Here is a 48071-nt window from a genome sequence, read left to right as displayed (position 1 = left end):
CTGCGACCAACGGATTAAAAGTCCGCTGCTCTACCAGCTGAGCTAACGACCCGAAGAAGGAAGATTATAGGGGGTGCCCGGGATTCTGTCAAACCTAACGGGCAACTTTCTCCCCTGTCTTACTTTTTGCCGCCCCGTTCCTTGGCGGCTTGGGCCGCGCTGGAGTCCGGGTAGCGCGAGATCAGCGCGTTCAGGGTCTTGGTCGCGTTCGGCTTGTCTTTCAGCTCCGTGTAGCAGCTGGCGATGTTGAGCATGGCGTCGGCTGCCTTCGGGCTGTCCGGGTAGTTCTTCAGCACTGCCTGCTGGGCCGTGATGGCGCTCTTGCAGTCGCGCTGGGCGTAATAGGCGTTGCCCAGCCAGTATTGCGCGTTGGCCGCGTAGGCCGATTCCGGATAGCGCTTGACGAAGCCGTCCAGTGCCGTGACGGCGCCCTTGTAGTCGCCCGACTTGAACAGGCCGAACGCGGATTCGTACGCGCTTTGCTCGGATACGCCCACGGCCGCTTCCTGGCCGTCGATGGTGACCTGGCGCGGTTCGAGCTTGCGCAGGCGCGCGTCGATGTCGGCGTAGAAATCCTTCTGGCGCTTTTGCACATTCGCCAGGTCGTTGCCCAGCACTTCGATCTGGCCGCGCAGGCGGGCGATCTCTTGCATGGTCTGGTCGTGCTGGTTGATCAGGCTCAAGGTGCTGGTCTTGTCCGCCTTGGCGTCAACGCGGCTGTTCAGGTCGCGCGCCATGGCGTCGACCTTGGCGCGCAGCTCGAGGATGGCCTTGCGTGCTTCGTCGTCGTCGAACAGGGCGGCGTTGGCGTGCAGGGGCAGGTAGGCAAACGCGGCCATCAAGGCGGCGGCGACGCCGGCTTTCGAGAATGTCATCATGGGTCGGGCTTTCAAAGGTTACGCAAACATGCAAACGGGGCGCCGGGCGGTGAATCACCGCGCTGCGCCCCATTATTATGCCTATGACTGGCCAGTTAGGTAAGCGTCAATGCTGCCGCGCTCACCCGTGAACATCAATAAACGATGTCAGCGCGGCGGTTTTCAGCCCATGCTGCTTCGTTGCTGCCTTGTGCTTTAGGCTTTTCTTTGCCCAGCGACACGGCTTCCATTTGGCCTTCTGGCACGCCCAGGGCGGCCATCGACTTGCGCACGGCTTCAGCACGTTTCTGGCCCAGGGCCAGATTGTACTCAGCGCCACCGCGTTCATCGGTGTTACCTTGGATCAGGATCTTGCGTGCTGGGGTTTTTACCAGGTAAGCAGCGTGGTTTTGCACAACTGGGGTGTCCGCTTCGCGCACGACGTATTTGTCGAAGTCGAAGTAGATGCTGCGGTTAGCCAGCACGCCTTTTGGATCGTCCAGTGGATCGACCGATGCGGTCGTCACTGGCTGAACTTGACGGGTGTCAACTGGAGCGGCGACTTTTTCAGGAGCGCGCTCAACCACTGGGGTTTCTGCGACTTTGACTGGGGTGCTGCAGGCGGACAGCAGGGCTGCGGTAGCGGCGATGAAAGCCAAACTTTTAAAGTTACTCATTTTTATTCTCCGGGTCATGGTTAAAGGTGAAACTGTACAGCATTTACTTCATAAAAGGACCCCAGGTGGGCTCCTTGATATTGCCAGCTTGCGTAGTCAAACGCTGTTTGACGCGGCCATCCACCGATACCACTGCCAGCGACTTGCGTCGTCCGGATTCGGTCGCGTACATGATATATTTCCCGTTGGGCGAAAAGCTCGGTGATTCGTCGTTGGCGGTGTCCGACAGGCGCAGTTCCTGGCCACTAGCCAGGTCGAGCGCGTAGAGCTGGAAATTGCCGTCGCGACGGGAAATATAAGCGAGTGTCTTCCCGTCGGATGAAATCCGCGGGCTGATGTTGTAGGAGCCGCCAAACGTCACGCGCTTGGCTTCGCCGCCGCTGACCGACATGCGGTAGATTTGTGGTCCGCCGCTGCGATCGCTGGTGAAGTAAATACTTTGGCCATCGGCCGAGAATTGGGGTTCCGTATCGATGCCGCTGCTGCTGCTGACGCGGCGCAAGCCGCTGCCGTCGGCATTGACGGTGTAGACCTGGGTATGGCCATCGCGCGACAGGGCCACGGCCAGGCGCGAGCCGTCCGGGCTCCAGCTCGGCGCCGAATTGCTGCCTTTTTCATTCGACACGATGGTGCGCTGGCGCGTCACCAGGTTTTGTACGTAGACGATCGGCTTTTTCTTTTCAAACGAGACATACGCGACCTTGGTGCCATCCGGCGACCACGACGGCGAAATGATCGGCTCGTTCGAGCGCAGGGCGACCTGGATGCCTTCGCCATCGGCGTCGGCGATTTCCAGGCGGTATTCGCGGCCCGATTGCGTGACGTAGGCGATGCGCGTGGCGAACGCGCCCTTGACGCCCGTCAGCTTTTCATAGATGTCGTCGGCGATCTTGTGCGCCAGCAAGCGGTTGAACTGCGGCGCGGCCGCATTGTTCATGCTCGAGATCTGCGCGCCCTTGATGGTGTCGAACAGCTTGTAGCGCACGTCCAGGCGGCCATCGGCCATGCTTTGCACGGTGCCGGCCGCCAGCGCGTCGGCGCCGCGCGACTTCCACTGCTCGTAGCTGACGGGCGCCGTTTCCGATACGGGCGCATCGGCGTCGATCAGCTTGAACACGCCGCTGCGCGCCAGGTCGGCCTTGATGATGCCGGACAGCGATTGCGGCGCCGCCGATTCATTGACGAAGCTGGCGACAGCCACCGGGATCTGGTTGCTGCCGATCCCCGTAATCTCCACGCGCAGCTGCGCCTGGGCGCTTGACGCCCCCAGCATCAGGCCGGCACAGAGCACGACATAGCTCATTTTTTTCATGGTCATCATTTAGGCAAATCCTTCATCTCGAATATGAGTTCAATCTCGCGTTCCACCGTGCCGTCTTTTTTCTTCGGCAGTGGCGACGATTTATTAATGGCGTTTTCCACCGAGCTGTCATACGCCGGCAGGCCGCTGCTTTTAATCTTTCGGACCGAAATAATTTCCCCAGTTGGCAGTTGCTCGATCTTGAACACGGCGCGCGGGTTGCCCGGCACGTCCGTGCTACCGCTGTACGCGATATTGCTCTTGATCTTGCTCGTCAGGGCAGCGACATAACCGCTGTCCTTGCGTGGCGCGGTCGCTTTCGCGGCCGTGCCCGTCGTGCCGGCGCCGGCCGCACCCGTGATGCGGCTCATTTCCGCGGCGCGCGCCTTGTCGGCGGCTTTTTTCTCTTCCGCCGCTTTTTTCGCCTTGGCGGCTTTTTCCGCCGCCGCTTTTTTATCGGACAGTTCTTTCTCGGCTTTTTCTTCCGCCGCTTTCTCTTTGGCTTCTTTGGCTTTCTCCAGCTTGTCGGCCTTTTCTGCTTTTTCTTTTTCCAGTTTTTCAGCCTTGTCTTTTTCTTTCTGCTTCTGCTTTTCCAGTTCGCGCTTTTCTTCTTCGCGTTCCTTCAATTCCTGCTTGCGGCGCTCTTCCGCTGCCGCTTTTTCCTTCTCTTCCTTCAGCTTGGCCTTCTTGCGTTCCAGGGCGATCTCCGCCTCGCGCAGGTCGACCTTCGGCTCGGGTGCTGCCACCGGCGGCGGTGGCGGCGGGGCAGGCTGCTCCACTTGCGGTTCCGGCGGCGGCGTCGGCGTCGGTTCCGGTTCCGTCGCCACTTCGGGCGGCGGCGCGGCCGTCTGCACTTTCATATCCCACACTTCCGCTTCGACGGCGACAGGTTCCGTATTTTGCCAGTGTACGCCCACCCACAGGAAAAACAGCAGCCCAAGGTGCATCGCCAGCGCCAGGCCCAGCGAGGGCCAGCGGCTGCGTTCGCGCGGCACGCTGTAGGGCTTGCCGAGTACATGGTCGATTTGTTTGTTCTGCAAAGTCTAGTCTATCTAAAAACGGTCAAGTCTGGAAACAGGGTATTGCGCTTACTTGGTAGCCAGGCCGACGCGGGTAATGCCCATTTTTTTCGCTTCGGAAATGAGCTGGATCACATCGTCGTACTTGCTTTCCTTGTCGCCCGCAATCATCACGGGATAGTCGGGATTGCTCTCGTGCAAACCGCGCAGCTTGCGCAGCAGGGCGTCGCGGTTCGGTTCCGTTTCCGGCGACAGCTGTTCCTTGCCGATGACGCCGATTGACAGCGAACCATTTGGCTTGAGCACGATCTGAATATAGTCATCGGGCGGTTTCGCCGACTTTTCCGCGTTGGGCAAGTTCACCACGCTGGGATTGTTCGACGACGGCATCACCATGAAAATGATCAGCAGCACCAGCATCACGTCGATATACGGCACGACGTTGATTTCGGACTTGAACTTGCGGCCACGGCCACCGCGCATGCTGCCGCTATTGAATGAGGAACCCATGGACCTTGCTCCCTCTTAGCGCGACTGGCGCTGCAAGATGTTGGAGAATTCCTCGACGAAGCTCTCGAAGCGGATCGCCAGGCGGTCGATGTCATGCGAAAAGCGGTTGTAGGCGACGACGGCGGGAATGGCCGCGAACAGGCCGATGGCGGTGGCGATCAGCGCTTCGGCAATGCCGGGCGCGACGGCGGCCAGGGTGGCTTGCTGCACGTTGGCCAGGCCGCGGAAGGCGTTCATGATGCCCCACACGGTGCCGAGCAGGCCGATGTACGGCGAGACGGAACCGACGGAAGCGAGGAAGGCCAGGTGCGATTCGAGCACGTCCATTTCGCGCTGGAAAGCGGCGCGCATGGCGCGGCGTGCGCCGTCGAGCACGGCGCCGACGTCCAACGCTTCGCGCGAACCGTAGGAAGCCTTGCCCTTGATGAATTCACCCATGCCGGCATCGAAGATGCGGGCCAGCGCGCCGCTCTGGTCGCGGTTGCCGCTGGCGTTCTGGTGCAGCGCATGCAGGTTGCCGCCGGCCCAGAAGCTGCGTTCGAATTCGATGGTTTGCTTGCGCGCCTGGCGCACGGCAAACATCTTGCGGAAAATGTAGGTCCAGCTGGTCAGGGAAATCAGCAGCAGCAGGGCCATGATCAGTTGCACGATCAAATGGGCATTGGAGATGAGCGCGAGGAAAGAAAGATCTTGTGTAACGTTCATTGGCTGGCAGTCTGTTGGGTGAATTGTCCGGGGGTGGCAGGTAGGGCTCAGGCGGCGCGCATGCGGGCCGCGACTGCATCAGGCACGGCGCGCGGGCGCAGGGCCGAATCGACGCAGCCGATCTTGACGCGGGCCGTGTTGAGCAGGCGGTCGCCGCACCAGGCTTGTTGCAGGAAAACGATGGAGGCTCGCCCCATTTTTTCTATGCTTAGGGTTAATCTTACCGTGTCATCGAGCCTGGCTGGCGCATGATAGTCGGCGTTGACGCTTTTGACAACGAACATTGCGTCATGCTGTTCCAGCAATGCCTGCTGGCCCACGTCGATGGCGCGCAGCCATTCTGTGCGCGCGCGCTCGAAGAATTTCAGGTAGTTAGCGTAATAGACGATGCCGCCGGCGTCGGTGTCTTCATAGTAGACACGTACGTTCCAGGTAAAGACTGAAGGCATGTTTATTGCGCCAGTAGTGAGATTGAGCAACATTTTACGCGATTTTTCTTCTTGTGACTGTGGGCGCTTGCTGGAAAGCCATGCAAAAGCTGCATATAAGTTGCACCGCAGCATTGTAAATCCGGGGTAGGCAATGGCAAGCCCCGTAACATACGCTTACATGCCTTGACCAGGTTTAAGTCAAGCTTAAGCACCGCATTCACGCACCCGGGCGGCTCGTGGCATGCCCGGCTTGCGTTGGCGCGCGGCGATTATAGCCGCACGGTTGCATTCCTTGCTCAATTTGGGCACTTAACTTACAATTTGACTTCCATTACGTCTCACGTGACTGGCGAAAAGTCGGCGATCTGCCTGGATGGCGATCGGCAAACCGGCGAAAGGTGGGCACCCACCGGGAAACGTGAGATTTTTCATCAGCCGTTCGCCTGGGTAGCCACTATGGAAAAGCACGAAGAGGCTGCCCGTCAAGTGTTGTTATTCAATTAACGCCGGCTCCCCTCATTCGATCCAACCTGCCAGTACAAGCACCCTCATACTTGGAGTTTTTACATGTTTGCAAAAGATCACACCCTCGCCAACGTCGATCCTGAATTGTTCGCCGTCATTCAAAAAGAGAACACGCGCCAGCATGACCACATCGAACTGATCGCGTCGGAGAACTACACGTCGCCAGCCGTCATGGAAGCGCAAGGCTCGCAGCTGACGAATAAATATGCCGAAGGCTATCCAGGCAAGCGCTACTACGGTGGCTGCGAATACGTCGACGTGGCCGAGCAACTGGCCATCGACCGCGTGAAACAGCTGTTCGGCGCCGAATGCGCGAACGTGCAGCCGAATTCCGGTTCGCAGGCGAACCAGGGCGTGTTCTTTGCCATGTTGAAACCAGGCGACCTGATCATGGGTATGTCGCTGGCCGAAGGCGGCCACCTGACCCACGGCATGCCGCTGAACATGTCCGGCAAATGGTTTGACGTCGTGTCGTATGGCTTGACGGCGGAAGAAGACATCGACTACGAGGCAATGGAGCGCCTGGCCCGCGAACGCAAGCCGAAACTGATCATCGCCGGCGCCTCCGCGTTCTCGAAAAAGATCGACTTCGAACGCTTCGGCAAGATCGCCAAGGAAGTTGGCGCCTATTTCATGGTCGACATGGCCCACTACGCCGGCCTGATCGCCGCCGGCCTGTACCCGAACCCGGTGCCGTTCGCCGACTTCGTCACCTCGACCACGCACAAATCGCTGCGCGGCCCGCGCGGCGGCATCATCCTGATGAAGGCCGAGCACGAAAAAGCCATCAACTCGGCCATCTTCCCTGGCATCCAGGGCGGCCCGCTGATGCACGTGATCGCCGGCAAGGCTGTCGCCTTCAAGGAAGCGCTGAGCCCTGAATTCGTCGAATACCAGAAGCAAGTGATCAAGAACGCCGACGTGCTGGCGAAAACCCTGATCAAGCGCGGCCTGCGCATCGTGTCCGGCGGCACCGAGTCGCACGTCATGCTGGTCGACCTGCGCGCCAAGAACCTGACGGGCAAGGAAGCCGAAGCCATCCTCGGTTCCGCGCACATCACCTGCAACAAGAACGGCATCCCGAACGACCCGCAAAAACCCTTCGTCACCTCGGGCATCCGCCTGGGCAGCCCGGCGATGACGACGCGCGGTTTCAAGGAAGCGCAAGCGGAAGAAGTGGGCAACCTGATCGCCGACGTGCTGGACAATCCGCATGACGCCGCCACCATCGAGCGCGTGAAAGCGGCCGTGAAAGTGCTGGCCGACGCGCATCCGGTGTACGCATAATTATTTGTCCAGAATGTGTCATACGGAGTAAGATTCTGTCTGACACATTCCAGTCGTGCCCAAGGGCGCCCGGAGTGATTCGGGCGCCCTTTGTACAAGGGCGGCGATTTCCCGTAATTATTACTATAAAGTTGTAGCCAGCCCATGAAATGTCCATTTTGCCAGCACGGCGACACCCAGGTTCTCGATACGCGCGTATCGGAGGAAGGGGATGCCATTCGGCGCCGCCGCCGCTGCGGCAAATGCGACAAGCGTTTTACGACTTACGAACGCATTGAACTTATCATGCCGGCCGTCGTCAAAAAGAATGGCAGCCGGACGGAGTTCGCTGCGGATAAGTTGCGCGGCAGTTTGATGCTGGCCTTGCGCAAGCGTCCCGTCGCGGCCGCCTCCGTGGATACGGCCATCGCCTCCATCCAGGAAAAACTGCTCACCAGCGGCTTGCGCGAAGTCGATTCCGGCTATATCGGCGAGCTCGTCATGCAAGAACTCAAGCGCCTCGACAAGATCGCCTATATCCGCTTCGCCTCCGTCTACAAGAATTTCGAAGACCTGGCCGAGTTCCAGGATGCGATCGCCGAAGTGGGGCAGGCACGCAGCAAGCCCTGACGTACACTTTTCCGACAACGGGGCCGCTCATGCGCCCCGTCTTCATCATGCCAGCGTTCGCCTGGCAAGCAGCCTGATCAATCCCAACGCTGTCCTTCTCAATTATCGCCGTGTTGTTTGCGCCAGCGCAGACCCGGCTTCTTGCGCGCGCCTATCTTGTAGCTGGGCCGCCTGATCTTGCGACTCTTTCTGCGGAAGGGAGTAGCACATGCGCAATGGCGGTCGCACTATGTTTCCTGCGGGTGGCAGCAGCCTCGTCGAGGTGCTCGTGTCGCTGCTGCTGTTGGCGCTAGGCTTGCTTGGTGCCAGCATCCTGCAACTGCACTCCCTGCGCGCGCGCCACGAGTCGGCGCTGTTGTCGGTGGGCGTGCAGCTGGCCGCCAGCATGGCCGAGCGCATGCGCGCGAACAGCGTGCTCATGAATGGACCCGATACGGGCAACCCCTACCTGAACGTGGCCTACGCGGCGGCGGACGCTGCCGAAGCTGGCGGTGGCGCGCCGGACTGCTTCGGTGCTAGCGCCTGCAGCGCGGCCGAACTGGCGCAATTCGACATCGCCGAGTGGAAGCAAGGGCTGCATGCTGCCTTGCCAGGCGCGCGTCTGCATATCTGCCGCGATGCTCCCGCGTGGGACGCCGCCGCCCAAGGCTTGCACTGGGCGTGCAGCGGCGGCAAGGGCGCGCCCATCGTCATCAAGCTGGGCTGGCGCGCCCGCTTGCCCGATGGCTCGCCCGCCGTGAATGGGGCAAACGAGTCGCTGCCCAGGCTGGCATTCCAGCTGGGCGGAGGCGGCGCATGAACATCGTCCTGTATCCGCATCGTGGCATGAGCCTGGTGGAATTGCTGGTGGCCCTGTCGCTGGGTGCGCTGCTGATGCTGGCCGCCAGCACCATGCTGCTCGCGGCCAGCGGCAGCTATGGCGACCAGTCCGCCGGCGCGCGGCTGGACGACAACGGCCGCTATGCGCTCGACGCCATCGCCCGCGCCGTGCGCCAGACGGCGTACGTGAACTGGGACAGCAGCGCCGCGCCTGTCGCCCATGCCGATTACGACAGCGCAAATGTCGCCGGGCTCGACGCGCGCAGCCTCGGCAAGAACAGCGAAGGCATCAGCGGCGCGCTGCCCGGCGCCCTGCATGGCAGCGACGTGCTGGCCCTGCGCTATTACGGCGCCGGCAAGGAGGCGGGCGGCGACGGAACCGTGCTCAATTGCGCGGGCTTCGGCGTGGGCGCCGCGCAAACGGAGGCGCAGCGGGGCTGGAGCATTTTCTATGTGGCGCAGGGCGCCGATGGCGAGGGGGAATTGCGCTGCAAATACCGTGGCGCGAACGGTTGGGGGGCGGACGCCATCATCCGTGGCGTCGACGCTTTTCAGGTGCTGTACGGCCTCGACACGGATACGCCGCCCGACGGCGTGGCGAACCGCTATGTCAACGCCAGCGCGCTCGACGCCTACGATGCGGCGCTGGTGCTGGCGGGGGCGGATGCGGCCGCGCGCCAGCGCGATTTTTGCCGGCGCACGCACTGGAAGCGCGTGGCCAGCGTGCGCGTGGCGCTGTTGCTGCATGGCGAGGCGGGCCAGGCGGACAAGATGGCGGAACTGGGGCCGGCGCAGTTCGACCTGTTCGGCAAGGCGTATGCCGAGGCGCACGGCGCCGGCGATACGGGCGTGCGCATCGCGCGCGCGTCCTTGCCCGCCGCAACGCGCTCACGGCTGCGGCAACTGGTGCAGACGAGCATCATGCTGCGCAACGGGCCGGCCTAGACAGGCGGCGCGATGGCAGACAGGGGCGTCCGCTGTTGCGCACTATGGTGTCCACCTCATGCACGCCGCAGTGGCGCCACCCTCGTGTATGTGCTGTGCCTGCTTGTGATCATCTTGTTGCTGGGCATATCGGCGGCGCAGATGGCCTTGCAGGGCGAAAAGGCGGCACGCGGCGAACGCGACCGGCAGATCGCGTTTCAGGCGGCGGAGGAGGCATTGGTGGATGCGCAGAACGATATCGAAGGTTTGCCCGGCGCGCCGGGACGCAGCGGCCTCTTCGCGCCAGGCAGTGCGGCAGGGTTTGCGGATGGTTGCGGCGAGGGAGGCGCACTGGGCTTGTGCCTGCCCGCCGCCCCGGATGCGCCAGCGCTCTGGCTAAGTACGGACCTCGATGGCGCGCAAGCGAGTAGCCGCGCCGTGCCGTACGGGCAGTTCACGGGCGCCGCCATGCAGACGGGACAGGGTTTCCTGCCGTCGCGCCGGCCCCGCTACCTGATCGAACTGCTGCCGTTTCACCCGCCCGGCGCGCAGGCCACGGCCGTGGCTGGCGGCCTGGCCACGGAAAGCTATGTGTACCGCATCACGGCCATGGGTTTTGGCGCGCAGGAAAGCACGCAAGTCGTGCTGCAAAGCTATTATCGCAAACAGGTGGCGGGAGCGGGGCCATGAGGGCGCTGGCGTCCGTCTGCTTGCTGCTGGCTTGCCTGGCCAGCCTGGTTTGCGGTCCCGCCATCGCGGCCGCACCTCCCGTGACGCTGGCGCGGGCCGACGCGGGTTTGTACGGCGCCAGAGTGCCGCCGAATCTGCTGCTCAACCTGTCTTTCACGCATGCGGCGGCCGCTGCCGCGCATGGCGGCGACTATGCGCCGCAGCGCGAGTACGCAGGGTACTTCCATGCGCGCATGTGCTACAGCTATCCGTACCGCAGCAAGGACGGCGCCATGCTGCCGGACTCGCGCGTAGCGACCGCTTACTTCTCCGTGCTGAAACCGGCCGATGCGCAGCACGGTTGCGGCGGCGACAGTTTCAGCGGCAACTTTCTCAACTGGGCCAGCACCAGCATGCTCGACATCGTCCGTTACGCCCTGACGGGCGGCGACCGCGTCATCGACGAAGTGCGCAAGACGGTGCTGCAGCGCGCCTCTTTGCCCGATGCGGGCAGCGCCGTCGACTTCTTTGCCCACCCCGTCTTTTTTCCGCGCAAGGTCTTGCAGACAGGCGTGACGGCGGCGACACCGTTTGCGCTGGCGCAACTGTCCATCGTTTCCTGCCGTAATCGCCTGCTGTTCGGCGACGCCAGCTTGCCTCCGGGCGGCAGTTGCGACACGCCTGGCTTTGCTGCCACGCATGGCGTGTTCCTCGCGCGCGTGCGCGTGTGCGATGCCGATGAGGGGCCGTTGCGCGACGACTTGTGCCTGGCGTATGGCAAGAACTACAAGCCGGTGGGCGCCGTGCAGCGCCATGGCGGCAGGGTACGCGTGGGCGTGTTTGGCCATTTGAATGGCATGCCCGCCAGCGCCGGCCCCGTGTATGGCGGCGTGCTGCGCGCGCCGCTGGCCCACGTGGGAAGACAGCGCTGGACGGCGCCCGACTTTTTGCCGCAAGACAATGCTGGCGCCGAGTGGAATCCCGCCACCGGCGTGTATGCGGCTCAAGCTGCGGGCCCTGGCGGCGGGGTGACCGCTTACATCAATGGCCTGGGGCGCGGCAACGCCGCGCATCCCGGCGCGTACGCCAGCGCGGCGCCGCTGGCTGAATTGTTGTACGAATCGCTGCGCTACCTGCAGGGCCGGCAAGCGAGCGCCCCGGTGCCGCCTGTCACGACCCCGCCTGCCATCGACGATGGCTTGCCCGTCGTGATTGCGTGGAGCGACCCGCAAATGGCCAGCTGCCAGCGCCACATCGTCGTCAGCCTGGGCGATGCGGGCATGGCGGGCGACCGCTACGTGCCCGGCAATGTCCCGCTAACTCCCGCATCAAACGGCGACCGTGCCCGCGCGCCGGACAGTTTTTCGCCGCCGCCGTTCGATGCGATGGCCTGGACGCGTGCGGTGGGCAGCCTGGAAAGCGGCGGCGCGCAGGGCAATCCCATGCCACGGCCGGAACTGGCGGCACTGGAAATGCTGGCCGAAGGGGCGGGCGGCGCCAGCTACCATGCGGCAGGCCTGGCCTACTGGTCGCATGTGCAGCCACTGCGTCCTGGCGGCAAGAATGACGGCGTTGCCAAGGTCGGGCACTATGCGGGCGACTTGCGCCAGGGCGACCCGGCCAGCGAATCTGCCGCCACTCCCTTGTTGTTGGCGGCCAAGTATGGCGGCTTTCTCGATGCGAATGGCGACGCCAACCCCTACAAGAGCGCAACGGGCAGCGCGCTGGATGAATGGAGCCTGGACGGCCGCTGGCCCGCCCACTACTTGCCCGGCAGCGATCCGGCCGCCCTGGTCGCGGGACTGCGCGCGGCCTTTGCGGCCGCCGACAAGGCTACTTTGCCCGCGACGCTGGCAGGACCAGCCCTGATGGCTTTGGCCAGCGGTACGGAAGAGGCATACTGGTTCCAGACGCAGATGCGCCTGGCCGATGGCAGCATGACCTTGTCGCGCACCGCGTTTGCCGTGGGCGCCGATGGGGCGCTGCTTCCCGGCAAGCCATGGTGGCGCGTTGGTGGACTGGATATGCCCGTACCGGATGGAACGCCGGCACCCTTGCGTCCCGTCTACACGCCCGACGCCAAGGGTGCCCTGATGCCGCTGGCCTGGAAGCGGCTCGATGCGGAACAGCGCGGCGCCTTCGATGGCGGCGATGGCCAAGCGGTACAAGGAGAAGCGCGCCTGGCGTATCTGCTGGGCCAGCGCACGCACGAGGTGGGCCAGCCGGATGGTTTCCTGCGGCGCCGGTCAGGCAGTCTGGGGGCGTCACCGTACGGCAATCTGCTGTACGTGGGCGCGCCGGGGCTGGGCATGCCGGGCGCCGCCTATGGCTTGCACCGCCAGGCGCTGCTGCAGCGCCGCAAAATGCTGTACCTGGGGGCCAACGATGGCTTGCTGCATGCGTACGATGCGCGCACGGGCAGCGAAGTGTTTGCCTATCTGCCGCAGGCGCTGCTGCACCTTGCGCCAGCCGCTGCGAGCACTCACTACAGTCCCGGGCCGCTGCTCGACGGCGCGGCGGCCACGGCGGAAGTGCTGGCGTCGGGTCACTGGAAGACGGTGCTGGTGTCGGGCATGGGCGGCGGAGCGCAAGGCGTGTTTGCGCTCGACATCACCGACCCGATGCGTTTTGCGCAAGACGGGGCGCTGTGGGAATTTTCGGACCGCGACGACAAGCTGATCGGCAACGTGCGCGCGCCGCCCGCCTTTGCCCGCATCAATATAGGCGGCAAGGAGGGCGTACCGGCCTACCGCGATTTTGCCATCGTCGCCAGCGGCTACAACAACCATGTGAATGACGGCAAGGACACGACGGCGCCCGCATCGGCCGCCGCCATTTTCCTGCTGGCGCTGGACAAGGCGCCTGGCACACCCTGGGTGTTAGGGAGTAATTACTTCCGCCTCAAGGTGCCCGTGGCCGGCGGCAGCGATGGCGGCAATGACACTGAAGCGGGCGCGAACGCGGGCGCTGACGCCATGCCCCGCGCGCTGGGCCCGCCCGCCGTGGTGCCGGGCGGCGATGGTGCGCTGGCGTATCTGTATGCGGGTGATTTGCAGGGCAACATCTGGCGCCTCGACATGTCGGGCGGACCGCCGTGGAAGGAGGGCCAGGGGCGCAAGCTCGTGTTTGTCGCGCGCGATGCGCAGGGCCGGCGCCAGCCCGTGACGCAGCAATTGAGCGTAGCGTATGCGCCCGGTGGCGGCTATGTTCTGCTGTTCGGCACGGGCAAGCTGGTCGAAGCGGCCGATACCTGGCCTTCCGCCTTCCTGTCGCAGTCGTTTTACGCCGTGCACGATGATGTGCGCGAGTCATCGCCCACGCGCAGCCGGGACGACCTGGAACAGCGCAGCCTGGGCGAGGCGGCGGCGGGAGTGCGCGTCGACGGCAGCGAGCTGCGCTATACGGGCAGCAACGCCATGCGCGGCTGGTACCTCGATTTTCTCAATACCGCGCAGACGGGCGAACGCAGCATCAGCAGTCCCGTGCTGGCCGCCGGCAAGGTGCTGTTCAATACCGTCCTGCCCGGGCGCGATCCCTGCAGCAAGCCGGCCACGCGCCTGTACGTGCTCGATGTGCTGAGCGGCTTTGCCGCCGATGGCGCCGGTGTCGTGCAGGCGGGCGCGCAGACGGGGCGCTTGTTCGATGGCCTGGCGCGCGCGCCGCCGCTGGCGCTGGAATTGAACAGCACGGTGGGCGCCGCGACGGCGGCAGGGCGGGCCGACGGGCGCAAGGAACTGGCCGTGCTGCAACCGGGCTTGCCCGGCGCGGCCAGCGGTACGGGGCTCAAGGTGGTCAGCGCGCCGCTGCCGGCCCGGCGTCTCAGCTGGCGCGAAGTGGCGAACTGGCGCGAATTGCACGAGGCGGCCAAGAAAAAATAGGCGCAGGCGAGGCAGGCGCATCGGCTGGCGTTTTTTGGGGAAGAAGGGAGATCGCATGGGAACGTTGGCAAGGCGGAACTGGGCCGCTGCAAACGGTGGCGTTCCTGTTGTCAACCCGCCGGGCTTCAGCCTGATCGAACTGCTGTCCGCGCTGGCGATCATGAGCCTGCTGCTGGCGCTGGCCGTGCCCGCTTATCACGGCCATGTCGTGCGTGCCAAGCGGGTGCAGGGGCAGGCGGCTCTGTTGCGGTTGATGCAGCAGCAGGAACGCTATTACTCGCAAAACAATCACTACCTGGCATTTTCCTCGGCGTCGCCAGCGCCGCCATTTCCGTGGTGGTCCGGCGAAGGGCCGGCTGCCAGCGCGGCCGGCAGCGCGTATGAAATCGAGGCGCTGGCCTGTCCCGGGTTGACTATCGGGCAATGCGTGCTGTTGCGTGCCATGCCGGGCACGGCCAAGGTCGATGCGCAGTTCCAGGATGCCGATTGCGGCGTACTTTCCTTGAACAGCACGGGGCAGCGCGGCAGCAGCGGCCCGGCCAGCCATTGCTGGCCCTAAGCCATGAGCACGCGCATGCATCCGCGCCGGGCGGGGCACACCCTGCTCGAATTGCTGGCCGTGCTGGCGATGGCCGCGCTGCTGGCGGCCGCTGCCATGCCCAGCCTGCAGCAGGTGCTGGCGCGCCAGCAGGTACGCGCGGCGGCCACGGATCTATTTTCGGCCATCGAATTGACGCGGGCGCAGGCGATGGCGCGCGGCCAGCGCGTGCTGCTGATACCGGCCGGGCCCGGTGGCACGGACTGGCGCACGGGCTGGCTGGCATTCATCGACCGCAATGCCAACCTGGCGTTCGATGGCGATGACGAATTGCTGTTCCGCCAGGGACCGCTGCCGGCGGGCATCACGGCCCAGTTTGCGTTTTCGTCGGCCACGGCACCGTTTTATATCGCCTACAATGGCGCAGGACGCAGTTGCAGCGCGACCAATAGCCTGGCGGCGCGCTGGGGTACCTTGTCCCTGGCTTTGGGAAAGCAGGTGCGGCATATTAAAATCAATATGCTGGGCAGGGTGCGCGTGTGCGATCCGCAGCAGCAGGCAGCCAATTGCAGCGGCGTGGCCGACAGTTCGTAACCCGACTTATCTATTACTCACAATCAAAGAAGCCCGTGGAAATACTCAACGATATCGATGGCATGCGCCTGGCGCTGGAATGGGCGGCGCGCGGTTTGTACACGACCTCGCCCAATCCCCGCATCGGCTGCGTGATCGTCAGGGATGGCCAGGTGATTGGCGCCGGCGTGACGCAGGCGGCCGGGCAGGATCATGCAGAGGTGCAAGCGCTGGCCAACGCGGCGGCGCGCGGCAACGACGTGCGCGGCGCCACGGCGTACGTCACGCTGGAGCCGTGCAACCACCATGGCCGCACGCCGCCCTGTTCCGATGCGCTCGTGCGCGCGGGGCTGGGCCGTGTCGTGGCCGCCATGACGGACCCGAATCCGCTGGTGGCGGGGCAGGGACTGGCCAAGCTGCAAGCGGCCGGCATCGCCGTCACCACGGGCGTGCTGGCCGACGAGGCATATGAAATGAATATCGGCTTTTTCTCGCGCATGCAGCGCGGCAAGCCGTGGGTGCGCCTGAAAACGGCGGCCAGCCTGGACGGCATGACGGCCTTGCACAATGGCCAGAGCCAGTGGATCACGGGGCCGGCAGCGCGCGCCGATGGCCATGCCTGGCGCGCCCGCGCCTGCGCCATCCTGACGGGCATCGGCACGGTCAAGGCGGACGATCCGCAACTGAACGTGCGCGCCGTCGAGACGCCGCGCCAGCCACGCCGCATCGTCGTCGACAACCGGCTCGACATCAGCCTAGACGCGCGCATCCTTGCTGGCGGCGGCACGTGGATCGTGGCGGCCGTTGCCAACCCGGAAAAGGAGGCGCAGCTGCGCGCCCTGGGCGCGGAAGTCATCCTGTTGCCGGACGCGGCCGGCAAGGTCGACTTGCCTGCGCTGATGCTGGAACTGGGCCGCCGGCACATCAATGAAGTCCACGTCGAGGCCGGCTCCAGGCTGAACGGCTCGCTGATCCGCGAAGGCTGCGTCGACGAGCTGCTGGTCTACCTGGCGCCCACTTTGCTGGGCGATGCGCAAGGCATGTTTGCCTTGCCCGCCTTGACGGATATCAAACAGCAGCGCACTTTGCAATTTCACCAGGTTCAGCAAGTGGGCGAAGATGTGCGTATCCTTGCAAGATTCGCCCAGCGCAATTAATACTTTTACACTTTTATAGGGTTAGTTCATGTTTACAGGAATTGTTGCCGCCATCGGCAAGATTGAAACCGTGCAAGCACTCGACGGCGGCATTGATGCCGGCGTGCGCCTGAACATCCACGCTGGCGGCTTGCCGCTGGCCGACGTGGCCCTGGGCGATTCGATCGCCATCAATGGCGCCTGCATGACGGTGGTGGAAAAGTCGGACACGGGCTTTGCCGTCGATGTCTCGCGCGAAAGCCTCAATTGCACCGTGGGCCTCGATACCACCACGGAAGTGAACCTGGAAAAAGCCCTGACCCTGGCCGAGCGCCTGGGCGGCCACCTGGTGTCCGGCCACGTCGACGGCCTGGGCATCGTGCGCAAATTCGAAGCCGTGGGCGAATCGTGGGAACTGGTCATCGAAGCGCCGCACGAGTTGGCGAAATACCTGGCCTTCAAGGGTTCCGTCGTCGTCAATGGCGTGTCCCTGACCGTCAACAGAGTGGAAGACCTGGGCGCGGGCGCCGTCAACGGCTGCCGCTTCTCGATCAATTTGATCCCGCACACGATCGCCATGACGACTCTGAAACACTTGACGGTCGATGGCAAGGTCAACCTGGAGATCGACCTGATCGCCCGCTATGTCGAGCGCATGCTGTCGCTGGACAAGGCTGCCGCCTGAGATAAGAACACAGCACTGAGTGCAGCAACACAGCCTCCGCCTTGCCAGGCGTGTGTTGCTTTTCTTTCAGACGCGCATACTATGAAGCTTTCCGCAGTGGAGGCTAGCCATGGACCCGATTTCGCGCGCAACTGTGCCCAACACCATCCCGGCCACGTCCCGCGTGGGCGAGACTGCGCCGCTGGCGCCTGCGCTGCCCGTGCCGGCATCCAGCGCGGCGGCGGCCCTTGCCATCCTGTCCTCGACCCAGGTCGATATTTCTCCGCTGGGCCAGTTCCTGTCCGGCGTGGCCCTGTCGCGCCGGCAACTGCTGGCCTTGCAGGGCGCCACGGAAGAGGCCAGGGCGGCAAATACCCCCGTGAACGTCAATGACGACTTGCTGGCGCTGGCGCGGCAGCTGACGGAATCGTTCGCCCAGCTGCAAACGAGCGGCATTGATGCCAGCCAGCTGGCGACGGCCGGCGACACGCCGGGCAGCCTGGCGCAGCGCTACGATTTGCTGTCGGGCGATGGCACGACGGATGCGGCGGCCGCGCTGGCGCAGGACGGCAACTTGCTGACCCAGGCGGGCCTGGCGCGCATCGGCATCGACTTGCGCAATGAAGATGTCGATGCTGCAACTTTACAGGCCGCGTATGCGGCCGACAGCAATGCTACCCTCGATGCCTTGCAACAGGGAACGGACGTGCTGGCGCAGGTGGGCGCCGTGCTGGCCCAGCAGCAGGGCGCGCCGCTGGCCGCCGTGGTCGAAGCGGATTTGACGGGCGCAGCATTGCCGTCCGGCGCCGCGCAGCCGCAAGCCATTGACGCGGCGCCGCCGCAGACGGCCGCCATTGCGCAGCGGCAGCTGGAACTGCAGCAGCAACTGGAAGTGGAAGAACTGAACCTGGACTTGCAGGAGTTGCGGCCCCAGCCGTCGGCGCAAGCAGCCGCCGATGCAGCAGAACCGCCGCAGATGCAGCGGGCAGATAGCCAGCGCGTCGATGCCCAGCGCCTGGACGCCGAACGCATGGACAGCGAACGCATCAATACCGATCAGCAGGCGCAGCAGCGGGAAGCTGCGCGGGTGGACGAATTGCGGCAAGGGCAGGTGCAGCAGCAGGCGCAAGCAGCGGCGGACGATGCGGCGCGGGCGCAGCTGGCCGCCAGCGACGCGCAAATAGCGGCAGAAGCGGCCAGTGACCGGGCGCGGTCGCTGGCGCGCGTGGCGCAGGGGCAAGCGGACGCGGGCCTGGCGACGGCGCAAGCCCGGCTGGCCCAGCAAAATGCGCAGGCGCAGCAACTGGCCGCGCAAAACGCCGGCATGGCCGTGCCGCCGCCGTCATCGCAAGACCCGTCCGTGGCGGCAGCCATCGCCGCGTATAACCTGAACAATGCAGCCCTGAATCCCGGCTTGATGAACCGGCCATTGCCGGCCAGCGACTCGCGTCTGCCACTGGTGGCGCCCGTCGCTGCCGTGGAACCCGTCAAGCCCGTGACGAAAATCTAGGGCAGCAGGGTGGCGTCCAGCGTGATATTGGCTTTAAGCAGCTTCGACACGGGGCAGCCGGCCTTGGCCTTGCCTGTCAATTCCTCGAATCTGGCCTGGTCGGCGCCGGGAATTTTTGCTTTCAGGATCAGGTGGACGGCCGTGATGGCAAAGCCATCGTCGACCTTGTCGAGGGTCACTTCGGCCGTCGTCTCCATCTTTTCCGCCGTCAGCCCCGCTTCGCCGAGGATCAGCGACAGGGCCATGGTGAAGCAGCCCGCGTGGGCGGCGCCGATCAATTCCTCGGGATTCGTGCCCGGCTTGCCTTCGAAGCGGCTGGCAAAGCCGTAGGGATATTCCTGCAAGGCGCCGCTGCGCGTGCTGATGGCGCCCTTGCCGTCCTTGATGCCGCCTGACCAGATGGCCGATCCATTGGTTTTCATGTTGCCGCTCCTGTGTGGGTGTCGCTGCGAATGGGGCGTCAGCGCCGTGGCGGTGACTGGCTGATCTTATGCTCTTCGCAAGGCCGGCGGCGCGCGTTTTGCCGCCGCCGTTTGCGCTGGATCGAGGAATTGGCGCTTTGTGATGCCGGCTGCGGCATCCGTGCCGCAATCCTGTCTTATTTCAGGTCTGCTAGCGCTAAATCCTTTAAAATAGCAGGTTATAAGAAAATTCCCGGAAATTCGCGGAGTATTCGCGCTCGATGTTTCAGTTTCAGTTTTTAGTTTCATTAACAACGCCTGGCAAAACCGTCGCGAGCGGAAGGGAGAGGTGGCCGAGAAGCGCAACCGTACGAAGGTACGGTGAGCATCGCAAGCCGCCTATACCGACGCGCAGCAGGTTTTGCCAGGCGTCCTACGAGGATGAACAATGTCTATATCCAGCACCGAAGAGATCGTCGCTGAATTGCGCGCCGGCCGCATGGTGATACTGGTCGATGAAGAAGACCGGGAAAATGAAGGCGATCTGGTGCTTGCCGCCGATTTCGTGACGCCTGAAGCCATCAATTTCATGATCACGCATGCGCGTGGCCTGGTCTGCCTGACCCTGACGGAAGAGCGTTGCGACGAGCTGAACCTGTCGATGATGACGTCGCGCAACGGCACGGCCTACGGCACCAACTTTACTGTTTCCATCGAAGCGGCCGAAGGCGTGACGACGGGCATTTCCGCCGCCGACCGCGCCAAGACCATCCAGGTGGCCGTGGCCAAGGGCACGCAGCCCAGCGATATCGTCCAGCCTGGCCATATCTTCCCCCTGAAAGCGCAAAAAGGCGGCGTGCTGATGCGCGCAGGCCATACGGAAGCCGGTTGCGACCTGACGGCCATGGCCGGCCTGACGCCCGCTTCCGTGATTTGCGAAATCATGAAGGACGACGGCACCATGGCGCGCCTGCCGGACTTGCTGGTGTTTGCCGAGCAACATGGCCTGAAAATCGGCACGATCGCCGACCTGATTCATTACCGCAGCCAGACGGAGTCCCTGGTCGAGCGCGTTGCCGAGCGCACGCTGCACACGGCGCACGGCGAATTCCGTTTGATCGCGTTCCGCGACAAGCCCAGCGCCTCGGCCCACCTGGCCCTCGTGCATGGCGACCTGGCGCCCGGCCTGGAAGCGCTGGTGCGCGTGCACCAGCCCGTTTCCCTGCTGGACGTGCTGGAAAGCGAAGCGACCACCCACTCGTGGACGGTGGCTGCCTCGATGGCCGCCATCAAGCAGTCCGAGCGGGGCGTGATGGTCTTGCTGAACTGTGGCGAGACGTCGAGCGAGCTGTTTGCCCAGTTCGCCGCGCTCGATACGCCGCAAGCCAAGCCGAAAGGCCGCGCTGCCAGCATGGACTTGCGCAGCTATGGCATCGGTGCGCAAATCCTGCGCGACCTGGGTGTGAGCAAGATGCAATTGCTGGCCAGTCCACGCAAGATGCCGTCGATGGCCGGTTTCGACCTGGAAGTAACGGGTTTTCAGTGCCATCCAGGCCAGACGCCTGACTAAATCGACTGCGCGTCGCGATTTTGTCAGGCGTCGATGTGAGAGTAAACGATGGCGGCATGTGCATGCCGCCCTGAACCACCAGATTAAAGAGGCATATGATGAGCGTAGGAACTTATGAAACCAATTTTGCCGGCGAAGGTTTGCGCGTCGGTATCGTCCAGGCACGATTCAATGAAATCGTCGGTGGTGGCTTGCTGTCGGCATGCCTGGAAGAGTTGAGCAAGCTGGGCGTGGCCGATGAAGATATCCTGCACGTGACCGTGCCGGGCGCCCTGGAAATCCCACTGATTCTGCAAAAAATGGCAGAAACCGAGCAATTTGACGCCCTGATCGCCCTGGGCGCCGTGATTCGCGGTGAAACCTACCACTTCGAGCTGGTATCGAACGAATCGGGCGCGGGCATCACGCGCGTCGGTCTCGATTACGGCATCCCCATCGCCAACGCAGTGTTGACGACGGAAAACGACGAGCAGGCGGAAGTGCGCATGCTGGTCAAGGGAGCCGAAGCGGCACGCGTGGCAGTGGAAATGGCTAATTTAGCGCAAGCGCTAGAAGAGTTGCAGGAATCCGAGGAGGACTAGCCGTGTAGTGAACGTCCGATAAAGCGCCCATAGCTGCGTTGCAAGCCCTCGCCGTACATTCGTACTGTCTTCGGGCTTGCGTCTTGCTCTGAGCATTTTCTCGAACGTTCTGACACGCGGTTGGCTGCGGCGCGTTGAAAAGCGCGCCGCGCTGTCTCGCCGGAATTTGTAGTGAACACGTACTTAAGAACAGGTAACAATCATGACTGAGAAAAATTTGCTCGCCAATCCCAGCAAAAACCGCACGCCGCGTCACCGTGCGCGCGAGTTTGCGCTGCAGGGCTTGTACCAGTGGCTGCTGAATAATGAAGACGCGACCACCGTCGTGAACAATATTCGCGCCGCGCATGGTTTCGACAAGGCCGATGGCGATCATTTCACGGTGCTGCTGTACGGCGCCATCAAGGATTCGCTGGCGCTGCGCGACAGCATGGCACCCTTGATCGACCGCAATATCGCAGAACTGTCGCCTATCGAACACGGCATCCTGCTGATCGGCGCTTTCGAGCTGAAGAACAACATGGAAATCCCGTACCGCGTCGTCATCAACGAAGCGGTCGAGTTGGCCAAGTCGTTTGGCGGTATCGATGGCCACAAGTATGTGAACGGCGTGCTGGATAAATTGGCAGTGAAATTCCGCGAGGAAGAAGTGGGCGCCAACAAGCGCAAGTAATATAGAGCGTAGCTCCTGCGGCTAAGGCCGCAGGGCAAAGAAAAAGCCACCGCACGCAAGTGCTGGTGGCTTTTTCTTTGGACGCCCCTGTGAGGGCTTTTAAAGGGTCACAGGGGGATCAGAGACCCGCGATCTCGTTGTGTGGTGCGATCTTGATGGTAATGTTGCCGCTTTCCGCTGCAGGCGCCTTGACTGGCGCTGGCGTGTTCGATGCCATCACCGGCGTCGTGGTCGGCACGCGCTGGCCGTTTGATACTTGTTTCAGGCGGCGGTATTCGGCCAGCACGCGCGAGCCGTAGCCCGAGTCGGTGGCGAAGTTGGCGGCGCCCACGTAGGTTTTCAAGCCCGCTTCGACGGAACCGCCACGCGTGACATAGTCTTTCAGGATCAGCGAGCCGACGCGGATGTTGGCGACGGGATTCAGGGCCGCCTGCACGCCGCCCATTTCCTGGAAGCGCTCATGGTGTACTTTCGACATGACTTGCATCAAGCCTTGCGCGCCGACGGGGCTTTCCGCGAACGGGTTCAAGCCCGATTCGATGGCCATCACGGCCAGGATCAGCAGCGGATCCAGCTTGATTTCACGGGCCGTCAGGTAGGCCGTCGAGACGAGCATATTGGTCGCATCGTTGGCCACGCGGTAGCGCTTGGAGAGCCAGTTGGTGACCCATTGCTGCTGCTTTTGCGTGCCCAGCAAGGCTTTCTCTTCCTTGGTCAAAGGCGCCTCGTTGGCGGCGGCCGTTTGCACGGAAGCAGGCGCTTCCATCAGTGCCGACAAGGCCGGCGCTTCAACGGCTTGCGCCTCTGCCATTGGCAGCGGGAACAGGCTGTGCGTCAGTTGCTTGCCCAGGTCAGGGCGGAACATCAGCAGGGCGATCAGTGCCAGGGCGGAAATGCCGAAGACTGTCAGTGTATGTTGTGCCGTCGTCAATACGCCACGTGCCGAAATGGCTTGTGCGCGGGCGCGCAAACGCGCCAACGCTGGCTGGCCAGCCACGGTTGAAGCAGGCAATGCTGCTTCAGTGCTACGATGAGTCATAGAGTTCCCCGAAATGTCGCGTCAACAGGCAGTCCCTCCGCGGTTTCGCGGTGTTGTGGGTACTGCCAATGCCGTGCATCAGAAATATCATCGTTTCCGCCGCGTATGGATGCGTGCGAGAAACGCCGTCATTGCTTGCTTGAGCTGATCGGTCCCGTTTTGGTATTGGATCAGTCGCAATACAACTTTTACCGGGGGTAAGGCAGACGCCTTTTGAAAACACTCCTTAAAATGTCATGTGGAGCCCCGACTCCGTGAATGAAAGAGAAACGCTAAAATCAAGCCCTGGGCCGGCGTGCTCTTTCAAGTTGGGCGAATTGTAGAAGCCGTTTTATATCAAGTCAATACTAACGAATCGATTCTTTATTACTTTTATGTCTTACTTTTTGTCTTGCATTGTGCCAAAAGCCAATAAAATCAATTACTTGGCATAGATCCTTCAGCAACGGCGTCCGACGTCAAAAAAAATTAAAAACACATGAAATATTCAGATTTGCGAGATTTTATTTCTCAGCTGCAACAAATGGGTGAACTTAAGCCTATTTCGACCCCCATTTCGCCGATTTTGGAGATGACGGAGGTGTGCGACCGCACCTTGCGCGCTGGCGGACCGGCCTTGCTGTTCAACAATCCGACGGGATACGACATGCCGGTGGTGGGCAATCTGTTCGGCACCACGCGCCGCGTGGCGCTGGGCATGGGCGCGGAAGACGTCAGCGAGTTGCGCAAGATCGGCCATGTGCTGGCGCGTCTGAAAGAGCCGGAACCGCCGAAGGATTTCAAGGACTTGCTGGGCCTCGGTTCGCTGGTGAAATCCGTGTGGGACATGTCGCCGAAAGAGTTGCGCGGCGCGAAGTGCCAGGAAATCGTCTGGGAAGGCAATGACGTCGATCTGGCGCGCCTGCCGATCCAGCATTGCTGGCCCGGCGATATCGCGCCCCTGATCACCTGGGGCCTGGTGATCACCAAGGGGCCGAACAAGAAGCGGCAAAACCTGGGCATCTATCGTCAGCAAGTACTGGGACGCAACAAGGTCATCATGCGCTGGCTGGCGCACCGGGGCGGGGCGCTGGACTTCCGCGAGCATGCGATTCAAAGCAAGGGCAAGCCGTATCCGATCGCCGTCGCGCTCGGCGCCGATCCCGCTACTATATTAGGGGCCGTCACGCCGGTGCCGGACAGTCTGTCCGAATACCAGTTCGCCGGCCTCTTGCGCGGCAGCCGCACCGAATTGGTAAAAGCGATTGGCAGCGAGCTGCGCGTGCCCGCCTCGGCCGAAATCGTGCTCGAAGGCCATATCTACCCGGATGAAAACCATCCGAGCGGCTACGAGCACGCGCTGGAAGGGCCGTATGGCGACCACACGGGCTACTATAATGAGCAGGACAGTTTCCCCGTGTTTACCATCGACCGCATCACCATGCGCCGCGACCCGATTTACCACTCCACGTACACGGGCAAGCCGCCTGACGAACCGGCCGTGCTGGGCCTGGCCCTGAACGAAGTGTTCGTGCCTTTGCTGCAAAAGCAGTTCAGCGAAATCACGGACTTCTATCTGCCGCCCGAAGGCTGCAGCTACCGCATGGCCGTGGTGCAGATCAAGAAGCAGTACGCGGGCCACGCCAAGCGCGTGATGTTCGGCGTGTGGAGCTTCCTGCGCCAGTTCATGTATACCAAATTCATCGTCGTGGTCGACGAAGACGTCAATATCCGCGACTGGAAAGAGGTGATCTGGGCCATCACCACGCGCGTCGACCCCATCCGCGATACCACCCTGGTCGACAACACGCCGATCGACTACCTGGACTTCGCCTCGCCCGTCAGCGGCCTGGGCAGCAAGATGGGCATCGACGCGACGAATAAATGGCCGGGCGAAACGACGCGCGAGTGGGGCACGACGATTGCCATGACGCCGGAAGTGAAGGCCAGGGTGGATGGCATCTGGCAAGAGCTGGGCCTGTAAGGCCAACCCAAGAGCAGATGCCGGGGTCGTACCCTCAGGGTGCGACCCCGGATTTTGCCTTTGGGTTAGCCTGGTCACGCAGCAACTTCCCCAATCTTGCGCAGGTCGGTTATAATTGTCCCTGGCGGGCCCCTGCGCATCGTGGCATGGCTAACCTGGTCAGGTCGGGAACGAAGCAGCCACGGCTATTAACCATGAGTGCCGCAGATCAGGCTCGCCTCCTTCGGGAAACAAACAGTAAAGCTGCCGTTGGCGGCTTTTTTGTTTTGCGGCCCTGTGTTTTGCCGGTCCGCATGCTTGCCTGATTTTCCAGAATGCCACTCTCCATGTTATACAATTGCTGCTTTGCCGCGTTTGCCATATTTGAATGTGGCCCGGCCATGAGGCTTGCGCCCGCCGCGCAGGATCACCCGCAAAATCGCATGGTAAAATCTCAGCATGTCCTATCAAGTCCTCGCCCGTAAATACCGCCCCAAGAATTTCGAGACGCTCGTTGGCCAGGAGCACGTCGTGCGCGCGCTCACGCATGCCTTGCACAGCGGCCGCTTGCATCACGCCTACCTGTTCACGGGCACGCGCGGCGTCGGCAAGACGACCCTGTCGCGTATCCTGGCCAAGTCGCTCAATTGCATCGGCCCCGATGGCACGGGTGGCATCACGGCCCAGCCGTGTGGCGTGTGCGAAGCGTGCACGGCGATCGATGCGGGACGCTTTGTCGACTATATAGAGATGGATGCGGCATCGAACCGTGGCGTCGATGAAATGGCGCAGCTGCTCGAGCAAGCCGTGTATGCGCCAAGCAATGCGCGCTTCAAGGTCTATATGATCGATGAGGTGCACATGCTGACGAACCACGCGTTCAATTCCATGCTGAAAACCCTGGAAGAGCCGCCCGAGCACGTCAAGTTCATCCTGGCCACGACGGACCCGCAAAAGATTCCCGTGACCGTGCTGTCGCGCTGCCTGCAGTTCAACCTCAAGCAGATGCCGCCTGGCCACATCATCAGCCACCTGGACAATATCCTGGGACAGGAAGGCATCGCCTTCGAACAGCCGGCCTTGCGCCTGCTGGCACAGGGCGCGCACGGTTCCATGCGCGACGCGCTGTCCTTGACGGACCAGGCCATCGCGTATGCGGCCGGAGCAGTGACGCTTGACGCCGTGCAAGGCATGCTGGGCGCGCTCGACCAGTCCTACCTGGTGCGCCTGCTCGACGCGCTGGCGCAGCAGGATGGTGCCGATCTGCTGGCCGTGGCCGACGAGATGGCGTCGCGCAGCCTGTCCTATAACGGCGCCCTGCAGGACCTGGGCACTTTGCTGCACCGCATTGCGCTGGCGCAAACGGTACCGGCCGCCTTGCCGCAGGACTTGCCCGAATACGCGGACATCGTGCGTCTGTCTGCCGCGTTTGACGCGGAAGAAGTGCAGCTGTTTTACCAGATCACCGTGCATGGCCGCAACGAGCTGGGCCTGGCGCCCGACGAATACGCGGGCTTTACCATGACCTTGCTGCGCATGCTGGCCTTTCGGCCCGGCATAGGCGGCGCCGATGGCGTGCCGGCGGCCGCTCCCGCCGCCGCAACGGGCAACCGTCCCGCCGCCATGGCCGCCGCGCGCGCCGCCGCTGGCGCGTCCGCACCTGCGGCACGCGCCGCCACGAACAGCGTGGCCAGCCACGCGGCCGTGACGCCGCCTGCCGTGGTCGCGGCAACCGCCGCCAGCATCGCGCGCAGCGAAGCGGTGCCGCCACGCGCGGCGGTGCCTGCACCTGTTTCATCGCCGGCGCCGGCACCAGCGGCGCCGCCGCCAGCCACGCCGCCAGCGGCTGCTCCGGCCGCATCGGGTGCGCCCATCAGTTCCGCCCGCGCCGCCATCAATGCGGCGCTGGAAGCGGCCCGCGCCGCCTCGAAAGGCCGTCCGGGCAGCGCGCCATCGGCGCCATCGTCGGCACCCAAGCCGGCTGCCCCTGCACCGGCAGCGGAGCCTGTCGCCGCTGCCCCAGCCCCGGCTGCACCGGTCCAGGCAGCGCCGCCGCCACCGCCCGCCGCCGCCAAAGCGCCGGCGCCGTGGGACGATGCGCCACCCGTGGCCGTGATGGAAGCTCCCGCGCAGCAAGCGCGTCCTGCCGCTGCGCCGCCACAGCAGGCGCCCGCCGACGACGACTTGCCGCCCTGGGTCACCGAATTTTCCGAAGACAGCGCCTCGGCCGCCGTGTCGGCACCCGCCGCGCAAAGTTCCGAGCAGCCCGCCGTCGTCATGCCGCAGCGTGCCGCCAAGCAAGCCGCGCCCAGCGGGCCGTATGTGATCACACCCGTGCCGGGCCTGGACTGGGACGGCAACTGGCCGGCCGTGGCTGCCGTGCTGCCCTTGCGCGGCGTGGCCCAGCAACTGGCCGTGCAGGCCGAGCTGATCGAATGCCTGCACGACGGCCACAGCACCACGTTCCGCCTGCGCGTGCCGATCGACACGTGGCGCAGTCCGGCCAACGTGGAAAAGCTGGCGGCCGCGCTGAGCGAACGTTTCGGCCGCAAGGTCGCCGTCGATACGGAACTGGGCGCCGTCTGGTACACGGCCAGCGCGGAAGCGCAGGCGCACCGCGAGGCGTGCCAGCTGCAAGCGGAAGCGACCATCGCCAGCGACCCCTTCGTGCTCGACATGAAGCATGCATTTGACGCTTTTGTCGTGCCGGGAACGATTACCCCTGCACCGGCCGGCTCCGCCGCGCCGACCCTGCATTGATGATTAACACACTCACAAACTGAATTAACGGAGCATTCTCATGATGAAAAATCAACTGGCTGGCCTGATGAAGCAGGCGCAAGCAATGCAAGACAACATGAAAAAGGCCCAGGAACAACTGGCGCTGGTGGAAGTGGAAGGCCAGTCCGGTGCCGGCCTCGTGAAAATCGTCATGACGTGCAAGAACGACGTCAAGCGCGTCTCCATCGACCCGTCGCTGCTGGCCGACGACAAGGACATGCTGGAAGACCTGGTGGCTGCCGCCTTCAACGACGCCGTGCGCAAGGCGGAAGCGACGTCCGCTGAAAAAATGGCAGGCTTGACTGGCGGCATGAACTTGCCAGCCGGTTTCAAGATGCCATTCTGATGCCATACCGCATGCGCTCGATCTGTGGCACGGGGCAGGGTTGATCCATGTCCAAGTCGCTTGAATTTTTGACCGAGGCGCTGCGGCGCCTGCCCGGCGTCGGCCCCAAGTCGGCGCAGCGGATGGCATTTCATTTGTTGCAGCACGATAGGGAAGGCGCGGCCATGCTGTCGCGCGCCCTGTTCCAGGCCGTCGATGCCGTGCATCACTGCGGCCTGTGCAATACCTTTACCGAACATGAAGTGTGCGAGACCTGTCTCGACGAAGAGCGCGACAAGCGCTTGCTGTGCGTGGTGGAAACGCCCGCCGACCAGCTGATGATCGAGCAGACGCTCACCTACAAGGGCCTGTATTTCGTGCTCATGGGGCGGCTCTCTCCGCTGGACGGCATCGGCCCGAAAGATATCCACCTCGAAAAATTGCTGAACCGCGCCAACGATGGCGTGGTCGGCGAAGTGGTGCTGGCCACCAATTTCACGAATGAAGGCGAAGCGACGGCCCATTACATCAGCGAAATGCTGAAGGCGCGGGGCTTGCGCGTGAGCCGTTTGGCCCGCGGCGTGCCCGTGGGCGGCGAACTGGAATACGTCGACGCGGGCACGATTGCCCGCGCGATGCTCGACCGCAGGGCGACCTGAATCATGGAACAACAAACATCGGCAGGACCTTTGGCGGGCATCAAAGTGCTGGAACTGGGCACCCTGATCGCGGGGCCGTTCTGCGCCCGCATGCTGGCCGAATTCGGCGCCGACGTGATCAAGATCGAGTCGCCCGATGGCGGTGACCCCATCCGTACCTGGCGCGTGCTGAAAGATGGCACCTCGCTGTGGTGGTCGGTGCAGGCGCGCAACAAGAAAAGTATCACGCTGAACCTGAAGTCGCCCGAGGGCCGCGCCATCGCGCGCCAGCTGGCCCTGGAAGCGGACATCATCATCGAGAACTACCGCCCCGGCGTGCTGGAAAAGTGGGAGCTCGGCTACGAACAGCTCAGGCAGGTCAAACCGTCCCTCATCATGGTGCGCCTGTCCGGCTTTGGCCAGACGGGGCCGATGAAGGACTTGCCCGGCTTCGGCGCCATCGGCGAATCCATGGGCGGCTTGCGCTATGTGTCCGGTTTTCCCGACCGCCCGCCCGTCAGGGTCGGCGTGTCGATTGGCGACTCGGTGGCGGCCCTGCACGGCGTGATCGGCGCCATGATGGCCTTGCGGCACCGCGACGTGACCGGCGGGGTGGCCTCCGGGGAAGGACAGATGGTCGACGTGGCCCTGTATGAATCCGTGTTCAACCTGATGGAGTCGCTCGTGCCCGAATACGACCAGGCGGGCGTCGTGCGCGAGCGCACGGGCGGCTCGCTGCCCGGTATCGTGCCCTCGAATACCTACACGACGGGCGACGGCGAAAACATCGTCATCGCAGGCAATGGCGACGCCATCTTCAAGCGCTTCATGCTGGCCATGGGCCGCATCGACATGGCGGGCGACCCGCAGCTGGCGCGCAACGACGGCCGGGTGGCGCGCACGCAGGAAATCGACGACGCCATCGGCGCCTGGTGCGCCACGCATACGATCGACAGCGCGCTGGCCGTCTTGACGGCTGCCGACGTGCCGGCTGGCAAAATCTACTCGGTGCGCGACATGCTGAGCGACCCGCAATTTCTCGCCCGCGACATGTTCGAGCAGCACCATTTCGCCGACGGCACGCCCGTCAAATTGCCCGCCATCAGCCCGAAACTGTCCGCCACGCCGGGCAAGACGCAGTGGCTGGGGCCAACCCTGGGCCAGCACAACGACGAGGTGCTGGCGTCGCTCGGCTATGATGCGGCCACCATTGCGCGGCTCAAGGCCGATGGGGTGGTGTAATCCGACGCTACCGGCCGGGCCAACCATGTTGTCGGATTACGCGAGGCGGAGCCTCGCTAATCCGACCTACGCAACTCACTGATACCTGTCATGCATCGATCTTTCCACCGCGCGCGCGCCGCGCTTGCCCTGGCATCCGCCGCCATTCTGCTTTCCGCCTGCGCCAGCTTTCCCCACGACGCGACGGTCACGGGCCTGCGCCTGATCGGCGAACAGCGCATCGCGCTCAAGCAGGCGTTCGAGGGCACGACGGTGGGCGGCTTGTCCGGCATCGATTACGATGCGGCCAACAAGAGCTGGGTGATGGAAAGCGATGACCGCTCGGCAATCAATCCGGCCCGCTTCTACCGCGCCAGTCTGCATTACGACAGTGAGCAATTTTCCGGCGTGACCTTCAACAGCGTGCATTTCTTCACGCAGCCCGACGGCAGCCGCTATCCGAACCTGGCGCATGCCAAGCTGGAGCAGGGTGACCAGGTGGCCGACATTGAAACCATCCGCGTCGATCCGCAGGACGGCAGCCTGTGGTATGGCAGCGAAGGCAACCGCAAGGTGGGCCTGCACCCGTTCGTGCGCCACGCCGATAGCGGCGGCCACTACCTGGCCACCTTGCCCACGCCCGCCATGTTCAATGTCTCGAAGGACGAAATCGGCTCGCGCAACAACATGAGCTTCGAGGCGCTGTCGTTTTCCTCGGATGGCAAGAGCTTGTGGCTGGGCATGGAAGCGGCCCTGTACCAGGATGGCCCGCTGGCCACGCCCGATAACGGCTCGGTGGTGCGCATCACGCGCCTGGACCGTGCCGGCACCGTGCTGGGCCAGTACGCGTATGCGATCGAGCCCGTGGCGTCGCGGCCCGCGCCGGGGAAGGAAGCGGACAATGGCGTGTCGGAAATCCTTGCCGTCAACGACCATCAGGTGCTGGTGGTGGAACGGGCCGGCGTGGAACACGCCGATGGCGTGTATACGAACCACGTGCGCGTGTATGCCATGGAAACGGACGGCGCCACCGATGTGCAGGCGCTGCCGGCCCTCGCGGGCGCGGCCTATGTGCCGGCGCGCAAGCGCCTGTTGCTGGACCTGGAAAAGACCGGTCTTGAAAGAGTCGACAATATCGAAGGCATCAGCTGGGGCCCGCGCCTGGAAAACGGCCGCCGCAGCCTGGTGATGATATCCGACGATAATTTCAACGCCCAGCAAGTCACGCAAATCCTTGCCTTCGAAGTGCTCTAGTTTCCACGCTGGCCACCTGGCCCCTCTGCCTGGCCAGCATGGCCGTGATCGTGTCGTGCGGTGACGGGTGGCCCAGGAAATAGCCCTGCGCCATGTCGCAGCCGTATTCTTCCAGCATCAGCAGTTGTTCGTCCGTTTCCACGCCCTCGGCCACCACCACCATTTTCAAGCCATGCGCCATGGCGATGATGGCGCGCGTGATGGCCGCGTTTTCCGTATCCTGCGGCAAGCCGGCGATAAAACTCTTGTCGATTTTCAAGGCCCGCACGTCGAAGCGTTTCAGGTAATTCATCGACGAATAGCCGGTGCCGAAGTCGTCGATGGACAGATACACGCCGATGCCGCGCAATTGCTCCAGGGTCACCATGGTGGCGCGCGCATCGTCCATTAATGTCCCTTCCGTCAATTCCAGTTCCAGCAGGCGCGCATCGAGGCCCGTGTCGGCCAGGGCCGAGAGCACGATCTGCATCAGGTTTTCATCCTTGAATTGCATGGCCGACAGGTTGACGGCCATGCGGATGGCGCGCCCGCCATCGCTTTGCCAGGCCTTGGCCTGGTTGCACGCCGTGCGCAGCACCCATTCGCCGATGGGCACGATCAATCCCGTCTCTTCGGCCAGCGGGATGAATTCCGTGGGCGAGATGATGCCCCGCTCGGGATGGCGCCAGCGGATCAGCGCTTCCACGCCGACGATCTGCGTGCTGGGCACGTCGATCTGCGGCTGGTACAGCAAGTACAGCTCGTTGTTCTGCAGGGCTTTCCTCAAGCCCACTTCCATCTTGACGTGGCTCATGATTTCCATCGTCAGCGATGAACTGTAGAGTTTTGCGTTGTTCTTGCCGCAGTTCTTCGCGTGGTACATGGCCGTGTCCGCATATTTCAACAGCGAATTGCAGTCCTCGCCATCTTCCGGATACAGCGAAATGCCGATGCTGGCCGTGACAAAAATTTCATGCCCCTCGATCATGAACGGGCGGCGCATGGCTTCCTTGACCCGGTGCGCCACGTTCAGCGCGTCTTCCACCCGCTCCAGGTCGGGAATCAGGATCGTGAATTCGTCGCCGCCCAGGCGCGCCAGGTTGCTGCCGCCGAAGGTGGGCTCAAACTCATACTCGCCGCGCAGCACCAGGTCGCTGGGGCGGATGGTTTCGCGCAGGCGCTCGGACACCACCTTGAGCAGATGGTCGCCCACGTCGTGGCCCAGGGTGTCGTTGATGCGCTTGAAGGCGTCGAGGTCCATGAACAGCACGGCGAATTTCTTGTCGTGTTCTTTCGAGCGCAGCAGTTCGCGCTCCAGCGTTTCCAGGAACGCCTGGCGGTTGGGGATGCCCGTCAGGCTGTCGCAGTAGGCGAGGCGGCGGATCTGCTCTTCCGTGCGCTTGCGTTCGCTGATGTCGCGCACCAGGCCCAGCACTTCGTCGGCTCCCGTCGCCACCAGGCGCGCTTCGAAATGGCGCGTGCTGTCCTCGTGCGTGAGCGTGTAGTCGACCGAGCCGATATGCTGCGTGGCCAGCACGGCGCGCGCCTGGTCGAGCAGGCGCGCGGCGATTTCGGGCGGCAGCACGTCGCGGATATGGCTGCCCACGCAGTCGCTGAGGGAAAAGCCGGCGCTGGCGTCGTGGCCCTGTTCATAGTCGAGATAAAAGCCTTCGCGGTTCAGGCGAAAGAAGGTGTCGGGGATGGCGGCCAGCACGGCGCGGTTGTGCGCGTCAGCGATGCGCAAGCGGGCGATGGCGTCGCTGGCGCGCAGCACGTACAGCACGCGGTGGCCCAGGATGGGCCAGTTGATGGGCTTGGAAATGAAGTCGGTGGCGCCCACCTCGTAGGCGCGCGTGACGGCTTCCAGTTCGTCGCCGCCCGTGACCATGATGATGGGCACCGTGCCGCCCACTTCCTGGTGGCGGATTTCGCGGCACACGGCAAAGCCGTCCATGGCCGGCATGTCGACGTCGAGCATGACCAGGTCCGGCCCGCTGTGCTTGTAGCTGGCCAGCGCCTGCACGCCATCCTCGGCCTCGATCACGTCCAGGCCCACCTGCGTGAGCATCTGCCGCATCAGCAGGCGCATCACGGGATCGTCGTCAGCCACCAGCACCAGGCCGCGGGGAGGGGAGAGGGGCGCTGTCATGTCAGTGTTCCTTCACGAGGATGGCGTTCAGCGATTCGCGTACGGCCAGGAAGGCTTGCTGCATCTGCTGCAGCAGGACAGCCGCGCCCTCGGTGCTGCCGGCGCGGCCCAGTTTTTCCATTTCCTTGCACAGCTGCGCCAGGCCATCGGCGCCCACGTTGGCGCTGCCTGATTTCAGGCTGTGCGCTACCTTGCGCAGTGCTTCCGCATCCGCGCCGGCAATCGCTGCGCGCATGGCGCTCAACTGGCGCGGCGTCTCGCCGACAAAGGCCTGGATGACACGTTCCAGCAGCGCATCGCCATCGGCCTGGGATAGCGCGCGGATGTTTTCCAGCGCCTGCCAGTTCAGCGGCTGGGCCGCTGGCTGGGATGCAGGCGCCGGCGGCGCTTCGGGCGGCACCTGCTGCGGTGCTTGCGCCTGCGGCGCTTCGCTGTGGTGCACGGTGGCCGCGCGCGGCAAGGTGATCCAGCGGGCGATCGTGTGGCCCAGGTCTTGCTGCGTGAACGGCTTGCTCAGGTAATCGTCCATGCCGGCCGCCAGGCAGGCTTCGCGGTCGCCCTGCAGCGCATTGGCCGTGATGGCGACGATGGGCAGCACGCGCGCGTGACCGCACTGCTGTTCGTGGCGGCGGATTTCCGCCGTGGCGGCAAAGCCATCCATCACGGGCATCTGGCAATCCATCAGGATCAGATCGAAATCCTCGGCCTGCGCCGCCTGCAAGGCTTCTTCGCCGTTGTGCGCGCAGACCACGTCCAGGCCCAGGCTGTCGAGCATGGCCAGCGCCACCTCCACGTTGACGGGATTGTCCTCGGCCAGCAGCACGCGGCGGCGCTGGCGCCGGCCCACCTGACGGGGCGCGTGCGGCGGATGGATGCGCAGGCTGTCGCTGGCGCGCGGCGGCGTGACGATGCAGTCGAACAGGTCGCATTCGCGGGCCGGCTTGATCAGCTGGAAGGCCACGCCCGCTTCGCGCCGCTGCACGGGGTCGGCCGCCGCCTGTTCCGTGCTCAGCAGCAGTAATTTGAGGTCGGCCAGCAGCGGGTCGCTCTTGATGGTGGCGGCCAGGGCCAGGCCGCTGGTGCGCGGCAATTCCATGTCGAGCAGGGCCACGGCATACGGCGTGCCTGCCTGTGCCGCCGCGCGCAGCTTGCCCAGGCAGTCGCTGGCCGTGCCGGCGCTGTCGCTGACGATGTGCCAGCTGGCCAGTTGCCGCTCCAGCACGGCGCGCGTGGCGGGTGTGTGGTCGACGATCAAGGCGCGTAACCCTCGCGTGGTTTTCAGGTTGAAGGACGGGTCGTCGCTGTCGACCCGCCGCTTATCGAAATTTACTTCGAACCAGAAGATCGAGCCTTGCGTTAAAGCATTGTCAACGCCGATAGTGCCACCCATCAGCTCCACCAGCTGTTTCGAGATCGTCAGTCCCAGGCCCGTGCCGCCATGCTTGCGCGTGGTCGAGCCATCGGCCTGCGAGAACGATTCGAAGATGCGCGTTTGCGCCTCGTTCGACACGCCGATGCCCGTGTCGTGCACCTCGAAGCGCAAGCCCACGCTGGGCGCGTCTTCGCTGCACACGGTCACTTTCACGGTGACCTTGCCCGTTTCCGTGAACTTGATGGCATTGCCCAGCAGATTGACGATGATCTGGCGCAAGCGGTTCGGGTCGCCGCAGATGGCGATGGGGATGTCGTAGGCGATATCGAATTCCAGGCTGATGTTTTTCGCTTCCGCCTGCGGCGCGAACACGTGTTCTATGTCGTCGAGCAATTCGCGGAAATTGAAGCGGATGTATTCCACGCTCAGCTTGCCCGCCTCGATCTTGGAAAAGTCGAGGATGTCGTTGATAATCACCAGCAAATTCTGTCCCGAGCGCTGCACCATGCTCGTGTAGTGGCGCTGCTGCGGGCTCAAAGGGCTGGCCAGCAGCAGTTCCGTCATGCCCAGCACGCCATTCATCGGCGTGCGGATTTCATGGCTCATGGTGGCAAGAAACGCGCTCTTCGCCTGGCTGGCCGCCTCGGCCGCGTCCTTGGCCTTTTCCAGTTGCGCCGTGCGCACGCCCACCTGGCGTTCGAGCTGGTCGCGGTAATTGGCCAGGGTGCTGTCGCGGCTGTCGATCTGCGCCAGCATGTCGTTGAAACTGTCGATCAGTACGCCCAGCTCGTCGCTGCGCTGGTGCGCGATGCGGTGGCTGTAGGTCTGGCTGCTCGACACTTTTTGCGCTGTATCAATGAGCTTGGTGATCGGTTCGGCGATCACGCTTTTGAAGCGCCGCGCGAGGAACACGGCGATCAGGAAGGACAGCACGGTGGCGCCGCCGATGGCGCCCACGTGGCGGCCGATGTCGCGCCACATGTGGTTCAGGTCCGCCTCGATCAGCACGGCGCCGATGATCTGTTGCGGCTCGCCTGGCCGGTAGACGGAACGGTACAGGCGCATGGCGGGCGCCAGGGTCGTGCCCGCGCCTTGCGTGACGGGTTGCACGGCCATGTCGGCCAGCAGGGCCGGGTCCATGTCTTCCGGCGCTGCCAGGCCATCCGCGTGCTGCGGCGCGCGGTACAGGGCGAACAGGCGCCCGCCCTTGTCGAACAGGGCCGCCTGGGCCACCTCGTCGCGCGCGGCCAGCGCGGCCAGCACCTGTTCCGCCTGCACCTGCGCCGGCTTGCCTATCAGCATGGGCGCCGCGCTGGCAGCGCCGATCACCCCCGCCAAGGACAGTAGTTGCTTGCCCTCATCATTCTTGTGGCTGAGCACGGACGTCAGCGCAAACGCCACGAACACCAGCAGCAGCGCGCAGCCCGACGACAGCACCGAAATCATGGTCAGCTTCTGGCTGATGCTGGAGCGTTGGAAATTGAACATGAGTCGCTGCTTCTCCGGTCGACCGTTGACTGTTATTTAATTCCTATTGGAAAAATATAGACGCGAAGACACACCCCGATGTTGATGTGGGTCTAAGGGAGGAGAGGGGAGGGGAACTTATACGAGATGAAACAAATAGGGCGGCCCAACAAGACCGCCCTTCATACAGAGTCACAACACCGGACAAAACCGTCGCGAGCGGAAGGGAGAGGTGGCTAAGAAGCGCAACCGTACTCTAGTACGGTGAGCATCGCAGGCCGCCTATACCGACGCGCAGCAGGTTTGGTCCGGTGTCCGCTAGCAACAGCCGCCGCGTTTGCCGGCTCCGCCGTAGCGCGCTTCCTGCCGTTCGCGGAAGAACTCTTCATACGTCATCATCGGCTCGCCGGGATGGGTCACTTCCCGGTGGGCCACGTAGGTGTCGTACTCGGGCAAGCCGCACATGAGCCGCATGCTTTGCCCCAGGTACCGTCCAGCCTTGATGATTTCATCGATCATCATTACACCGTGGGCATGGCCTGGAATGGCGTTTCCTTGGTACTCGGACGGCTGTCGGCGCGCGCCTTCATGACGGTGCGGATGCCGAAGAACAGCACGCTGATCACGACGATGACGAAGAAGGCGGCCAGGCCGGCGTCCAGGTAATCGTTGAAGATGATCTGCTGCATCTGCGCCACCGACTTGGCCGGCGCCAGCAGGGTGCCTTCATCGAGTGCCGCCGAGTATTTCTTGGCGTGCGCCAGGAAGCCCACGCGCGGATTGGCGTCGAAAATCTTTTGCCAGCCCGCCGTCAGCGTGCATAGCAGCAGCCAGATCGTCGGCGTAATCGTCACCCACGCATATTGTCCCCGTTTCATCTTGAACAGCACGCAGGTGCCGAGGATCAGCGCAATGGCCGCCAGCATCTGGTTGGCGATGCCGAACAGCGGCCACAGGGTGTTGATGCCGCCCAATGGATCGACCACGCCCTGGTACAGGAAGTAGCCCCAGGCCGCCACGCACAGGCCCGTGGCCAGCAGGTTGGCGATGACGTTTTCCGTCTGTTTCAAGCTTGGCACGAAGCTGCCCAGCAAGTCTTGCAGCATGAAGCGGCCGGCACGCGTGCCCGCATCGACGGCCGTCAGGATGAACAGCGCTTCGAACAGGATGGCGAAGTGGTACCAGAAGGCCATCATGGCCTTGCCGCCGATGGCGCCGGAGAGGATCTGCGCCATGCCGACCGCCAGGGTCGGTGCGCCGCCGGCGCGCGAGATGATGCTGTGCTCGCCAACGTCCTTGGCCGTCTGCGTCAGCATTTCCGGCGTCACATAGAAGCCCCATTGCGAGATCGCCTGTGCGGCGGACTCGGCCGTGGTGCCGATCAGGGCGGCCGGGCTGTTCATGGCGAAATAGATGCCCGGCTCGATGGTCGAGGCGGCCACCAGGGCCATGATGGCAACGAACGATTCCATCAGCATGGCGCCATAGCCGATGAAGCGGGCGTGGCTTTCGTTTTCAATCATCTTCGGCGTGGTGCCCGAGGAAATCAGCGCGTGGAAGCCGGAAACGGCGCCGCAGGCAATCGTAATGAACAGGAAGGGGAACAGATTGCCCGACCAGACGGGGCCGGAGCCGTCGATGAACTTGGTCATGGCCGGCATTTTCAGGTACGGCGCGACGACGATGATGCCGATGGCCAGGCCGAGAATCGTGCCGATTTTCAGGAAAGTCGACAGGTAATCGCGCGGCGCCAGCAGCAGCCACACGGGCAGCACGGAAGCGATGAAGCCGTAGCCGATCAGCATCCACGTCAGTTCCGTCCCCGTGAACGTGAACATCGGACCGAGCACCGCGTGTTCCTGCACGTACTGGCCGCCGATGATGGCCAGCATCAGCAGGACGAAGCCGATGATGGAAATCTCGCCGATGCGGCCCACGCGGATGAAGCGCGAGTACACGCCCATGAACAGGGCGATGGGGATCGTCGCCATCACGGTGAAGCTGCCCCATGGGGAGCCGGTCAGCGCCTTGACGACGATCAGGGCCAGCACGGCCAGGATGATGACCATGATCATGAAGCAGCCCAAGAGCGCGATCATGCCGGGAATCTCGCCCAGTTCAGCCTTGATCAGGTCGCCCAGCGAGCGGCCATCGCGGCGCATGGAAATGAACAGCACGATGAAATCCTGCACGGCGCCGGCAAACACGACGCCAGCAAGTATCCACAGCATGCCGGGCAGATAGCCCATCTGCGCGGCCAGCACGGGGCCGACCAGGGGGCCGGCGCCGGCAATCGCCGCGAAATGGTGGCCGAACAGCACATATTTGTTGGTCGGCACGTGGTCCAGGCCATCGTTGTGCTTGAACGCCGGCGTCATGCGGCGCGCATCCAGGCCCAGCACCTTGTCGGCGATGAACAGGCTGTAGAAACGGTAGGCGATCAGGTAGACGCAGACGGCGGCGATGACGATCCAGATCGCGCTGATCGGTTCGCCACGTTGCAGGGCGACAACGCCCAGGGACCCGGCGCCTGCCAGCGCAAGCGCTGCCCAGCCGAGCTGTTTGAAAATGCGGTTCATGCTTCCTCCAGAGATTGACGGGCGCTGTGCCGTGCGATGATGTGTGTTGCGGTGCCTGGTCGTCGCCAGTTTGGGTGCTTTGCTGCATTTGCAGCTTATGGCGAGTATTCAGGAATCGTATAATTGCCGCAAGCGCACGACTACGCAGTAACGCTCAGTATTACTACGCAGGCCGATCGCCGCGCCGCGACGTAAAATCACGCATTTCCTTCCACCAGCATCGACGCCGCCGGAGCGCGCCAGGCCATGAAACTCAGACAGAAAGTCATCTTCCTGGCCCTCACGCCGCTCATCCTCGCCCTGTGCGCGATCGCGTTTGCCGTTCGGCACCAGGCCATCACCCTGGCCGAGCAGCAGCGCGCCACCATCCAGCAGGCGTATCTGGCCAGCAAGGAAGCCGAGCTCAAGCATTACGTGACCCTGGCCAGCCATTCCATCGCGCAACTGGTCCAGTCAGGGCGCAAGGATGCCGCCACGCAAGAGGAGGCCAAGCGCATCCTGTCCGCCCTCAGCTATGGCGACGACGGCTATTTCTTCATCTATGATTTGCAGGGCAAGTCGCTGATGCATCCGCGCCAGCCCGAGCTGGTGGGGCAGAATCTGTGGGAGTTGCGCGACGCGGACGGCAATCTGACCATCCAGCGCCTGATGCAGCGGGCGAAGAGCGGCGGCGGCTTCGAGCGCTACAACTGGATCAAGCCGTCGACCAACAAGTCCGCGCCCAAGCTCGGCTATGTGATTTTGATGCCGGAGTGGGGCTGGATGATGGGTACCGGCATTTACATGGACGATGTCGACCAGGCGCTGGCCAAGGTCGACGCCCAGCAGTCGCGCAATATCCGCTCGACCATGGAACTGATCGCCGCCATCGCCATCCTCGGCTCGCTGCTGGTGGCCGCCTGCGGCCTGGTGCTGAACCTGCGCGAATTGCGCGTGGCCGACGCCAAGCTGAAAGTGCTGGCGCAGCGCGTGGTGGAATCGCAGGAAGAAGAGCGGGCGCGGCTGTCGCGCGACTTGCATGACGGCATCAGCCAGTGGCTCGTATCGATCAAGCTGCAGATCGAGGCGGGCATCGCGCGCCTGGGCGGCAATGCCGAACAGAAAGACAAGGCACCCGCCACCTTCGAGCGGGCCGCCGAGCAGCTGAACAAGGTGCTGGGCGAGGTGCGGCGCATTTCGCATAACCTGCGCCCAGCCATCCTGGACGACCTGGGCCTGGCCGCCGCGCTCGATCACCTGGTGCATGAATTTAACGACAGCAGCAGTGCGCAAGCCAGTTTCACGGCCAGCCCGGCGGCGGCGGGCGAGGGCTTGCCCGACATGGTCAATACCGTGCTGTTCCGCATCGCCCAGGAAGCGCTGACCAATTGCGAGCGCCATGCCCACGCGCGCGGCGTGGAGGTGAGCCTGCACGAAGCGGGCAAGGCGGTGGAGTTGCGCATCCAGGATAATGGCGGCGGCTTCGATTTCGATGGCATCGCCCTGCATCCGCAGCGCGGCATCGGCCTGCGCAACATGACGGAACGCATGGAAGCCATCGGCGGCAGCCTGCACATCACCTCGTCTGCGGCCGGCACCCTGGTGCTGGCGCGGCTCGCCCTTCCACCGACACACTGATGAATAGATACCGAAAAGATACCGAGACATGAACGAGAAGATCAACATCCTGCTGGTGGACGACCACCCCCTCGTGCGCGACGGCTTGCGCGCGCGCCTGGAAGCGGTGCCGCATTTCGACGTGGTGGCCGAGGCAGGCGGTGCCGACGAGGCGCTGGCTCAGGCGCGCCTCCACCAGGTGGACCTCGTGCTGATGGATATCAATATGCGCGGCATCAACGGCATTGAAGCGACGGCGCTGTTCAAGCAGGCGTTTCCGCAGATTGCCGTGCTGATCCTGTCCATGCATGACAAGCTCGAATATGTGTCGCAAGCCATCGCCGCCGGCGCGCGCGGCTATGTGCTCAAGGATGCTCCTGGTAAAGATATCGTCTTTGCCATCGAGACGGTGATGTCCGGCGGTATTTATTACAGCGCGGCCCTGGCGCGGCAACTGTCGCGCCCGCAAGTGCATGATTCCTTTCTCACCACGCGCGAGCAGCAAGTGCTGCAGCACATCGCGGCGGGCCAGTCGAACAAGCAGATCGCCCGCGACCTGGACCTGAGCGTGCGCACGGTCGAGACGCACCGGTTGAACATCAAGCGCAAGCTCGGTATCGAAGGGCAGGCCGAATTGATCAAATATGCGGTCGAACATGCGCATGGCGGCAGCGCCTGAACGGCGCAGGCGTCAAGGCGGTTTTTGTCACACCCGCATGACAGGCGGGTCTCGCGGGGAAATGTTTTTTTTGAACATTTATTGCCAAAATTAAACTGTTTCATTGGTGAGATTCGGATAGAATGATTCTCGCTGTCGAAATGGCATCCCTGTCGGGCCAGGGTTGCCAATGCTGGTCAGTTTATTTACTATGGCGCCCTACCCACACTGAGATACCGATGTCAGCGTCTGAATCAAACCTGTTTCCGTTGGTGGGATTACAAGCAGTGGCCAATGCTCATAACGAGTGGGTCGCTGTCACCTTGCATGTACCGCAGGCCTCGACGGCGCCGCTGCTGGCAGTCCTGGCCGCCGCCGACGCGTATGCCTTCCTGGCGCCGCTCGACTGCATCATTCCCCTGGCCGACCCGCATGGCGTGGACGAGGCCGTGCTGGCGCAACTGGCGCCGCAACGCACCATTTTCCGTTTGCCGGCGCATCTTGCCGGCGACAAGCAGATCCAGAAAAAATGCCAGCAATGGCGCGATGCCGGCTACCGCATCCTTCTCGATGGCGCCGAGGCCGGTCCCGTGGCGGCGGCGCAAGTCGACGCGCGCGCCTTGAGCTTTGACGCGGCCGGCGCATGCCCGGCCCTGCACCAGCTGCTGCCCTTGCCGGGGCCGCACCTGGCCTACAACATAGTCGACGCGGAGCAGTTTGCTGCCGCGCAAGCGCTGGGCGTGAGCTGGTTTGCCGGCGACTACGCCCTGCACCATGCGCGCCAGCAAAGCGAACCGGAAGACGCCACGTCGCGGCGGCGCGTGCTAGCGCTGCTGGGCTTGCTGGCCCGCGATGCCGACGCGCACGAGCTGGAAGTGCCGCTCAAGCAAGATCCATCGCTCAGCTATCATTTATTGAAACTGGTCAATTCCGCCGCCTTCGGTTTCACGGCGCCAATTACCAGTTTCAGCCAGGCCATTACTCTGCTGGGCCGGCGCCAGCTGCAGCGCTGGCTGCAACTGCTGCTGTACGCGCGCCAGCAAGATGATGGCAAGATCCACGCGCTGCTGCCGCTGGCGGCCGTGCGCGCGGCGCAGATGGAAGCGCTGTGCCAGCTGCGCGGCGGCGACCGCGACGCGCAAGACCTGGCCTTCATGGCGGGCGTGTTCTCGCTGCTCGACGTTCTGCTGGGCATGCCGATGGAAGAGATCATCGCCACCTTGAACCTGGCGCCCGACGTCAACGCCGCCTTGCTGGAACGCAATGGCGAGCTGGGTACCTTGCTGGCGCTGGTCGAAAGCGCCACGCCGGCGCCTGACGGCTTGCGCCGCGCCGGCATCGATGGAGAAACCTATTGGCGCAGCCTGCTGCAGGCCTACCAATGGGCCATCCAGGTCAGCCGGAACCTCTAGCATGACCTTGCTGCCGGTGTCGGATTTCCTCGGTAACAGCGCCGCCCTGTGCGATGCCGTCGTGCGTTTGCGCGGTCCCGCGCTGGTCGCTGAGCTGGGCCGTATCGCCAGCGCCGTGATGGCCAGCCCGCATGGCCAGTTCCTTCCCGCAGCCAGCATGGACGCCGCTGCGCAGCCTGCGATTTTCCCCGGCGATACGCCCGCCTTGCTGCAGGAAATCAGTTTCGACGGCCACTGCTTCGGCCATTACAGCGTGGCCGGGCGCAGCCTGTACAGCGATGCCGACCGCCGCCACCTGGCCAGCCTGGCATCGTTGACGGCGGGCGTCTTGCAAGTGCATTCGCTGGCGCAACGTTCCACGCACGCCTATGCGCAAGTCGAAGCCTTGCTGGCGCAGCAGACGCAGATCCTCGACCAGTTGCACGAATCCGTGCTGACGATGGACTTGACGGGCTACATCACCAGCTGGAACAAGGGCGCCGAGCGCCTGTTCGGCTACAGCTCGGTGGAAGCCGTGGGGCGCAACATCCTGTTCCTGTACGACGAAGAAGACACGGGTTTCCACGACGCCTTCCTGGAGCAGGGAGGACGCCTGATGGAGGTGCGCCGCCGAAAGAAGTCGGGCGAGGTCTTCTGGGCCAGCCTGTCCCTGTCGCCGCTGCAGGACATGGACGACAAGCCCATCGGACTCATCGCCTACCTGACGGACATCACGGAGCGCAAGCTGGCCGAGGAGCGGCTGCACCACCTGGCGTATTACGACCCGCTGACCAGCCTGCCTAACCGCACCCTGCTGGCCAAGCTGGTCGACCAGGCCCTGAGCGTGGCGCAGCGCAGCAAAATGCTCGGCTGCGTGCTGTTCATCGACCTGAACCGTTTTAAACTGATCAACGACACTCTGGGCCGGCGCATCGGCGACGAATTGCTGCGGCAAGTCTCGCTGCGTTTCCGCAAGGTATTGCGCGACCAGGACCTGGTGGCGCGCCTGGGCGGCGACGAGTTCGCCGTCGGCCTGTTCGACATCGGCCAGCACTTCGAGGCCAGCATGGTGGCGCAAAAATTGCTGGCCTCGCTGGTACAACCGTTCCTGATCGAAGGCCACGACCTGCGCGTGGGCGCCAGCATCGGCATCAGCGTGTATCCGCAAGACGGGCAGGACGCGGAAACCCTGCTGCGCCTGGCCGACATCGCCATGTACCGCGCCAAGCAGGACAGTGGCGGCGAAGCGGAAAGCGTGGCCTTCTACAGTCACGACATGAACCTGGGCATGCAGGCGCGCATGCGCCTGGAAACAGGCTTGCGCCAGGCTCTGTCTGAGCAACAACTACTGCTGCACTACCAGCCAAAATACGCCTTGGGCAGCGGCCGCATCATCGGTGCAGAGGCCCTGGTACGCTGGCTCCACCCGCAGCATGGCATGATCCCGCCCGCCGAATTCATCCCCCTGGCCGAGTCGACGGGGCTGGTGGTGCAGGTGGGCGAATGGGTGTTGGAAGCGGCCTGCGCCCAGGCGCAAGCATGGAAACTGGCCGGCCTGCCGCCGATCCGCCTGGCCGTCAACGTGTCCGCGCGCGAGTTCACGGCAGCCTTGCCCGCCAGGGTAGCGGCAACCCTGGCCCGCTACGGCCTGGAAGCGGCCTGGCTGGAGCTGGAAATCACGGAAAGCACCCTGATGCACAACATCGAGAGGGTCATCGGCATCATGGACCGCATCACGGCGCTGGGCGTGGCCCTGTCGCTGGACGACTTCGGCACCGGCTACTCCAGCTTGTCCTACCTCAAGCGTTTCCCCATCGACACCCTGAAGATCGACCGGTCGTTTACCACCGGCATCCCCACCGACGCCAGCGACTGCGCCATCGCCAGCACCATCATCAGTATCGCCCAGCAGCTGCACCACAAGGTGATCGCGGAAGGCGTGGAAACGGCGGAGCAGCTGGCCTTCCTGAAGAGTTCGGGCTGCGACGAAGTGCAAGGCTATCTGTTCTCGCGGCCATTGCCGGCGGGAGAGTTCGAGAAGGCGCTGCGGGAAAACTGGGGCGTGTAGCCCAGGCGTGCAAGCTCTTCCGGTCAGGGGAAAGCGCCGCGACGGTTCTAGCCATTGGTAAGCCAGTCCGCTTTATGTATAATGCTGCCATCTGGAAGCGTGGCCGAGTGGTTGAAGGCACTAGTCTTGAAAACTAGCGACGGGTTACACTGTTCGTGAGTTCGAATCTCACCGCTTCCGCCAAGTACATAAAAAATTCGTGAGTATACTCAACCTATATTCCACCGAATTTCATTGGAAATCAACGACTTAGCTTGATTTTCATCCCTCCGAGTCACAGATTCGGAACCATCAAAAAACCATCCCACAGAATCACGCGTAGGCTGAAATGTAGGTATCATGCGGTTTTTCTCAAACCCGTACCTACAGGATTTCGCATGGCCATCAATACGCTTACCGATGCAGACTGCCGCCGCGCCACGCCGAACGATGGCAAGCTGCGCAAGCTCTTCGATGGCCACGGCCTGATGCTGGCAGTCCTGCCGAGCGGAAACAAGGTTTGGCGCATGGCCTATCGTAACGACGAGGGCAAGCAGCAAACTGCCGTCATCGGCCCGTATCCCCTGATCGGCCTCAAGGAAGCGCGCGAGCGCCGGGACGTTTTGCGGTTGAAACTGATCGACGGCGACGACCTCAAGCCCAAGCGCAAGGCAAGCAGCCCATCCATTACCCTTGATGCCGCCATCGATACCTACTGGGCGGGACGCACGGACATCAGCGCCGGCTACAAGGCAAATGCACTGCGCGCGCTGGCCATGTACATCTCGCCGACGTTGGGCGCGAAAACCGTGCGTGAAATTACCAAGGAAGACTTGATGGCCGCGCTGCGCCCGATGGATGCCGCCGGCCTGTCCGTCTACGTCCGGCGCGTGCGCATGTGGGTGGGCCAGGTGCTCGACTGGTCCATCCAGCACGGCCACTGCGAAGAGAACCCCGCATCGAACATCAATTCGAAGGTCGCTTTTTCCCGCAAGCCGCGCGAAGGTTTCGCCGCCCTGGCATTGGCCGAGGTGCATCCGTTCATGGAGCGCCTGGACCTGGAAGATGAAATTCAGTCCGTGCTGGCCTGCAAGCTGCTGGCGTTGACGTGGACGCGCACGGACGAGCTGCGTCGCATGACCTGGGCGGAAGTGGAGGGCGATGTCTGGCGGATACCTGGCAAGCGCATGAAGAAGGGCCGCGAACATCTGGTGCCGCTGTCATCCCAGGCGCTGGACCTGCTGGCTGAAATGAAGCTGCGTTCGCGGGGCAGCAACTACGTTTTCCCGAACGACCGGGGCGGTAGCCGCCCCATGAGTGAAAACGCGATTCTTTACCTCATTCACCGTATCGGCTTCAAGGGCAAGATGACTGGCCACGGCTGGCGCAAAGTCGGTTCCACCTGGGCCAACGAGCACGAATACAACTCGGATCACGTCGAGGTGCAGCTCGCGCACAAGGATGGCGGCGTGCGCGGGGTCTACAACTCCGCGGAGTACCTGAAGCAGCGCCGCGTGATGCTTCAGGCCTTCGCCGACTGGTTGTTAAAGCAGCCTGATCCCAGCGGCTTGGAGCGTTGAAAGGCGCCATCCCAGCGTGCGCTGGGTTATGGCAACGTCCGCCGGCGGCAGCTTGTTCTCCTTCACCCATCTGCGCAGCGTCTCCGAAGTGACGCCCAGCATTTTGTATAAGTCCTGACGGTAAATAATTCGGTCTGCGTTCATTACTTGATTCCTTTCGTGGTGGGGTTTTTCTTGCGCTGGGCTAGTTCTGTATGGCCGGCTTTGCTTTGCACCGCCAAGGCGAATGCTTCGGCCTCGGTGTGGTGCGGTACTTCGACGCCAGGCTTGCGGTAGTCGCGCAGCCGGCAGAATTCTTTGTATTGGTCCATTTTCGTAATCTCCTTCTAGTCCGTGCATCCACAATCGGTTAAAGCGTCGTCGAAGGGAAACAGCTCCCCGTGATTCATCGCCATGTCATACATCGCCTGGTAACTGGGCCTGTCCTTGCGGAACCAGCCGCCAGCACCCGATCCGGCCGTCTGGGCGTTCCTTTCCTGCTGTATCCACCACAGGGCACGGCTGGGCTTTTCCCGAATCAGGGATAGCACCTGGTTGCCGCCTTTCAGAAAGCATAGATCGCAGTTGCCGTGCATCGTCTTGCCGCTCATATTCGGCAAGCCCAGGTCAAAATCTTGTGTTACCCAAAATGCGCTGACATCGGCCACGGTCAGGCCGGCCGCCGCCAGGGGAGCTTCTTTCACCTCGTGCTTGCCGTAGTCCTGATTCGCCAGCCGCGCCACGCGCATGGGCTCGTCGGCGCGCATGCCGATAAACGTGGTCCACTCGACCAGGCCTATCGACTTCAAATAGCGCTGCATCGGGCGCACCTTGAGTTCTGCCGTGCAAAAGCGCGCCACAGGATTCGGGAGGAATTTCTTTTCGTCGTGCAGATCGGCGAACGGCTCGCCGCGGCGGCTGGCCGTTGCAAAGTTCACGATGGCAAATTCCTTGCCACGCGCTTCATTGCGAGGACGGTTTTCTATCCAGACGATGGGAACGCCCCAGCGCTCGCCGCAGTCGCGCACGAATTCAAGGGTCGCTTCCTCTTCCTTGCCGGTGTTTGCGAAGCACACCACCACGTCAGCCGGCAGCGTGCCGCCGTAGGCTTGAAGCGTCATCCATAGCATCATGCCGCTGGTACGGCCGCCGCTGAACGAAATGACACCCGGGCCATCGAACAGAAATGGGCTGTTCATGCGGCCACCTTGCAGCGTTGAACCAGGGCCAACGGGAGTTCGCCAGTAGCGATGTCGTTTTGGCCTTTCATGCAACCACCGCCAGCACCATGACCTCAAATTTCCTGCCCTTTTCGGCAAGCGCCTTCACCACCTTGGCCAATTCCGGCGAGCCGGGGAAGAACAGTTTTGCGCCAACGACGGTCCAGGCAGTTTTAACCTGGCCAAGTTTGCCAAACTCGAAAAAATAGCGGCCCTTGATTTTGATCACTACGGCGGAATCCTTCATCATTACTGCATCCTCATTTCTTTGAACTGTCATCGTGTGCCCCTTACCTAGGTCACGCATCGGCCGTACTGGCATTGCCACAGTCTCAGCGCTTGAGCACCAGCGAGTACACGGGCGTGGCCTGGCTGGCCAAGTGGTGGCGCTCGGTTTGGGCAGGGTTGGTACTCATGCCGCCACCAACAGGGCAGGGCGGCTGGAAACGATGGCCGCCAGCGGCACGGCCCGGAACATGCCCGGCCACTGGCGATCCAGTTCCACCCAGGCATGCATCTGGCCATTGCCCACGTCGCGGCGCAGATCGTTGACGGTGCCGGCCTGGTAGCCTTCATCGGTATCGAATGTCACGCGGTCGCCCAGGGCGATTTGCCGCGGTGAATCGGTCAGGGTGGTCAGCATTGCGGTACTCCTTTCAGTTTGGCGGTAACGCCGCATACGCCGAAGCGGTCGATGGCAGCGTCGATCACGTCGCCGCTGGACGCGGCAACCTCAAAAAATTCAAAGCGTTCGGTTTGCGTGCGAACGATCACGGCATAGGTGCTCATGTGCCATTTCCTTCATGGAGTGGGTTGTCTGGGACGATCAGCCGGGGCCACGGGCAGGCGTTGACGGCCGCCCAGGCGGCAATCAGCGCTGTTTTTGCCTCGTCAGACAAATTAGGGACGGGCGCCGCCGGCGGCGTGGCCGGGGCAGGGCCAACGGGGTGCGTACAGTTATTTACACGAGTCCGAGGAACGGCAACCCCAACAGCCAC

General features: G+C 63.2%; 43 protein-coding genes, 1 tRNA gene, 1 other RNA gene and 1 riboswitch. Of the genes, 27 read left to right on the top strand and 18 right to left on the bottom strand.

Annotated features, from left to right (window positions below; genetic code table 11):
* Positions 1 to 119 precede the first annotated feature (119 nt).
* The 7 genes from ybgF to ybgC all read right to left on the bottom strand — a co-directional run bounded on the left by ybgF (position 120) and on the right by ybgC (position 5517).
* Entirely contained in the window at positions 120 to 878 is a 759-nt protein-coding gene (ybgF, locus tag AC54AF_RS22955; RefSeq protein ID WP_496638390.1) for a tol-pal system protein YbgF, read from the bottom strand.
* A 134-nt stretch (positions 879 to 1012) separates the two neighbouring features.
* On the bottom strand, positions 1013 to 1534 hold the full coding sequence (gene pal, locus AC54AF_RS22950) for a peptidoglycan-associated lipoprotein Pal (RefSeq protein WP_099409962.1): 522 nt from the start codon (positions 1532 to 1534) through the stop codon (positions 1013 to 1015).
* Between the two features lie 43 nt (positions 1535 to 1577).
* The gene (tolB, locus tag AC54AF_RS22945) at positions 1578 to 2846 is read right to left on the bottom strand and encodes a Tol-Pal system beta propeller repeat protein TolB (RefSeq protein ID WP_496638392.1); all 1269 of its coding nucleotides are present in this window, start codon (positions 2844 to 2846) and stop codon (positions 1578 to 1580) included.
* 5 nt (positions 2847 to 2851) lie between these two features.
* Positions 2852 to 3874: a cell envelope integrity protein TolA gene (tolA, locus tag AC54AF_RS22940; RefSeq protein ID WP_496638389.1), complete on the bottom strand. Its 1023-nt coding sequence runs from the start codon at positions 3872 to 3874 to the stop codon at positions 2852 to 2854.
* A 48-nt stretch (positions 3875 to 3922) separates the two neighbouring features.
* Positions 3923 to 4363 carry an ExbD/TolR family protein gene (locus AC54AF_RS22935; RefSeq protein ID WP_496638388.1) on the bottom strand — a complete coding sequence of 147 codons (441 nt, stop codon included), beginning with the start codon at positions 4361 to 4363 and terminating at the stop codon, positions 3923 to 3925.
* Between the two features lie 15 nt (positions 4364 to 4378).
* Positions 4379 to 5068 carry a protein TolQ gene (tolQ, locus tag AC54AF_RS22930; protein WP_034759183.1) on the bottom strand — a complete coding sequence of 230 codons (690 nt, stop codon included), beginning with the start codon at positions 5066 to 5068 and terminating at the stop codon, positions 4379 to 4381.
* A gap of 47 nt (positions 5069 to 5115) precedes the next feature.
* Positions 5116 to 5517 (bottom strand): tol-pal system-associated acyl-CoA thioesterase, encoded by a 402-nt coding sequence (gene ybgC / locus AC54AF_RS22925; RefSeq protein WP_099387060.1) that lies wholly within the window; start codon positions 5515 to 5517, stop codon positions 5116 to 5118.
* A 314-nt stretch (positions 5518 to 5831) separates the two neighbouring features.
* A riboswitch (ZMP/ZTP riboswitch) is annotated at positions 5832 to 5955 on the top strand.
* Positions 5956 to 6066: 111 nt separating this feature from the next.
* On the opposite strand from ybgC, the gene glyA reads away from it, so the two are divergent.
* From glyA to AC54AF_RS22870, 11 genes are all read left to right on the top strand, one after another.
* Positions 6067 to 7311 (top strand): serine hydroxymethyltransferase, encoded by a 1245-nt coding sequence (gene glyA / locus AC54AF_RS22920; protein ID WP_131689548.1) that lies wholly within the window; start codon positions 6067 to 6069, stop codon positions 7309 to 7311.
* A gap of 144 nt (positions 7312 to 7455) precedes the next feature.
* A complete protein-coding gene (gene nrdR, locus AC54AF_RS22915; RefSeq protein ID WP_071078724.1) occupies positions 7456 to 7920 on the top strand; it encodes a transcriptional regulator NrdR in 465 nt (154 codons plus the stop codon).
* 208 nt (positions 7921 to 8128) lie between these two features.
* Entirely contained in the window at positions 8129 to 8719 is a 591-nt protein-coding gene (gene pilV, locus AC54AF_RS22910) for a type IV pilus modification protein PilV (RefSeq protein WP_496638387.1), read from the top strand.
* Positions 8716 to 9684 (top strand): PilW family protein, encoded by a 969-nt coding sequence (locus AC54AF_RS22905; RefSeq protein WP_496638386.1) that lies wholly within the window; start codon positions 8716 to 8718, stop codon positions 9682 to 9684. Before pilV ends, AC54AF_RS22905 begins: the two co-directional genes overlap by 4 nt.
* A 12-nt stretch (positions 9685 to 9696) precedes the next feature.
* Complete coding sequence (locus AC54AF_RS22900) at positions 9697 to 10353, top strand: pilus assembly PilX family protein (protein WP_496638385.1); 657 nt, start codon at positions 9697 to 9699, stop codon at positions 10351 to 10353.
* Positions 10350 to 14210, top strand: coding sequence for a pilus assembly protein (locus AC54AF_RS22895; RefSeq protein WP_496638384.1), 3861 nt, complete (start codon positions 10350 to 10352; stop codon positions 14208 to 14210). Before AC54AF_RS22900 ends, AC54AF_RS22895 begins: the two co-directional genes overlap by 4 nt.
* 55 nt (positions 14211 to 14265) lie before the next feature.
* On the top strand, positions 14266 to 14769 hold the full coding sequence (locus AC54AF_RS22890) for a type IV pilin protein (protein ID WP_496638383.1): 504 nt from the start codon (positions 14266 to 14268) through the stop codon (positions 14767 to 14769).
* A 3-nt stretch (positions 14770 to 14772) separates the two neighbouring features.
* On the top strand, positions 14773 to 15342 hold the full coding sequence (locus tag AC54AF_RS22885; RefSeq protein WP_496638382.1) for a GspH/FimT family pseudopilin: 570 nt from the start codon (positions 14773 to 14775) through the stop codon (positions 15340 to 15342).
* 62 nt (positions 15343 to 15404) lie between these two features.
* Complete coding sequence (ribD, locus tag AC54AF_RS22880) at positions 15405 to 16478, top strand: bifunctional diaminohydroxyphosphoribosylaminopyrimidine deaminase/5-amino-6-(5-phosphoribosylamino)uracil reductase RibD (RefSeq protein WP_496638391.1); 1074 nt, start codon at positions 15405 to 15407, stop codon at positions 16476 to 16478.
* Between the two features lie 28 nt (positions 16479 to 16506).
* Positions 16507 to 17142 (top strand): riboflavin synthase, encoded by a 636-nt coding sequence (locus tag AC54AF_RS22875; RefSeq protein ID WP_131689542.1) that lies wholly within the window; start codon positions 16507 to 16509, stop codon positions 17140 to 17142.
* Between the two features lie 109 nt (positions 17143 to 17251).
* Positions 17252 to 18631 (top strand): hypothetical protein, encoded by a 1380-nt coding sequence (locus tag AC54AF_RS22870; protein ID WP_496638381.1) that lies wholly within the window; start codon positions 17252 to 17254, stop codon positions 18629 to 18631.
* Here AC54AF_RS22870 and AC54AF_RS22865 read toward each other — a convergent pair.
* The gene (locus AC54AF_RS22865; protein ID WP_102299096.1) at positions 18628 to 19053 is read right to left on the bottom strand and encodes an OsmC family protein; all 426 of its coding nucleotides are present in this window, start codon (positions 19051 to 19053) and stop codon (positions 18628 to 18630) included. The two genes, AC54AF_RS22870 and AC54AF_RS22865, sit on opposite strands and share 4 nt — an antisense overlap.
* 427 nt (positions 19054 to 19480) lie before the next feature.
* On the opposite strand from AC54AF_RS22865, the gene ribBA reads away from it, so the two are divergent.
* From ribBA to nusB, 3 genes are all read left to right on the top strand, one after another.
* On the top strand, positions 19481 to 20602 hold the full coding sequence (gene ribBA / locus AC54AF_RS22860) for a bifunctional 3,4-dihydroxy-2-butanone-4-phosphate synthase/GTP cyclohydrolase II (RefSeq protein WP_096234479.1): 1122 nt from the start codon (positions 19481 to 19483) through the stop codon (positions 20600 to 20602).
* 98 nt (positions 20603 to 20700) lie between these two features.
* Complete coding sequence (gene ribH / locus AC54AF_RS22855; protein ID WP_131689563.1) at positions 20701 to 21183, top strand: 6,7-dimethyl-8-ribityllumazine synthase; 483 nt, start codon at positions 20701 to 20703, stop codon at positions 21181 to 21183.
* A gap of 202 nt (positions 21184 to 21385) precedes the next feature.
* A complete protein-coding gene (gene nusB / locus AC54AF_RS22850; protein ID WP_071078713.1) occupies positions 21386 to 21856 on the top strand; it encodes a transcription antitermination factor NusB in 471 nt (156 codons plus the stop codon).
* A 118-nt stretch (positions 21857 to 21974) separates the two neighbouring features.
* On the opposite strand, the gene AC54AF_RS22845 is transcribed toward nusB, so the two are convergent.
* Entirely contained in the window at positions 21975 to 22895 is a 921-nt protein-coding gene (locus tag AC54AF_RS22845) for a transglycosylase SLT domain-containing protein (protein ID WP_496638380.1), read from the bottom strand.
* A gap of 478 nt (positions 22896 to 23373) precedes the next feature.
* Between AC54AF_RS22845 and ubiD the strand changes: the two genes are divergently transcribed.
* The 7 genes from ubiD (at position 23374) to AC54AF_RS22810 (ending at position 31056) form a co-directional block, all read left to right on the top strand.
* A complete protein-coding gene (ubiD, locus tag AC54AF_RS22840; RefSeq protein ID WP_496638379.1) occupies positions 23374 to 24858 on the top strand; it encodes a 4-hydroxy-3-polyprenylbenzoate decarboxylase in 1485 nt (494 codons plus the stop codon).
* 123 nt (positions 24859 to 24981) lie between these two features.
* An RNA gene (gene ffs, locus AC54AF_RS22835) (signal recognition particle sRNA small type) lies at positions 24982 to 25080 on the top strand.
* Positions 25081 to 25296: 216 nt separating this feature from the next.
* A complete protein-coding gene (locus tag AC54AF_RS22830; protein ID WP_496638378.1) occupies positions 25297 to 27597 on the top strand; it encodes a DNA polymerase III subunit gamma/tau in 2301 nt (766 codons plus the stop codon).
* Positions 27598 to 27637: 40 nt separating this feature from the next.
* Complete coding sequence (locus tag AC54AF_RS22825) at positions 27638 to 27964, top strand: YbaB/EbfC family nucleoid-associated protein (protein ID WP_034759121.1); 327 nt, start codon at positions 27638 to 27640, stop codon at positions 27962 to 27964.
* Positions 27965 to 28011: 47 nt separating this feature from the next.
* Positions 28012 to 28602 carry a recombination mediator RecR gene (gene recR / locus AC54AF_RS22820; RefSeq protein WP_034786598.1) on the top strand — a complete coding sequence of 197 codons (591 nt, stop codon included), beginning with the start codon at positions 28012 to 28014 and terminating at the stop codon, positions 28600 to 28602.
* A gap of 3 nt (positions 28603 to 28605) precedes the next feature.
* Positions 28606 to 29823 (top strand): CaiB/BaiF CoA transferase family protein, encoded by a 1218-nt coding sequence (locus AC54AF_RS22815; protein WP_496638377.1) that lies wholly within the window; start codon positions 28606 to 28608, stop codon positions 29821 to 29823.
* 90 nt (positions 29824 to 29913) lie between these two features.
* The gene (locus AC54AF_RS22810) at positions 29914 to 31056 is read left to right on the top strand and encodes an esterase-like activity of phytase family protein (RefSeq protein ID WP_496638376.1); all 1143 of its coding nucleotides are present in this window, start codon (positions 29914 to 29916) and stop codon (positions 31054 to 31056) included.
* On the opposite strand, the gene AC54AF_RS22805 is transcribed toward AC54AF_RS22810, so the two are convergent.
* The 4 genes from AC54AF_RS22805 to AC54AF_RS22790 all read right to left on the bottom strand — a co-directional run bounded on the left by AC54AF_RS22805 (position 31025) and on the right by AC54AF_RS22790 (position 38602).
* On the bottom strand, positions 31025 to 33184 hold the full coding sequence (locus AC54AF_RS22805; RefSeq protein WP_496638375.1) for a putative bifunctional diguanylate cyclase/phosphodiesterase: 2160 nt from the start codon (positions 33182 to 33184) through the stop codon (positions 31025 to 31027). The genes AC54AF_RS22810 and AC54AF_RS22805 overlap by 32 nt on opposite strands.
* 1 nt (position 33185) lies before the next feature.
* A complete protein-coding gene (locus tag AC54AF_RS22800; protein WP_496638374.1) occupies positions 33186 to 36044 on the bottom strand; it encodes a hybrid sensor histidine kinase/response regulator in 2859 nt (952 codons plus the stop codon).
* 297 nt (positions 36045 to 36341) lie between these two features.
* Positions 36342 to 36542: a YbdD/YjiX family protein gene (locus tag AC54AF_RS22795; protein WP_010396213.1), complete on the bottom strand. Its 201-nt coding sequence runs from the start codon at positions 36540 to 36542 to the stop codon at positions 36342 to 36344.
* 2 nt (positions 36543 to 36544) lie between these two features.
* On the bottom strand, positions 36545 to 38602 hold the full coding sequence (locus AC54AF_RS22790) for a carbon starvation CstA family protein (protein ID WP_496638373.1): 2058 nt from the start codon (positions 38600 to 38602) through the stop codon (positions 36545 to 36547).
* Between the two features lie 246 nt (positions 38603 to 38848).
* Here AC54AF_RS22790 and AC54AF_RS22785 point away from each other — a divergent pair, with 246 nt between their 5' ends.
* From AC54AF_RS22785 to AC54AF_RS22760, 6 genes are all read left to right on the top strand, one after another.
* Entirely contained in the window at positions 38849 to 40219 is a 1371-nt protein-coding gene (locus AC54AF_RS22785; protein WP_496638372.1) for a cache domain-containing protein, read from the top strand.
* A 28-nt stretch (positions 40220 to 40247) separates the two neighbouring features.
* The gene (locus AC54AF_RS22780; RefSeq protein ID WP_496638371.1) at positions 40248 to 40877 is read left to right on the top strand and encodes a response regulator transcription factor; all 630 of its coding nucleotides are present in this window, start codon (positions 40248 to 40250) and stop codon (positions 40875 to 40877) included.
* 266 nt (positions 40878 to 41143) lie between these two features.
* The gene (locus AC54AF_RS22775; protein WP_496638370.1) at positions 41144 to 42268 is read left to right on the top strand and encodes an EAL and HDOD domain-containing protein; all 1125 of its coding nucleotides are present in this window, start codon (positions 41144 to 41146) and stop codon (positions 42266 to 42268) included.
* Position 42269: 1 nt separating this feature from the next.
* Positions 42270 to 44315 (top strand): putative bifunctional diguanylate cyclase/phosphodiesterase, encoded by a 2046-nt coding sequence (locus tag AC54AF_RS22770; protein ID WP_496638369.1) that lies wholly within the window; start codon positions 42270 to 42272, stop codon positions 44313 to 44315.
* Positions 44316 to 44408: 93 nt separating this feature from the next.
* Positions 44409 to 44498, top strand: a tRNA-Ser gene (locus AC54AF_RS22765).
* Positions 44499 to 44692: 194 nt separating this feature from the next.
* On the top strand, positions 44693 to 45874 hold the full coding sequence (locus AC54AF_RS22760) for a tyrosine-type recombinase/integrase (protein WP_496638368.1): 1182 nt from the start codon (positions 44693 to 44695) through the stop codon (positions 45872 to 45874).
* Positions 45875 to 46017: 143 nt separating this feature from the next.
* Here AC54AF_RS22760 and AC54AF_RS22755 read toward each other — a convergent pair whose 3' ends face one another.
* From AC54AF_RS22755 to AC54AF_RS22735, 5 genes are all read right to left on the bottom strand, one after another.
* Positions 46018 to 46185: a hypothetical protein gene (locus tag AC54AF_RS22755; protein ID WP_496638367.1), complete on the bottom strand. Its 168-nt coding sequence runs from the start codon at positions 46183 to 46185 to the stop codon at positions 46018 to 46020.
* A 15-nt stretch (positions 46186 to 46200) separates the two neighbouring features.
* Positions 46201 to 47052, bottom strand: coding sequence for a phosphoadenosine phosphosulfate reductase domain-containing protein (locus tag AC54AF_RS22750; RefSeq protein ID WP_496638366.1), 852 nt, complete (start codon positions 47050 to 47052; stop codon positions 46201 to 46203).
* 67 nt (positions 47053 to 47119) lie between these two features.
* A complete protein-coding gene (locus AC54AF_RS22745; protein WP_496638365.1) occupies positions 47120 to 47323 on the bottom strand; it encodes a hypothetical protein in 204 nt (67 codons plus the stop codon).
* 162 nt (positions 47324 to 47485) lie between these two features.
* Complete coding sequence (locus tag AC54AF_RS22740) at positions 47486 to 47716, bottom strand: hypothetical protein (RefSeq protein WP_496638364.1); 231 nt, start codon at positions 47714 to 47716, stop codon at positions 47486 to 47488.
* Positions 47710 to 47862 (bottom strand): hypothetical protein, encoded by a 153-nt coding sequence (locus AC54AF_RS22735; protein WP_496638363.1) that lies wholly within the window; start codon positions 47860 to 47862, stop codon positions 47710 to 47712. Before AC54AF_RS22735 ends, AC54AF_RS22740 begins: the two co-directional genes overlap by 7 nt.
* Positions 47863 to 48071: the final 209 nt, after the last annotated feature.

This window comes from Janthinobacterium sp. JF4 (genome assembly GCF_059617925.1).
The sequence above is the reverse complement of the archived record's forward strand: the minus strand, read 5'-3'. Positions and strand labels throughout refer to the sequence as shown.

What these genes read in the sequence shown, in the direction of transcription:
- ybgF (WP_496638390.1), bottom strand. Translation starts at nt 878, where the DNA reads ATGATGACATTCTCGAAAGCCGGCGTCGCCGCCGCCTTGATGGCCGCG.
- pal (WP_099409962.1), bottom strand. Translation starts at nt 1,534, where the DNA reads ATGAGTAACTTTAAAAGTTTGGCTTTCATCGCCGCTACCGCAGCCCTG.
- tolB (WP_496638392.1), bottom strand. Translation starts at nt 2,846, where the DNA reads ATGAAAAAAATGAGCTATGTCGTGCTCTGTGCCGGCCTGATGCTGGGG.
- AC54AF_RS22935 (WP_496638388.1), bottom strand. Translation starts at nt 4,363, where the DNA reads ATGGGTTCCTCATTCAATAGCGGCAGCATGCGCGGTGGCCGTGGCCGC.
- tolQ (WP_034759183.1), bottom strand. Translation starts at nt 5,068, where the DNA reads ATGAACGTTACACAAGATCTTTCTTTCCTCGCGCTCATCTCCAATGCC.
- ybgC (WP_099387060.1), bottom strand. Translation starts at nt 5,517, where the DNA reads ATGCCTTCAGTCTTTACCTGGAACGTACGTGTCTACTATGAAGACACC.
- glyA (WP_131689548.1), top strand. Translation starts at nt 6,067, where the DNA reads ATGTTTGCAAAAGATCACACCCTCGCCAACGTCGATCCTGAATTGTTC.
- nrdR (WP_071078724.1), top strand. Translation starts at nt 7,456, where the DNA reads ATGAAATGTCCATTTTGCCAGCACGGCGACACCCAGGTTCTCGATACG.
- pilV (WP_496638387.1), top strand. Translation starts at nt 8,129, where the DNA reads ATGCGCAATGGCGGTCGCACTATGTTTCCTGCGGGTGGCAGCAGCCTC.
- AC54AF_RS22905 (WP_496638386.1), top strand. Translation starts at nt 8,716, where the DNA reads ATGAACATCGTCCTGTATCCGCATCGTGGCATGAGCCTGGTGGAATTG.
- AC54AF_RS22900 (WP_496638385.1), top strand. Translation starts at nt 9,697, where the DNA reads ATGGCAGACAGGGGCGTCCGCTGTTGCGCACTATGGTGTCCACCTCAT.
- AC54AF_RS22895 (WP_496638384.1), top strand. Translation starts at nt 10,350, where the DNA reads ATGAGGGCGCTGGCGTCCGTCTGCTTGCTGCTGGCTTGCCTGGCCAGC.
- AC54AF_RS22890 (WP_496638383.1), top strand. Translation starts at nt 14,266, where the DNA reads ATGGGAACGTTGGCAAGGCGGAACTGGGCCGCTGCAAACGGTGGCGTT.
- AC54AF_RS22885 (WP_496638382.1), top strand. Translation starts at nt 14,773, where the DNA reads ATGAGCACGCGCATGCATCCGCGCCGGGCGGGGCACACCCTGCTCGAA.
- ribD (WP_496638391.1), top strand. Translation starts at nt 15,405, where the DNA reads ATGCGCCTGGCGCTGGAATGGGCGGCGCGCGGTTTGTACACGACCTCG.
- AC54AF_RS22875 (WP_131689542.1), top strand. Translation starts at nt 16,507, where the DNA reads ATGTTTACAGGAATTGTTGCCGCCATCGGCAAGATTGAAACCGTGCAA.
- AC54AF_RS22870 (WP_496638381.1), top strand. Translation starts at nt 17,252, where the DNA reads ATGGACCCGATTTCGCGCGCAACTGTGCCCAACACCATCCCGGCCACG.
- AC54AF_RS22865 (WP_102299096.1), bottom strand. Translation starts at nt 19,053, where the DNA reads ATGAAAACCAATGGATCGGCCATCTGGTCAGGCGGCATCAAGGACGGC.
- ribBA (WP_096234479.1), top strand. Translation starts at nt 19,481, where the DNA reads ATGTCTATATCCAGCACCGAAGAGATCGTCGCTGAATTGCGCGCCGGC.
- ribH (WP_131689563.1), top strand. Translation starts at nt 20,701, where the DNA reads ATGAGCGTAGGAACTTATGAAACCAATTTTGCCGGCGAAGGTTTGCGC.
- nusB (WP_071078713.1), top strand. Translation starts at nt 21,386, where the DNA reads ATGACTGAGAAAAATTTGCTCGCCAATCCCAGCAAAAACCGCACGCCG.
- AC54AF_RS22845 (WP_496638380.1), bottom strand. Translation starts at nt 22,895, where the DNA reads ATGACTCATCGTAGCACTGAAGCAGCATTGCCTGCTTCAACCGTGGCT.
- ubiD (WP_496638379.1), top strand. Translation starts at nt 23,374, where the DNA reads ATGAAATATTCAGATTTGCGAGATTTTATTTCTCAGCTGCAACAAATG.
- AC54AF_RS22830 (WP_496638378.1), top strand. Translation starts at nt 25,297, where the DNA reads ATGTCCTATCAAGTCCTCGCCCGTAAATACCGCCCCAAGAATTTCGAG.
- AC54AF_RS22825 (WP_034759121.1), top strand. Translation starts at nt 27,638, where the DNA reads ATGATGAAAAATCAACTGGCTGGCCTGATGAAGCAGGCGCAAGCAATG.
- recR (WP_034786598.1), top strand. Translation starts at nt 28,012, where the DNA reads ATGTCCAAGTCGCTTGAATTTTTGACCGAGGCGCTGCGGCGCCTGCCC.
- AC54AF_RS22815 (WP_496638377.1), top strand. Translation starts at nt 28,606, where the DNA reads ATGGAACAACAAACATCGGCAGGACCTTTGGCGGGCATCAAAGTGCTG.
- AC54AF_RS22810 (WP_496638376.1), top strand. Translation starts at nt 29,914, where the DNA reads ATGCATCGATCTTTCCACCGCGCGCGCGCCGCGCTTGCCCTGGCATCC.
- AC54AF_RS22805 (WP_496638375.1), bottom strand. Translation starts at nt 33,184, where the DNA reads ATGACAGCGCCCCTCTCCCCTCCCCGCGGCCTGGTGCTGGTGGCTGAC.
- AC54AF_RS22800 (WP_496638374.1), bottom strand. Translation starts at nt 36,044, where the DNA reads ATGTTCAATTTCCAACGCTCCAGCATCAGCCAGAAGCTGACCATGATT.
- AC54AF_RS22795 (WP_010396213.1), bottom strand. Translation starts at nt 36,542, where the DNA reads ATGATCGATGAAATCATCAAGGCTGGACGGTACCTGGGGCAAAGCATG.
- AC54AF_RS22790 (WP_496638373.1), bottom strand. Translation starts at nt 38,602, where the DNA reads ATGAACCGCATTTTCAAACAGCTCGGCTGGGCAGCGCTTGCGCTGGCA.
- AC54AF_RS22785 (WP_496638372.1), top strand. Translation starts at nt 38,849, where the DNA reads ATGAAACTCAGACAGAAAGTCATCTTCCTGGCCCTCACGCCGCTCATC.
- AC54AF_RS22780 (WP_496638371.1), top strand. Translation starts at nt 40,248, where the DNA reads ATGAACGAGAAGATCAACATCCTGCTGGTGGACGACCACCCCCTCGTG.
- AC54AF_RS22770 (WP_496638369.1), top strand. Translation starts at nt 42,270, where the DNA reads ATGACCTTGCTGCCGGTGTCGGATTTCCTCGGTAACAGCGCCGCCCTG.
- AC54AF_RS22760 (WP_496638368.1), top strand. Translation starts at nt 44,693, where the DNA reads ATGGCCATCAATACGCTTACCGATGCAGACTGCCGCCGCGCCACGCCG.
- AC54AF_RS22755 (WP_496638367.1), bottom strand. Translation starts at nt 46,185, where the DNA reads ATGGACCAATACAAAGAATTCTGCCGGCTGCGCGACTACCGCAAGCCT.
- AC54AF_RS22750 (WP_496638366.1), bottom strand. Translation starts at nt 47,052, where the DNA reads ATGAACAGCCCATTTCTGTTCGATGGCCCGGGTGTCATTTCGTTCAGC.
- AC54AF_RS22745 (WP_496638365.1), bottom strand. Translation starts at nt 47,323, where the DNA reads ATGATGAAGGATTCCGCCGTAGTGATCAAAATCAAGGGCCGCTATTTT.
- AC54AF_RS22740 (WP_496638364.1), bottom strand. Translation starts at nt 47,716, where the DNA reads ATGCTGACCACCCTGACCGATTCACCGCGGCAAATCGCCCTGGGCGAC.
- AC54AF_RS22735 (WP_496638363.1), bottom strand. Translation starts at nt 47,862, where the DNA reads ATGAGCACCTATGCCGTGATCGTTCGCACGCAAACCGAACGCTTTGAA.